This window comes from Polaribacter sp. SA4-10, assembly GCF_002163835.1.
GTDB lineage: Bacteria > Bacteroidota > Bacteroidia > Flavobacteriales > Flavobacteriaceae > Polaribacter.
Genome location: NZ_CP019331.1, coordinates 1,525,001 through 1,582,671, shown reverse-complemented (window position 1 = coordinate 1,582,671; position 57,671 = coordinate 1,525,001). Strand labels below are relative to the sequence as shown.

The window sequence follows — 57,671 nt, the reverse complement described above, 5'->3', positions numbered from 1 at the left end:
TTTCCATTTTAAATCTATTTTCCGGATAGTTATTGATACCTTTTCTGATGGTAGCTGCATAAAATGTTGCTAAATCAATTTACCTGTTCTATGGGAAATCTGTTACTAAATCAATTTCACCAAATCTTTATTAATAAATTTTTAAAAGCATAAGCTGCCTTCATTCGGTCTTTTTTAATTTGATCTTCTGTCCAAGATATGTCTGAAACAGCATGAATTGGCTGAATAGATGGTGAAATAGTGTCAAAATTATAAAGTTGTTTTTTTTATAATTTGTGAGTATATTAATTTCATATGAAAAGCTAAGACTTCACAACTAAGAATAGAACTTTTTCTATATATTCCATAACCTAATTGATAAGGAATTAATAAAATACCATCTCCACCTTTTTTAAATAACGGAATACCTTCTGTCTAACTTATAATTCCTTGATTAAAACCAAATCTACTCCATTAGAAGCACTTTCGTCAAAGACAGTTCCATTAAAAAAATATCCTTTATAGGCAACAGTTACATTATTCGTATTTGTTGGTCTGGTTCTTGTGCCTTCCTTATTAATAATATAGTACAATCTAGAATCAGTTTTAGTAGCATTTAAATTATTGTCTTCAATATATTTTAAAATATCAATTTCATTTTGAACTGCATAATCACCTTCTGTTCGTTTTATTGAGATATTTGAACTAACTTTTAAAATACGGTAAAGAAAAATTTTGTCAAAAAGCAGTAGTTTGTAGAACAGATATATTAATAATTCCTGATTTACCGATGGTAGAGTTTGAAATCCACTACCAAGAATTATTTAAGAAATACGGATTAAAAAATGTGTTTTTAATTACACCTCATACATCCGCAGATAGAATTAAAAAATAGACTCTTTTTCAAAGGTATTTATTTATGTAGTGGCTTCTGCATCTATTACCGCTGCAAAAGGGGAGATTTCAAATAATCAAATTGAATACTTTGAAAGAATAAAAGCCATGAATTTACAAAGTAAATTGATTATAGGTTTTGGTATTTCAGATAAAAACACCTTTAATACTGCTTGTAATTATGCAAATGGAGCTATTATTGGCTCTGCTTTTATAAAAGATTTAGGTAAGAATGGTGCCGAACAAATTAACGATTTTATAAAACCGATAACTAGTTAAGGATTTATTGAAATTATCTTAAAGGGGCTTTGAATTAACATTAAATAGTTTAAGAAAGTTTAACTTAGTTGTTTAAAACCAAACACAATGACTAAAAAAGCTTTACTACTTTTCGCAGTTTTGTTCAGTGCTACTTTTTTAATTGCGCAAAACACCTTAATAAGAATGCCATCTATAAGTCCCGATGCTTCTAAAATGGCTTTCAGTTATCATGGTGATATTTGGGTTCTTAATTTGGCAACAAATCAAACAAATAGGTTAACAATTCATCAAGGGTATGAAAGCAATCCTATTTGGAATTCTAAAAGTAATCAGTTAGTATTTACGTCTAATAGAAGAGGTAGTGCCAATATTTTTAAGACTGATTTAAATGGAGGTGTTCCAATGCAATTAACATATCACCCATCTATAGATACACCAAGTGATTGGGATTCTAATGGAAAGATCATTTTTTCTAGCAATAGAATTTTTAAGGGAACAGAGCGCGAACCTTCAATCTACGGGATTGATGAAAATGGCGAAACTCCTAATCGGTTTATGACGGCTTTAGGAAGTCAAGCTGCAGTTTCGCCAAACGGAAATTTTGTAGCTTTTGTGAAAGGAACTTGTAGAATTTCTAGAGAAGATTATAACGGTCCTGCACAAAGAGATATTTGGATTTACAACTTAAAATCAAAAGAATATCATCAAATAACAACGAGTAAAAAGAACGATCATACACCTCTTTGGGACGCAGATAATACCTTATATTATGTAAGTTCAGAAAGTGGTCGATATAATATTTATAAGACTTCATTAAATGCTGATGGAACAAAAAGCGGTGCTGAAAACCAATTGACAAATTTAAATGTTAGTGGTGTCTCTTCGTTTACGGTTAGTAATAATGGAACAATTATTTACAATAGCGGGGTTGATGTTTTTAAACTTCAAAATAGTGTTTCTAAAAAGCTAAATTTAAATTTATCAACGGACAATAGATTTGAGTTAGAAGAAACAAAAACAGTAGCTGATGCTATTAGTAATTTAAGTGTTTCTCCAGACGGAAAACTGATAGCACTAAGTATCAATGGTGAAATTTTTGTCAAAGAAAATAATAAGGATAAAACGAAAACAAATAATGTTAGTAATCATCCTTTTAGAGATGACAATCCGTTTTGGATTGATGATAATACGCTAGGTTTTTTATCAGATAGAAATGGACAAAATGAATTTTTTAAAGTAGAATCTACTGATGAAAAGGTACAATTAAACAGAAGTTTAAAAACGAAAGTTACGCAATTAACAAAAAGTAAAACAGATGTTTTTGAGCCTTTATTATCTCCGGATAGAATGAAAATATCTTACAGAGTTGGTAGAGGAGAATTAGTTATTGCGGACTTAAAAGACAGTAAAATAGTAAAACCGAAAAGCTATTCAGATTCTTGGGCAGCTGCAAATGATGTTTCTTGGAGTCCAGATAGTAAATACATTGCTTATTCTCAACAAGATTTAGATTTCGACAGCGAAATTTATATTCAATCGATAGAAAACCCTTCTAATAAAATGAATGTTTCTATGCACCCAAGGTCAGATTCTTCTCCGGTTTGGAGTCCTGATGGAAAAAAACTTTCATTTGTTTCCAATAGAGCAGGAGATAGAGGTGGTGTTAATTTTGATACTTGGATGGTTTGGTTGCAGAAATCAGATTGGGAAAAGACCAAAGCAGACTTTAAAGAGGGCGATTATTATCAACCCAAAAAAGAAGAAAAATCTAAGGATAAAAAAGCAGAAGAAAAAGCAGAAGAAAAAGTAGTTGTAAGTATAGATGAAGATAAAATTTATGACCGATTAGTGCAATTAACCAGTTGGGCAGGTAACGAAGGTGGAACATTATTTAGTGCAGATAGTAAAAGTGTTTATGTCTCAGCTACAAACCCAGCAACGAATAAAAATGGGTATTATAAAGTTGAAATAACTGGTGGAACTCCAAAAGAAGTGAAAGATGTTTCTGATGTTGGTAGTTACAGTTTAAATAAAGGAACTTTATATTATGCATCAAAAGGAAAATTAAAATCACTAATTTTAAAAAGCGATAAAGTTACATCATTTTCACATTCAGCAACCTACACAACAGATTTTCAAAAACTAAACGAGCAAATCTTTGAAGAAGGGGTGAGAGCAATAACTGCGGGTTTTTATGATCCTAAATATCATGGTTATAACTGGGACAAGATTGTAAAAAGATATCGACCTTGGGTTTTAGCAGCGTCCACAAAACAAGATTATTCTTTTATGTTTAATAATATGTTGGGGCAATTAAATGCAAGTCATATGGGGTTTCGAGGAAGCACTCTAGAAGATACGTATAGTGATAAAGTTGGTTTATTAGGATTGGATGTTTCTAATGTGAATAATGGCGTTAGAATTAATTTTATCTTACCAAATTCAGCATCCACAAAAACAAATGTTTCTTTAAATATTGGCGATGTGATTACCGCTGTAAATGGAAAAAAGATTGAGAAAACTACCAATTTTTATAGCCTTTTAAAGAATACTTCTGGAAACGAAATTTTGTTGACTTTAGCGAGTAAAAAAGAAGTTGTTGTTAGAACAGATTCCACAGAAACCATTAGAAGTTTACTGTATGAAGAATGGGTGAATTCTCGTAAAAAGTTAGTCGAAGAATATTCAAATGGACAATTAGGATATATTCATATTCAAGGAATGAATTTACCAAGTTTTGAGCGTTTTGAACGCGAGTTAAAAGCGAGTGGTTACGGTAAAAAAGGAATTGTTATTGATGTTAGAAATAATGGTGGTGGTTGGACTACTGATCGCTTAATGGCGGTGTTAACGTATCAACAGCATGCCTATACGGTTCCAAGAGGAGCAACAGATAATCTTCAGAAAAATAATGAAAAATATAAAGGAAATTACCCATTTAACGAGAGAGCAATTTTATCTGTAAACACAAAACCTTTAGTGGCTATAGCCAATGAGAGTAGCTATTCAAATGCAGAAATTTTTGCACACGCTTTTAAGAGTTTAAAATTAGGAAAGTTAGTTGGACAGCCCACTTTTGGAGCTGTAATTTCTACAGGAGGACATCGTTTACAAGATGGTTATATAAGAATGCCATTTAGAGCTTGGTATGTAAAAGAATCTGGAATGAATATGGAACATGGTCCTGCAGTGCCAGATTATTTAGTAACCAATAAACCAGGTTGGAAAGCGAGAGGAGAAGATGATCAGCTTAAAAAAGCTGTGCACGTTTTACTACAAGATATTAAATAGAGTAATCTAGAATTAAAAAAAGGCGAAACTTACTAAGTTTCGCCTTTTTTATGATTTGTAAGTGTCTTTAATTTACACTTATTAATTTCACATCAAAAGCTAAGACTTCACAACCAGGAATAGAACTACTTCCATATACTCCATAACCTAATTGATAAGGAATTAATAAAACTCCATCTCCACCTTCTTTAAATAACTGAATACCTTCTGTCCAACCTTTAATTACCTGATTCAAACCAAATGCAACTCCATTAGAACTACTTTCGTCAAAGACAGTTCCATCTAAAAAATATCCTTTATAGGCAACAGTTACATTATTCATATTTGTTGGTCTAGTTCCCGTACCTTCATTATTAATAATATAGTACAATCCAGAATCAGTTTTAGTAGCACTTAAATTATTGTCTTCAATATATTTTAAAATATCAATTTCATTTTGAGCGGCATAATCACCTTCTGTTAGTTTTATATTTAAGACTAACACAGCTCCTCCTGGAATAGAATTATATCCATTTGCTCCATAAGCTAAATCAGATGGAATTAATAAAATACCATCTCCACCTTCTTTAAAGAGTTGAAGACCTTCTTTTAAGCCATTTATTACTTCAGTCAATTCAAGTATTGCACCAGATTCACTTTGTTCAAAAATAGTTCCATCTAAAAAATATCCTTCATAGGTAATATTTACAACAGAGTTCTCAGTTGGTCTCGTTCCCGTACCTTCATTATTAATAACATAATATAATCCGGAATCGGTTTTTGTTGCAGTTAAATTGTTGTCTTCAATATATTGTAAGATATCGGCTTCTGTTTGCGGTGTAAAACTTGGTTCATTTTCAATAGAACACGAAACAAAAAGTAATAGTGTAAAAATTAATGTTATGTAAGATTTCATTTTATGTTTTTTAAAATTATTGGCGAATATACTTTTATAATTTTAATAAACCTTTTCTCCATTTACATAAGTAGAAATTACTTTTGTTTTTGGAATCTCATTTCCATTAACTTGCATAATATCTTGATTTAGAATTATAAAATCTGCAAATTTACCAACTTCAATACTCCCTTTTTCTTCTTCTTCAAAATTAGAAAATGCAGCCCAGATTGTCATTCCTTTTAAGGTTTCTTCTCTACTTAAAGCATTTTCCATTTGAAATCCGTTTTCTGGATAATTATTGATGTCTTTTCTGATGGTAGCAGCATAAAATGTTAAAAATGGATTTACTTGTTCTACAGGAAAATCTGTTCCTAAAGCAATTTTTCCATATTTATTTAATAACTCTTTAAAAGCATAAGCTCCTTTCATTCTGTCTTTTCCAATTCGATCTTCTGCCCAATACATATCTGAAGTTGCATGAGTTGGTTGAACAGAAGGTAAAATATTATCAAAATTTTGAAAATCTTTAGAGGATATAATTTGAGCATGTTCAATACGCCAACGTCTATTTGTTTTGTCTTTTAAAACATTTTGATAGGTTTTTAACATCCAAGTATTAGCAGAATCTCCAATAGCATGAGTGTTCATTTGAAATTCTGATGCAGCAATCTGTTTGGCAATTTCTTCATATCTTTCTGGAGCATAAATTAAAGCTCCAAAATGATTCTCTCTATCTGAGTAAGGTTCACGCATTGCAGCTCCTCTTGATCCTAAAGCCCCATCACCATACACTTTAAAAGAACGCACATTTAATCGGTCCGTTTTTGTAATTCCTTTGTTTATATAGTAATTAATTTGCGCTTGATCATCAGCAGAAACCATTGCGTAAATACGCATTTTTAAATCGTTTGATTTCTGTAAATCATCAATTAATTCTATTGTGTTTCTATCTAAACCAGCATCATCAACTGTTGTTAAGCCATAAGAAAACGAAATTTTCTGTGCAGCTAATAAACCTTTAATTGCGTCTTGATTTGAAGTTTCAGGAAATTTAATAAAATCCATGGCTGAATCAATTAAAATACCTGTCATTTTTCCGTTTTTGATGATTATTTCTCCTCCAGAAACTTTGGTGTCTTTTGTAATTCCTGATACATCAATGGCTGCTTGATTTACCAATAGAGCATGACCATCAACTCTGCCAACAGCAACAGGAATTGTAGGGAATAATTTGTCTAATTTCTCTTTTGTTGGGAACTCTTTTACTTCCCAATCGTTTTGATCCCAGCCACGTCCTGAAATAAAAGTAAGGTTTTTTTCTTTTTGAAAAGCGATAATTTTATCTAGCACTTCATCATAACTTTTTGTGCCTTCTAACGATACTTTTTGTTGCTGTAATCCCATTCTATAAAAATGACAATGTGCATCAATTAAACCAGGAACAATTGTTTGTTCTTTTGCATCAATTGTGTTTTTTGATTTATAATTAGCTTGTATTTCTTTAGAAGTGCCAACTGCAATAAATTTTCCGTCTTTGATTGCAAACGCTTCTGTATTCTCAAAGTTATCATTAACAGTATAGGTGTTGGAATTGATAACAATTAAGTCTGCTTTTTCTTTTTTACAAGAAATAAAGAAAGTTGAAAATAAAACAACTAATAGTACGTTTTTCATATGCTTATATAGATTAAATATGATAAATACATCAATAAAAATTGAAGTGGAATTCTGATAATAGCTAGTTTTTTAGAACCAATTACTGGTTGCTTTTTTGTGACATCTAAAATGTGAATTGGTAAAAATAGAGTCATTAAAATAAAAATGCCTACTGCTGCATTTTTTGCTGTTTGATTAAAAAAGATACTAATTCCTAAGACGAACTCAATAAAACCGAAGACATAGTTTGTAGCTAATTTTGGTAAGAAATGTGGAATAAATCCATTGAAAAATTTTGGTTTTTTAAAATGCATAAATCCTGCATAAGTAAAAAATACGCCAAAAATAATTCTAAGAATTAGGATTAAAATATCCACTAGATTAAGGTTTTATAGGAGAATTACTATATAAATATTTATCCATCAAATAAATAATACTTGTCATAGATGCACTTCCTAACTCTAGTTCACGTTTATTTACTTTATCAAACGTATCTGTACTTGTGTGATGATAATCAAAATAACGTTGAGAATCTGGTCTGTAACCAACAAGGGTTACGTTTTCTCCTTTTAACGGGCTAATATCTGCGCCACTTCCACCTTTATCAATATCATGTAAGCCATAAGGAGATAATAGTTTTTTCCAGCTTTGTAAAAGAGTTGTATTTACTGCGTTTGCATCAATAGAAAAACCTCTTGGAGTATGGCCTCCAGCATCAGATTCTAAACCTCCAATATGGTTTTCTTTATTTAATTTTGCTAATTCTGCATATTTTTTTGCACCTCTTGTTCCGTTTTCCTCATTCATAAAAAAGATAACTCGCAATGTGTTTTTTGGTTTGATGTTATTCTTTTTAAATAAATAAGCAACTTCTAAAGATTGTACAATTCCAGTTCCATCATCATGAGCACCTTCAGCCAAATCCCAAGAATCTAAATGTCCGCCAACAACCATAATATTTTCTGGAGTTTCAGTACCTTTTATTTCTCCAACAACATTAAATGAAGGAGCGTCTGGTAAGGTTTTACAACTTTGCTTGAAGTAAAATTTTAGCGTTGGGTTTTTCTTTAAGTCGGCACTTAAAATATTTGCAGCTCTAGAACTAATTGCAGCAGTTGGAATGTGTTTTTCTTTTGGTAAATCTCCATAAAACATGGTTCCTGTATGAGGATAGTCATCAACTCTATTTGTCATTGAACGCACAATAACTCCTTTTGCGCCAAATTCTCCACAAACTGCAGCTCCTTGTACTCTTTGGTCTACACAACCACCGTAAGCTTTAAAGGTATTTATTAATGTATTGTCAAATGAGCGATTAAAAAATACAATTTTTCCTTTCATTTTGTTTCCTAGAGACTTTGCTTCTTCTAAACTTTTTACTTCTAAAACTTCAGCTAAGAGGCCTTCTTTTGGAGTTGCAACAGAAAAGCCTAATGCACAAATTGGTACATTTTTTTCTATTCCATTTGTGGTATATCTAGCTGTTTCTTTTTCTCCACGAACCCAATGTGGCACCATAACTGGTTGTAACCAAACAGAATCTAAACCCACTTCTTTCATTAATTTTTCTCCCCAAATAACAGCTTTTGCTGCTTCTGGAGAACCAGATAAACGTCCGCCAATATTTGAAGTTAAATCCCTTAACCATTCGTAAGATTTTCCTTCAGTTAAAACACTATTAAAGAATTGTTTAATATTTGTTGAGTCAATTTTTTCTTCTGATGAGAATTGAGTAGCATCAATTAGATTTATTTGTTTTTTATTACAAGAAATAATTGATATGAAAATTGAAAGTAAGAGTATTATTTTTTTCATTTTGTAGTTGAATTAGATTTTATAAATCTACAAAAATGAAATTAGAAATTTGTTAAGTAATTATAATTGGTTTTTTGTTTTTTCTGCTTCTAAAATTACGAGCTTATATTTTTTCTTATTAGCAGAAGTCATCGTTTTTGTTTCTAAAATAATTTCTTGCAAAATTTCTTTTGCCTCCATCTTTTTATTTCTTCTAATTAGAAATTTTGACAAAGCCAACCTTTCATTATAATTAGAGTATCTTTTATCTGTTTTTCTTAACTGAATTTCTGCTTCTTCAAAATCACCTTTTTCTTCTAGTGCTAAACCATAATAATTAAGGGTTTCTTCAAAATCTTTAGCGATATTTATTTTTCTTGAATTTTCAATAACTTTTTCGAAATTTTCAACTTCAAAATAGCACTTTATTAATTTATTTAAGGTGTAAGGATCTTCTTTAAAATTACTTTCTAATGCGCTCTCGTAGTTTAAAATGGCCTTGTTATACTCTTTGTTTTCTAAATATGCATCAGCAAGATTAATTTTATTTTGGAAAGTATTTGAGAACTCTAATGCATGTTCTAAATTCTTTATTTTTTTAGTAGGATTTATTATTGTGGTAATTTCCTCGGTTATTGTAGCAACATCATTTTTATTAATTACTTGTGTAAAAACATAAATTAACCCACCAATTAAAGGGATAAAAAAGATGATAAAATACCAATAGTAATCGTTTTTGTTTTTATAAACATGATAAAAACAAAAAACCTGAAGTGCAATAATTAAGTAATAATACATGTAGTAAATATAATAAAAGTGAATTTTCAATTATGTAAAAAATATCAAAAATCAAACTTATAAGTAATTCCTCCTAAAACTTGAAAACCTTGAACTGTAAAATTAGCAAAACGTTGGTAATCATTATTTAAAATGTTATTCAATTTTAAGAAAGCAGCTAATTTGTCGTTAAAATTATAGCCTCCATTTAGGTTTACATCAATATAAGAGTTAATCGTTTCTATACCTTTGAAACTTGAAGGAAATTGGGCATTATATACGCCATCTTTTCTTTCACTAACATAAAAAATATTGGTTGTTGCATACCATTTCTCCTTTTTATATTTTCCGAAAAAAGAAGCTTCTAATGCTGGTAAATTCCATTTTTCTAAAGCATTTGTTGTGGTGTAATCATTATAATTAAAATTAGTTCCAAAAGTGATGCTTTTTGTGAATTCATATTCTAATTCTGCAAATAAGGAATTGGTTTTTACATCATCATAATAAACACTAAATGAATTTCCATATTCATACCCTTTTAAAGGAATACTATTTGCATTGGATGTTGTTCCGTCAGATTTTGAATTATTTCGCAGAAATAACGGTTTGTCTTCTTCGCTTTTAGCACTTACTTTTAAATTATAACTAATGTCGTTTGTTATTTTACCATTAAAACCGATGAAGAAATTCGATTTTTCATCTGTTTGAGTAATAAATAAGGTTGGTGAAACATAGGGGTTTTCTTCAGTAAAACTCTTATAAGTATTTGTGTGTAAATCTCCAGAAAATCCGCCATAAATATTTAAGTATTTTTTCACAATAGGCTGCTGTGCAATTATATTTGGGAATACAAAAAAGTTTGTTGCATCATTTTCTGAGTCTAGCGAAACAAAGATTTTAGCCCCTGCTTTTAGCGTGAAATCTTTATAAGCTAATTTATATTCTGGATGTACTTTGGCTGTAATAATTGAATATTTTACAGGGTTTTCATCCTTATAACTATTCTTAAATTCTCCTTTTAAAAATTCTACCCCCGTTTTAATGGCAATATTATTTAAATTGTTTTTTATAAAACTTAAAGGGAAGTCTAGTCTTGTATCAAAATTGGCAAGTATTTCTGTGCTTTTATAAGCATCAGTATAATATGAAATAGATAATTTACTAGAATCGATATAGGAATCTATAAAATTGAACTCGCCATTTAATTCAAAATAATTATAAGTTTGCTCTTCATTGATAGCGTTTATGGTTGTTTTATTAAAAGCAGTTTCTGGTAACCCATACCAGTTGTATTTATTTCTTTCTGAATTTAAACTTACCTTCCAATCAAAATAACGGTCTTCTTGTTTGTAAAAAACACTTGCATTAAAGTTTGAATAGTTACTATTTAAAGTAGTATTTTTTATATTATCTAAAGAAGAAAAGTATTTCGCAGAAAATCCAAATTCATTTTCAAAACGTGTACTATGTTGTAAGTAGGTTTCAAAGAAAGGTGTTGTATAATTCCCAAAGCCAGCAGCAATATAATTGTTATATATACGCTCTTTTATACCAACGTCAATTCCTTTTACTGAACCACTTTTTGGTATAAAAGTAGAAGCCACGGGAGCGGCGTAAATTGTATATTCTAGTTTTTTCTTTTCACTTTTTTTAAGAAGTTTTATTGTAGGATTTTTTTTAATTTTTTTTGCATCTGCAATTTCAGGATTGTATTTTGTAACAACAATTACAACCTCGGTTTTTACAGTGTCTTTAGCTTTTTCTACATTCTTTTTTTGAGCATTTGTAGATAAATATGCTAATAGAATTAAAAATATGGTGAAGCCTTTTTTCATTAATTTTTAGTTTCTTTTTGGATTACTTCTGCTTTTTTAGGTATTACAGAATTATTTGTTTTGGCTTCGTTTTCTTTGATTTCATCAAGTTCTGTTTGTGCATCTTTAATTATATCTTCAAATTGATTAAAATTTTTGATAACGTTTTCCAATACAAAAGTAGCTTGATAAACATCTTTTAAACCGTAATAATTTTTACCCATTATTACATAACTTTTCACTGCCCAATATTTGTAAGCAGAGTAATTAGCTATTAATTTCTGAACTATTTTATTAGATTTTAAATATTCTTTTTGCTGATTTTTAAAGAATGCGTTAAAGTATAAAGACTCTGCCTTTAATTCTCCAGTTGCATTTCTTTCTATTTCAATATAAAATTCTTCAGCAGTAATTAAATCATCAGTTTTAAAAGAAGCACGTGCAATAGTAGTTTTTGCATCATATTCTAAACTACTTTCTAATTTGTCTTTTTGCACTATTTTTTTAGCATATGCGATAGCAAAATCATAAGCTTCAGTTTCATAATATCCTTTCATTAAATTACTTTGAGCAAAGAGCACATTTTCTTTAGAATAAGCTTCTTGCTCTAGTCTGTCTAATAAAGGAAGTGCATTATCAAACTCGTTTTTTTGTAAATAAATTTGAGATAATTTACTAAGAGATTCTTCGCTAAAATCATTTTGTTCTTTTTCTAAAACAACTTTATAATGATCAATTGCTCTCTTGAATTCTTTTACTTTAAATAAGGTTTCAGCTAAATAAAAATTGGCTTTCAGTTTATGAATTCCATCAGGAAAACTTCTTGTATAATTAAATAAGCGACTAACAATAACATCAGTATCTTTAGATTCAAAATATTTTTTTTCTGCAACAGCAAAAGTGGTGTTGTCTAAGTCGGAATTGGTAACATTAATAAATTTTAATGTGCTCATCCAACTAACATACTCATCTAAATCACCTTTGTCAATATAAATTTTTCTTGCATTTGCAACTGCTTCAAAAGCATCTGTAGAATTTGGAAATTGACTTGTAGTTTGTTTGTATTTTTCTAACGCTTTTTCATTTTGATTATCATTATAATACAATAAACCTTGGCGTACTAAAGCTTTAGGTAGAAAGATGCTTTTTGGGTGTTTTTCTAATAACCTATCATAAGCAAGGTGTGCATTTTTATGATCTTTAATAGCTGTGTATGTATTTGCTAATTGATACAATGCATCATCTTTTAATAAAGAAATTGGATAATCGTTTACAACAGATTTTAATGCTTCAATTTTTAAATCATTGTTCTCTAAAAATCCATAGCTAATTCCTATTTGATATTGTGCATAATCAGATTCAGCTCCAAGTTCATTAACTACTTTTTTGTAAGGCTCTATGGCTTTTCTATAATTTCTTGTTGCAAAATAGCTATCACCTAAACGAATTAGAGCATCATTTTTAATAGCATTTTCGATATCGCTTTTATTTAGAAAATCATTAAAAGCTAAAGTAGCTTTATTGTATTCTTTAAGTTTAAAATGAGTGTACCCAATAGTATAATCAATTAAAGAGAATACCTTTTCAGAATCGTTTTCTTGAAACTTTTTTAAGGTGATAAACTTCGTTAATGCCTCTTTATAGTTTTGTAATCTGTAAGTCGTTTCAGCTTCCCAATAGTGTGCTTTTTTATTTATTTCTGAATTTTCAGACCTCTTACTGTCTGTAAAAAAAGAAAGCGCTTCTGTTAATTTTCTCTCATTAAATAATTGAATTCCTCTATATAAAGAAACTTCTAAAGCCAAAGCGATGTTTTCTTTAGACTTTCTTTTCCTCAAAAAAGTTAACGCACCTTCATAATCTTGTTGGTGAATAAAGGAGGAAACAACCAATTCATTAATTTCTTCATAAGCTTTAGACTTAGGGTAGGTTTTTAAATAATCTTGTAAAACATCAGCAACACTTTTAAAAGGGTTTCCTTCTTCATAACTTAATTTAGCGTAATTTAAAGCAGCATCTTCTTTAATTTCTTTATTAAAATTCATTTCGCTAGCAGACTTAAAAGCATTTAATGCTTCCGCTTTTTGTTCTAAATTAAGGTAACATTCACCGAGATGATAGTACGCAGTTTGAGCAACATTATTATTTTCATCAATAATTTTATTGAAATTTCTTACTGCATTTTCAAAATCATTTTGCATATAATATGCATACCCTAATTGATAATAATCTGTATTATTCCACTTTCCTTTTTCACCTTTATAGGCATTTAAGTACGGCGTTGCTTCTGCGTATTTTTTTAAGTTAAAATAACTCTCACCAATAATTTTAGAAATTTCAGAGACCTCTTTTTTTCTACTTGTTTTAAGTAATTCTATACCAACTTTTAAACAACGATTAAATTTACCAGATTTAAAACTAATGTCTAATAAATAATATGAAATTTCTGCTTTATAAGATTCATTATCTGCAATTTCCTTTAAAGTAGATTCTGCAATTCCATAATCCTCTAATCTATAAGCAATGTAACCATAGTAATACCTAGCATCATTACCATATTTTGCATCGTTTATTAAAGGTAAAAACTTAGTTTTTGCTAAAGTCAAGTTTTTAGTTACTAAAAAACCATATCCCATTTTAAAATTGAGTTCTTTTTTACTTTCTTCAGAAAGAAGATCTATAGCTACTTTTTGAAACCATTTTAATGCATAAGCCGCTTTTTTGTTTGCAAAATAATAGTTAGCAACATTAAAATATGCTTTGTTTTTTTTATTACTGTTTGGGTTTTCTTCAACAAAAGCTACTACTTTTTTGTCTGCGCCTGTTTGTTTTAATTTAATAGCACACATTGCATCATAATATGCTGCGTCAGATCTTAAATGAGAACCATCTAAAGATTTATCTTTAACTGCTATAAATGTTTTTTGTGCTGCGAAGTACGCTTTATTATTGTATAGCTTTAAAGCATTATTATACCCTGTTAAAGTGCCAGCATCTATAATAGTTTGTTGACAAAAACTAGATGCTGTTGTTAAGGAAATAAAAATTGATAAAAAATGTTTTAAAAAAAAACCAAACTTCATGCTTTTATTTTTTGATACTCAAAATTAATAACGAATAATATTAAATTTTGTTTGATGGGGGAGGTAAAAAATGTTAATATATTTATATCAAAAGTAAGAATTGTTTTCAATTCATAGTGAAAAATGAATAGAAACTTCTAAGTTTGTAGAAACTACTATTTTATGAGTGAATCAGTCTTAAAATTAGAGAATGCAGATATTTACCAAAGAGATAACTTGGTCTTGTCTAAAGTGAATTTAGATATACAGAAAGGAGATTTTTATTATTTAATTGGTAAAACGGGTAGCGGAAAAAGTAGCTTAATGAAAACTTTGTATGGAGATTTAAGTTTACAAAGAGGAACAGGAGCTATTGTAGGTTTTGATTTAAAGAAATTAAAAGAGAAGGAAATTCCGTTTTTAAGAAGAAAAATAGGAATTGTATTTCAAGATTTTAAATTATTAAGTGATAATACTGTTTTTGGAAATTTAGAGTTTGTTTTAAAAGCTACAGGTTGGAAAGATAAAGAGAAGATAAAGGAAAAAATTAATGAGGTTTTAGATAAAGTTGGAATGAAATCTCAATATTACAAAAAAACATTTGAACTTTCTGGTGGAGAACAACAAAGAGTTGCCATTGCTAGAGCTTTATTAAATGATCCAGAATTAATCTTAGCAGATGAGCCAACTGGTAATTTAGACCCAAAAACTTCCTTAGAAGTTATTGAGTTATTAAATGATATTCATAAAAGCGGAAAGACTATTTTAATGGCAACTCATGATTATCAGTTAATTGTTAAGTTTAAACAAAGAACCATTAAATGTGAAGGTGGTAAGTTATTTGAAGTAGAACAAAAAGCTACTGTATAATGTTAACGGTGTTAATTCCTACATATAATTATAATTCCTTAAATTTAGTAAAAGAACTGCATGAGCAATTGATTAAATCAAATATTTCTTTTGAAATTATTTGTATTGATGACGGCTCAAAATCAAAACTTAATAAATATAATCAAGAAATAAATTTTTTAACTTGTTCCAGTTTTATTGAATTAAAAGAAAACATTGGAAGAAGTGCAATTAGAAATTTACTTTCAAAAAAAGCAAAATATAAGTGGTTGTTGTTTTTAGATAGTGATGTTTTTCCAACGTCAACAAACTTTATTAGTAACTATGTTAAAGAAATGGAGATTGGTAATGATCCTATTTATTTAGGTGGTATTGCTTATGAAAATGATATTACTTGTAGTTTACTTAGATGCAAAATGGGTAAAAAGAATGAAGAAAAACCAGTTTTTATAAGAAAAAAAAAACCCTATAAATATTTTTTTACTGCTAACTTTTTAATTAAAAAAATAATTTTTGACACTATTAATTTTAATGAAAGTTTACTTAAATATGGATATGAAGATCTGCTCTTTTCTAAAGAATTAAAAAAGAATAGAATTGATATAAAACATTTAGATAATGCTGTTTATCATTTGGGAATTGATGAAAATAAAGATTTTTTAAACAAAACAAAAGCGGCATTAGAAAATCTGACTTATTTAATTATGTGTAATCACATTTTAAAAAAAGATACTCAGATTTCTAAAATGTTTTATAAGCTTGAAACTTACAAGATTGTTAGTTTTTTAGCAATTTTTCACAGTATATTTGAGAGAATAGCAGATAAAAAATCTTCATTATTTTTTTACAACCTTTTTAGACTTACTTATTTACATAAAATCCTTAAAAATAGTAAGTAGTTTTTCTTCTTGATTCTCCCAAATCAATTCTTTTTTTGCTTTTTTTAATTCATTAGAAAAATCTTTTTCTAACAACTTTTCAATTTGTTGAGCAAGTTCTGTTGGTTTCCTGTTTTTAATAATTTCACCAACTTTATAATTTATTGAAATTCGTTTCATTTCTGGTAAATTAGAAACCAAAATAGGTACTTCTGCCTGAATGTAATCAAATATTTTGTTAGGTAGTGCAAATCTATAGTTTAGACCTAAATCTTCTTCAATACTTAATCCTAAATTAGCTAAGGGAGTTAGTTTGTTTAATTCTTTTGGAGAAATTTTTCCTAAAAAATGAATTTTATTATTTAAGTTTTTGTTACCTACCTTTTTAACTAAAGTTTCATAAATATCACCATTACCAATAACTACTAAAATACAGTTATCAAGAAGCTTCATGGTGTCAATGATTAACTCTAAACCCCTACCTATATTAACTGCACCTTGATATATAATAATCTTTTTTCCTGCTGTTTTAAATGGAAAAACACCGAATTCTAATTCCTTTTTATTGGGTAAATTAAGAATAGTTTTAAATTTAGAATTATATTTTTTATCATAAAACTCTGCAATACTATTACAAACAGTATACGTGTTTTTAAGTTTTGGAAGTATCCAAGCTTCTAAAGTAGACCAACATTTTTTTATAAAAGGCTTATGAACTAACTCTGGAATTTCTGGAAACAACTCATGACTATCATATACTATGTTTTTTCTTTGAAGAATACTAACGAGGTAGTTTGGAAGCAAAGTATCTAAATCATTAGAAAGTAGTGTATCCTTTTTAGAAAAAAGTAAAACAAAAAATAAGCGAAAATTAAATTCAGCATAAAATAAAAAACCTTTATTAAATATTAATTTAATTCTTTTTGTGCTATAACTTCTATTTAAGGGAGTACTATTTTTAAGTTTTCTACCAATAAGAACAATTTTATAACCTTCTTTTTGTAATGTAGAACAAACTTTATCTACACGTTGGTCTGTAGATAAATCATTAGTTACAGAAACTATAATTTTCATTAATTAATCTTGTTTTTCTGCAATATAATCACAAAACTCCATTCTTAAATTATTAAAATTAAAAAACCTCCAAACTTGGAGGTTTTTTAATTTGTGGAGACGCCGAGAATCGAACTCGGGTCCAAACAAGCAGCCAAAAAGCTTTCTACATACTTAGTTCTTTCTTAATTTTCGACTAAAAGTTGGTGAAGAACAACCTGATTTTAGCTTATCTTCTTTAGTTTCAAAAACTTGCCAAAGCTTCAAGTTTTCTATATTTACTTTTACGATGCTTACAAGTTCATTGTCCTTGTTGTCAAAACCTGTCGTTCCCAAAATGTCAAAGAGATCTATAAAAAAAATAATAATTACGAATCTTTACTATAGGATTTTATCTTAATTTATTGAAATTATAAATATAAGCTACTGTTAAAGTGTTGATTAGGGATTTTATTGATTTTGATTCACCTCGGTATAATTTCCTATTGATTCGTAATAACGGGGGGTGCTTATTCTGCAAGTATCCTGCAAATGAAAAAACCAGTACTTTCCAAATCATTGGAAAGTACTGGTTTTGTTGGTGACCATGGCTGGATTCAAACCAGCAACCTCTTGAGCCGTAATCAAGTGCGCTATTCAGTTGCGCCACATGGCCGTTAAGCGGGTGCAAATATAATAGCATTTTTTTAAACTAAGAAATCTAAATCATTTTTTTATGAATTAATTTCTTCTTTAAAAGAATCTATAATAGGTTGTGCTTTTTCTATATCGTTATTCAAGACAAATAATTCAACTGAATTAGGAGGAACCCCAAAACCACCTAGTCTTGCAGACTCTACCCTGTCTGATAATCTAGAAGAAACACCTGCTTCATTTAATAACGAATGCAGTCTTTTTACAATAATTGTGGTTTCTGTAAATACTTTGGTATAATTATCTATCATAATTTTATTTTTTAATTAAATGAGTTTTTAGTTACAAAAGCTCTCCATCCGATAATTGCTAATTGAAATTTTGAAGCTTTAGAAATATCTAATCTTTTTTTTGTAAAAGAAGGAAAAATAAACTTAATTGATTTTGTAAGAATTTTAAAAACTTGTTTTTTCATTATTGTTTGATTGTATACCAAATTTAATAAAAATAATCAATTCATTCATTTTTGAAGGAATTTTAATTAGAAGACTAAAGTAAAAAGAATTTCTGAAATATTTTTAATCGTTTTTAGGGCAACAATAATCATAGTAATAGTTATTTAATGGTTCGTAAAATAGGTCAATTTCGAAATTGTTTTTATTAATGTATGAGTATTGAGATCTGTCTACCAAATGTTTTAAGACCTATTTATCTATTTGGTTTTACATTATGAGCTAAAAAAGTTGATTTAGTTGTAATGTGAAACATACTTTACGCGTAGTGTGTTTTAATGTGTAGTTGTAATTTATTAAATATGTTTTAAACTGTTATAGGGTAAAGGGGTGTATTTGGTTTAAATAGAAAAACAAAGGAAAGTCTACCTTTTTAAGCCTTTTAATTCATGTTTCAATTTTTGTTTTTTTCTTAAAGTGATAAAAATGTATCTTCGTCAAAAATTAAAATAGATGAATTTTTTTTTAATAATTGCTGGATTGGTGTTATTGATTTTGGGAGGAAATTGGTTGTTAAAATCAGCAGTTGCTTTATCGTTAAAATTAGAAATACCAAAAATAGTAATTGGTATGACAGTAGTTTCGTTTGCAACTTCAGCACCAGAGTTAATTATAAGTATTAATGCAGCTTTAAGCGGAGCATCAGATTTGGCTTTAGGTAATGTTATAGGTTCTAATATTGCTAATTTGGGTTTAGTATTAGGGATCACATTATTATTAGGTTCTATGGAAGTACAAACAAGTTTTTATAAAACGAATTGGCCTGTAATGATGATTGCTTCCGCCATGTTATATCTATTTTTAACAGGAGATAAGGTTATAGTGCAATATGAAGGTATAATTTTATTTTCATTTCTAATTATTTTTCTAATATACCTTTTGCGTTTTCAAAAAACTGCAGTTTTAGATGAGTTTCCAGAAGATGATGAACCGTTACCACTTTATAAAATTGTCCTTTTCTTCACTATTGGAGGAGTCGCTCTTTGGGGGGGGGCGGAATTATTAATTAATGGAGCAACATCACTAGCCATAGAGTTTGGTGTAACAGAGCGTGTAATTGCAGTAACTGTTATTTCGATAGGAACTAGTATACCTGAGTTAGCTGCGTCTGTTATTGCAGTTTTAAAGAAGGAAAAAGCAATTTCTTTAGGAAACCTCATCGGATCAAATGTATTTAATATTTTGGCTGTTTTAGGAATCACTTCTATGATAACACCTGTGTCTGTTACAGATATGGGATTGATCAATAATGATGTTTTCTGGATGTTAGGAGTTTCTTTGCTAATTCTACCTTTAGTTTTTTTACCAAAAGGAATGCGTTTAAACTGGAAAGATGGTATTGTTTTATTATCAGTTTATGCTATTTTTATTTACGTTACTATTTAGGGAATCACAAAAGCTTGGAAAAATAAAAACGCTAACAAATTAATGTTAGCGTTTTTATTGTATTAAATAGTAATATTATTTAACTGGTTTAACAGTTTTAATAATTCTTGCAGCAATTTTATATGGGTCTCCATTTGAAGATGGACGACGGTCTTCTAACCATCCTTTGTATCCTTTTTCTACAACGATAATTGGAATGCGAATAGATGCTCCTCTATCAGAAATCCCCCAAGAGAAATCATGGATAGATGCAGTTTCGTGATCTCCGGTTAAACGTTGCTCGTTGTGTTCTCCATAAACTTTGATGTGTTCTTTTACTAACGGACGGAAAGCTTCACAGATTTCAATATACTTTTCTTTAGAACCACAGGTTCTTAAAATTGTATTAGAAAAGTTTGCGTGCATACCAGATCCATTCCAATCAGTATCTCCTAATGGTTTTGGGTGGTACTCAATGTACATTCCTTTGCCTTCAGTTAAACGATCTAATAAATATCTAGATATCCAAATTTCATCTCCTGCTTTCTTAGCTCCTTTTGCGAATAACTGGTACTCCCATTGTCCGGAAGCAACCTCTTGGTTAATTCCTTCAAAGTTTAAACCAGCATCAATACATAAGTCGGCATGCTCTTCAACGAAATCACGACCATGAGTATGTCTACCTCCAACTGAACAGTAATACATTCCTTGTGGAGCTGGGTAGCCACCTCTTGGAAATCCTAAAGGTAAATCAGTCTCAGTATCCATAATGAAGTATTCTTGTTCAAATCCGAACCAGAAATCGTTATCATCATCTTCAATAGTAGCACGTGCATTGGATTTATGTGGAGTTCCATCAGCATTCATTACCTCATTCATTACTAAATAACCATTTCTTCTTTTAGGATCTGGATAGATAGCAACTGGTTTTAAAATACAATCAGATGCTCCACCTGAAGCTTGTTTTGTAGATGAACCATCAAAAGACCAATTACCTAACTCCTCTACAGTTCCTTGAAAGTTTTCATGCTCTTCAACTTTGGTTTTACTTCTCATGTTTTGGGTTGGATAATATCCATCTAACCAAATGTATTCTAATTTAATTTTAGCCATAATAAAAAATGTTTGTGTGATGTTCGTTATGCAAAAATCAAATATTTTACTTACATATCAAAAAAAAGAGGGGGTAAATGTATAAAAAGCATGAAAAATAATTTTATCCCTAATTTTGAAAGGGTATATTTGTTTAAAATTAAAAATAAGTACAAAATTTTAATAATATGTCAAGGATTAGATTCAACGCTTTGCAAGAAACACTACATAGAAGTCCTATAAAGGTGGTTCAAAATGAGAAAAGATCAACACTATTTGGTCAAAATGTCTTTAATAAACATGCTATGCAACAGTACCTTACACGTGCAGCTTATGAAAGTGTAATGAATGCAATTGGCCTTGGAACTAAAATAGATAGAAAAATTGCAGACCAAGTTGCTGTAAGTATGAAAGATTGGGCAATGTCTAAAGGTGCAACGCATTATACACATTGGTTTCAACCTTTAACAGGAGCAACTGCAGAAAAACACGACGCTTTTTTTGAATCCATAAATGGTAGTTTGGCTATGGAGAAGTTTGATGGCGAGCAATTGGTACAACAAGAACCAGATGCATCAAGTTTTCCAAATGGCGGAATTAGAAATACCTTTGAAGCAAGAGGTTATACAGCCTGGGATCCTACTTCTCCTGCTTTTGTTTATGAAACAACTTTGTGTATACCAACTATTTTTGTGTCTTATACAGGGGAAGCTTTAGATAATAAAACACCACTTTTAAGAGCATTACAGGCGGTAGATGTCGCTGCAACAGCCGTTTGTAAATATTTTGATAAAAATGTAACTAAGGTAAATGCTACTTTAGGCTGGGAGCAAGAATATTTTTTAATAGATGATGCTTTGGCGCTGTCTAGACCAGATATACTATTAACAGGTAGAACTTTAATTGGACATTCCTCAGCAAAAGGACAGCAATTAGATGACCATTATTTTGGAACAATCCCTGCAAGAGCAATGAGCTTTATGCAAGAATTAGAACAAGAATGTATGTTGTTAGGAATTCCTGTAAAAACAAGGCATAATGAAGTTGCTCCAAATCAATTTGAATTAGCACCAATTTTTGAGGAAGCAAATTTAGCTGTAGATCATAATTCTTTATTAATGGATGTAATGCAGAAAGTTTCTCGCAGACATAAATTTAAAGTATTATTCCATGAAAAACCATTTGCAGGCATAAATGGTTCTGGTAAACATAATAATTGGTCTTTAGCTACAGATACAGAGACTAATTTGTTAAGTCCGGGGAAAACACCAATGAAGAATTTACAATTTCTTACTTTTTTTATAAACACAATAAAAGCAGTTTGTGAAAATGAAGAATTGTTAAGATCTTCAATTGCATCTGCAAGTAATGATTATCGATTAGGTGCTAATGAAGCGCCACCAGCAATTATTTCTGTGTTTATTGGTAGTCAATTATCTAGAGTTTTAGACGAGCTAGAAAATGTAACAATAGGAAAATTATCACCTCAAGAAAAAACGGATTTAAAACTGAATATTATTGGTAAAATACCAGAAATTTTATTAGACAATACAGACAGAAACAGAACATCACCATTTGCATTTACAGGAAATAAGTTTGAGTTTAGAGCCGTAGGTTCTTTGTCTAATTGTGCAACACCAATGACTGTTTTAAATACAATTGTTGCTAAGCAATTAAAAGAATTTAAAATAGAAGTTGATAAATTAATAGAGACAAAAAAACTAAAGAAAGACGAAGCTGTTTTTAATGTTTTAAGAGAATATATAAAAGAGTCTAAAAAAATTAGATTTGAAGGAGATGGGTATGGAGATGCTTGGGAAAAAGAAGCAAAAAAACGTGGTTTAAGTAATAATAAAACCACACCAGAAGCCTTAAAAGTAAAAGTCTCTAAAAAAGTAATTGACCTGTTTGAAGAAATGGATGTAATGAGCAAGGTAGAAATTGAAGCTCGTTATGAAATTAAATTACAAGAATACACAAAACGTTTACAGATAGAAAGTAGAGTTTTAGGAGACATTGCTAGAAATCATATTGTGCCAACTGCTATTATTTATCAAAATACATTATTAGAGAATACTAAAAATTTAAAAGAAATTTTTGGACCTGAATTTAAAAACATCGCAAAAGAACAAATAGAACTTATTATGGTTATTTCTAATCATATCACAGAAATTAATGCGTTAGTTAATAAAATGGTTGATGAACGTAGAAAAGCGAATAAGTTAAATGGTTTTAAATGTGCAGCATATTATTGTGAAAAAGTAAAACCATTTTTTGATGAAATTAGATATCATTGTGATAAATTAGAAACGATGGTAGATGACAATTTGTGGCCATTAACAAAGTACAGAGAATTATTATTTACGAGGTAATATATCTTACATCTTACACTTTTAATCTTCAAATTTCCAATTATTTAAAATAATTTGGAATGTACTTATCTGTAAAAGTGTTTTATTTTTTTTTAAAAGGCGATTTTAGGCCTTTTTTTAAAAAATTTTAAAAAAGATCTTCAAACTGATGTAGGTCATTTACCAAATTCAAAAGCGGTTCTATATTTACAGTATAATTATAAGTAACGATTAATCGATTATCGATTAGCATAGATGGTTCCAACTCTCACTTTAAGAGTTGATGTGAAATGTAAGTTATAAATTTACATTTCCCCCTTTAATTTAAGAAGTACCTCCCGATAGCATTTCTTTTGAATTTTTTTGAATTCAAAATTGGATCTGCTAAATATTAATAAATATATTTTAAAAATTTAAATCATGAAAAAATTATTAATTATGGCTATGTGTATAGCTACAGGAGTGGCATTTTCGCAACATGAAGGAGGCGTTATTAACCCTAACGTTATTAATCCGAATGGACAAACAGGAATGATTGACAGAACAATGGGGACACCAGTTGAGGCAATAGATATTGTAAATAATGGAGCGCCTACAGCTGCGACTTGTGAAGTAGATCAAGTGTTAATGCCTGAAGATTTTATAAGAAATGGAAGGAACAGAGTTTTAATAAGACAAGTAGGTAATCTTAATGAAGCGAATGGAACTCAAGTTGGTCTAGGTAACGAGTCTTTAATCAGACAAAATAACACCAATTTTATTCCAGGTGAAGAAGGTAATTTAGCATCAACTGATCAAACAGGATATAGAAATGGTGCACAGATTAAACAATTTGGTGATGGTAATGATGGCCGTATTGAACAATTAGGAAACGACAATTATGCTGTACAAGACGTTGGAGCTGATGATGCTATGCATGCTGAAGGTAGTTTTGCTTATGCAAGCCAAACAGGTAATGATAATAGAATTTCTCAAAAACAACGTTATGATAACAATGAGGCTACAGCATTGTCTTGGGGTGATGGAAACACAATCGTTCAAGATCAATCTACTGGTGCAAATCAAGCTAGTGGAAGTGTAGCATTTGCGAGCCAAGTTGGAGATGAAAATGGAGCTCAACAAGTTCAAAGAGGTTCTAATAATTATGCATCTGCATACCAAACAGGAAATGGAAATACTTCTGTAGAAACTCAAACTATGGTTGGTGATTCTAGTGAGTTTATGAATCTTTCTACAGTGAACCAAGTAGGGGATGATAACATCTCTTGTGTTACTCAAAATGCTGATATGGCAAATAACAGTAGTTTGGTTAATCAAATTGGTAATGAAAACTCATCTTTAGTAAGTCAAACAGGTGATTTAGGAGCTAAAAGTGCTTCATGTATAAAACAGACTGGTAATCTAAATACTGCTCAAGTAACTCAAATTAGTACTCCTGGTAGCCATGGTGGTCACTAACTAGTACTCTTAAATGGAGTGAGAATATTCTTCTCACTCCATTTTTATAATTTTTAAAAAGATAAAGACAAGAAAATAACATATCATATTTTCTTGTTTTCTTTTTTTAATGAATGCTCAAGATGAAAAATTACAAAGTTATTTTTCAAATCAATTACACTACACTATAGAGCAATCACAAGCTTATGCTACAAATAATTCTCAACGTACATCACAAAAAAAATAGTAGCACAATTTCATTAAAACAAATAGGTACTGAAAATGTAGCTAATATATATAATAGGTATGCAAAAGGAGAGCATACAGTATCTCAAATTGGAGATAAAAATAAGTATCAATTTTCAAATTACTATAATAAACAGCCAATTAACTTAGGAGTATTACAAACAGGGAATCATAATTTATTAAATAGAATAGGTACAAACTCTATGTTCCAGGACCCAAGAATAGTTCAATTTGGGGGAGCAGAGATGAGTGTAGTTAGCTCTTAATTAAATTTATTTTTATAAAAAATTAGACCGTAATTTTCTTTATTTCAATATTATTTTTCACTCTTTTTTCTTTTGTTCAAGAGTTTGATAATTATAAAATAAAAGGAGGAATTTATTTAATTAGAGTAGATGATTTCTTAACATTAAGAGCTCAAGTACTAAACCATGTGTTGTTTTTTGTAGATGATTTTAATTACAATTTTTTGTATTGATCCAAAAAAAGTTTAAAAATATCTTCAAACTGATGTAGGTCATTTACCAAATTGAAAAGCGGTTCTATATTTACAGTATAATTATAAATGACGATTAATCGATTAGTATAGATGGTTCCAACTCTCATTTTAAGAGTTGATGTGAAATGTAAGTTATAAATTACATTTCCCCCTTTAACTTAAGAAGTACCTCCCGATAGCATTTCTTTTGAATTTTTTTGAATTCAAAATAGGATCTGCTAAATATTAATAAACATATTTTAAAAATTTAAATCATGAAAAAATTATTAATTATGGCTATGTGTATAGCTACAGGAGTTGCATTTTCTCAACATGGAAACGTTATTAATCCAAACGTTATTGATTCTAATGGACAAACAGGAATGATTCATAGAACTGCTGGAACGCCAGTTGAAGCAATAGATATTGTAAATAATGGAGCGCCTGCAGCTGCGACTTGTGAAGTAGATCAAGTGTTAATGCCTGAAGATTTTATAAGAAATGGAAGGAACAGAGTTTTAGTAAGACAAGTAGGGAACCTTAATGAAGCGAATGGAACTCAAGTTGGTCTAGGTAACGAGTCTTTTATCATACAAAATAATACCAATTTTATTCCAGGTGAAGAAGGTAATTTAGCATCAACTGATCAAACAGGATATAGAAATGGTGCACAGATTAAACAATTTGGTGATGGTAATGATGGCCGTATTGAACAATTAGGAAACGACAACTATGCTATACAGGATGTTGGAAATGAAACATCTATGCATACTGAAGGTAGTTTTGCTTATGCAAGCCAAACAGGAAATGACAATAGAATTTCTCAAAAACAACGTTATGATAATAATGAGGCTACAGCATTGTCTTGGGGTGATGGAAACACAATCGTTCAAAATCAATCTACTGGTGCAAATCAAGCTAGTGGAAGTGTAGCTTTTGCGAGCCAAGTTGGAGATGAAAATGGAGCTCAACAAGTTCAAAGAGGTTCTAATAACTATGCATCTGCATACCAAACAGGAAATGGAAATACTTCTGTAGAAACTCAAACTATGGTTGGTGATTCTAGTGAATTTATGAATCTTTCTACAGTGAACCAAGTAGGGGATGATAACATCTCTTGTGTTACTCAAAATGCTGATATGGCAAATAACAGCAGTTTGGTAAATCAAATTGGTAATGAAAACTCATCTTTAGTGAGTCAAACTGCTGATTTAGGAGCTAAAAGTGCTTCATGTATAAAACAGAATGGTAATCTAAATACTGCTCAAGTAACTCAAATTAGTACTCCTAGTAATGGAGGTATCTAACTAGTACTCTTAAATGGAGTGAGAATAGGCTTCTCACTCCATTTATATAATTTTTAAAAAGATAAAGATGAAAGCAATAAATAACATATCATATATTCTTATTTTCTTAATTTCTTTTTTAGTGAATGCTCAAGATGAAAAATTACAAAGTTATTTTTCAAATCAATTACACTACACTATAGAGCAATCACAAGCTTATGCTACAAATAATTCTCAACGTACATCACAACAAAATATTAGCACAATTTCATTAAAACAAATAGGTACTGAAAATGTAGCTAATATATATAATAGGTATGCACAAGGGGAGCATACAGTATCTCAAATTGGAGATAAAAATAAGTATCAATTTTCAAATTACTATAATAAACAGCCAATTAACTTAGGAGTATTACAAACAGGAAATGATAATTTATTAAAAATAATAGGTACAAACTCTATGTTCCAGGATCTTAAAATATTTCAGTTTGGAGGAGCAGAGATCAATGTAGTTAGCTATTAATTAAATTTATTTTTATGAAAAATAAGATCGTAATTTTCTTTATTTCAATATTTTTTTTCACTCTTTTTTCTTTTGTTCAAGAGTTTGATAATTATAAAATAAAAGGAAAAATCAATTTAATTAGAGTAGATGATTTTTTAACATTAAGAGCTCAAGTACTAAACCATGAGTTGTTTTTTATAGACGATCTTAATTACAATTTTGTAGTACTTCAAAAAAATAGTTTGGGAAAATTATCTAAAAAAAGTGAATCTAATGATTTTTCACTGAAACCAAAAGAAGAAAAACAATTAGCAACAATTAAGCTCAATTTGAAAGAAAACGAAGAATTAAAAGTATATCTATTTATAAAACATAAAAATAAATTAGTAGCTAGAGATACACTATTTCTATTACAAAGAGGAAAAGGAGAAGTTGAAAAAGAAGTAAATGAAAAACAGTTTTTAATTAGAGGTATGGTAATAGATGGGTCTTTAACTAAGATAGGTAGAGATTATCATGACTTTTTTTACAAAGAATATGTAGTTACAGGTAGAAATTACCCATTTATAGTAAAAATTATTGAAAAGCCAGCAATGGGAAGGAATAGTATTTTGTCAATTGAAGTTGATAGAAAAAAAATTCATGAATTTTTTGCTAGACCACAAGAAGACTATTTAAAATCAAATGTTGTCACTGCTATGAGGAAATTAAGAGTGTATAGTCAAGAAAGGAAAACTACTTTTCAAAATAAAATTTAGAAATCAAAAAAATCTATTAGTTATGAAACAAAATATAATATTCATTTTCATTTTATTTTCAAGTTTTGTGTATTCTCAAGATTTGATATACAAGCCAATAAGCCCTTTTTTTGGAGGTGATACATTTAATTACCAACAGATTTTAGCTTCTGCGGTTGCGCAGAATGATTATAAAGAGGAAACTTCTCAAGTTGAAGGACCAACCGCTTTAGAAAATTTTACAAGGACTTTAAATACTAGGTTACTTAGTTCGTTATCTCAAAGCTTATTTCAAGAACAGTTAGGAGATACAGATTTAACAATTGGAACCTATACTTTTGGAGATTTAGTAGTAGAAATAACCCCAGGAACAAATGGTTTAAACGTTAATATTCTAAATATCACAACAGGTGAACAAACTTTGATATCCGTTCCTAACCCCAATTAAAAATATCATGAAAATAACTACAAGTATTATTTATTTGTTAATAATTAGTATGTTAACAAGTTGCGGCGCTTATTTTAATCAACCCTTTAATCAAACAAAAGCAAGAATAGGAGAAAATACTTCACCAGAATTTTTAGCAAAAAAATTTCTTCCTTCAGAAAAAATTATTGTTGGCGTTTATAAGTTTCGAGATCAAACAGGGCAATACAAGCCGGCAGAAAATGGCTCAACATTTAGCACTGCTGTTACCCAAGGAGGAACTACCATTTTATTAATGTCACTTGAAGAATCTGGTTGGTTTAGACCTATAGAAAGAGAAAATATAGGAGACCTTTTAAACGAAAGACAAATAATTAGAAATACGCGTCAAGAATATGCAAATGGAAATAAGGTAACAATGCCACCTTTACTTTTTGCAGGTACAATTATAGAAGGAGGTGTGGTTTCTTATGATTCAAATATTATAACAGGAGGATCTGGATTACGTTATTTTGGAGCAGGAGTTTCTAATCAATATCGGCAAGACAGAATTACTGTTTATCTAAGAATAGTATCAACATCAACAGGAGAAATTTTGAAGAGTGTTTATGTTTCAAAAACTATTTTATCTCAAGGAATTTCAGCAAATTTATATCGTTTTGTATCCTTAAGAAGATTGTTAGAAGCAGAAACAGGAGTCACCAAAAATGAACCATCACAATTAGCTGTAAAAGAAGCAATAGACAAAGCTGTAGATTTATTAATTGTTGAGGGTATTGTTGATGGTGTATGGAGTCCTGAGGGTGGAGAAGAAGCCGTAGATTATGTTAAAAACGCATATGAAAAAGAAAAAATTGATGCTGATAAAACAGTACTTTATGATAGAAAAAAAGAAAATAGAAGAGCTCAGTTTTCTGCAGGAGCTGGTGTAGGAATCTCTCAAATTAAAGGAGATTACGCGAGCCCTACTAATCAGTTTGGATTTGATCTTAAGTTAAAATACACCTTTAATGACCCAAAGTTTAACTTATGGGGAACTGTTGGAAGGCTTGAGCTAGATAATAAAGATATTTTTCATGAACCCTTTTTAACTTCGGGGCTTAATTTTGAATACACCATTTTACCATTTGAAAAATTCACCCCTTACGTTTATGTTGGGGCAGGATTAATAACGAAGACAAACCTAGAGCAAATGTTTTTTAAACTCCAAGGAGGTTTGGGGCTTGAATATTTAATTACAAATAAAATTGGGCTTTTTATAAATGGTGAATATAACATGATGTTGAGTGACGATTTAGATGGGCAAATTTTAGGAGAAAAAAATGATTTTATTTCGCGTTTAGGAGTTGGTATTAATGTTTATTTTTAAATTAAAATCTTATGAAAAAAGTAATTAAAATAGTAAGTATACTATTCATAATACTCTTTTTTTCTAGTTGTGGAGAAGAAGAAACTATTGGTTTAGTAGAATTTGGGGACTTAACAGGTATTGTTGTTGAAAAAGAGGGGTTTATTCCTTTAGAAAATGTGAAAATAATACTTTCACCTACAAACAATACTGTTTTTACAGATGCTGAAGGAAATTTTATATTTGAAGGAGTTGAAGCACAAGAATATTCAGTGCAAGCGGTAAAAGAGGGATATTTAGATAAATATGAAGGAGCAACTGTAAGTGCAGAGGTAGACGTAAATATTGTTTTTGAAATGGATATTTCTACAGCGCTTAATAAGCCACCAACAAAACCAGAACTAATAACTCCAGAGGACGGATCCTTAGATTTGCTCAGTGAAGTTGAACTGTCTTGGGAATCAACAGATGTAGATGAAGATGAGTTAACATTTACACTTGAAGTTAGAAATGATTTTAATAATGAGGTAACAAGAATTACCGATTTAAAGGATAAAAGCTATACATTATCTGACTTAAAATATGGAGCAAAATATTTTTGGAGTATCGCCGTAACTGATGATATTAATGCAGAGGTTATAAGTGGTATTAGATCTTTTAAGGTTAAAGATGACCCATCAAATAGGTATTTTTATGTTAAAAAAGTAGGAGGGAATAATGTGATTTATTCAGCAAGTTTTAACGATGAAACCAATGAAGTTTTGGATATAGTTCAACTAACTGACTCAAGCTTAAATTCATGGAGGCCAAGAAAAAATAATATAATTAATTTAGTAGCTTTTTTACGTATCGATGACAATAAAGCTCATATATATACCATGAGTGCCAACGGAGATAACGTTAAGAAAATTACATCAGCAATTCCTTTATCAGGATTTAGTTTAAATGAAATGGACTTTTCATGGTCGCCAGATGGAAGTAAATTATTATACTCCTCTTTTAATAAGTTATATGCAATAAATAGAGACGGTAGTGGGTTAGAACAAGTATATGAAACACTAGATGGAAGTTTAATAACGGAATGTGATTGGAGTGGAGATGGATCTAAAATTGCAATAAAAACAAACAATGAAAATGGTTATAATGGTTCAATTTTAATTATTGATTTTAATAGAAACACTTTAAATACGGTCGTTTCTGGAGTTGAAGGAGCATTAGGAGGTTTAAATTTTTCAGCATCAGGTAGCAAATTATTGTTTACAAGAGATATTTCTAATTTTCAGGCAACTAATTATAGACAATTAAATACGAGGATGTTTATTTATGATTTAGTAGATATGACTTTTTTAGATGTTTCTGATGATGAAAAAGAAGATGGGACGAATGATTTAGATCCTCGTTTTTCTCCAAATGAAGCTAATATTATTTTTGTAAACACATCTAATGATGGTATTTCTCAAAAGAATATTACAATAACAAATTTGTCAGGGAATATTCAAAGAAAAATTTTATTTATAGATGCTTCAATGCCAGATTGGGAATAATCTGTAACAAAATAGATAAAAAGCGAACGATAAAAAACGTTCGCTTTTTTTATTGATATAAAATTTAGAACAACTAAATTTGCAGAACAACACAACACAACAACATGAGTCAAGAAGTTTCTAAAAGATACGCACAACGTGGCGTTTCTGCATCTAAAGAAGATGTACACAATGCAATTAAGAATATAGACAAAGGTTTGTTTCCGAAAGCATTTTGTAAAATTGTGCCAGATTATTTAACAAATGATGAAAATTATTGTTTAATAATGCACGCAGATGGAGCAGGAACAAAGTCTTCTCTAGCTTATATGTATTGGAAAGAAACTGGTGACATTTCTGTGTGGAAAGGAATTGCTCAAGATGCATTAATAATGAATATTGACGATTTGTTATGCGTTGGTGCAACAGATAATATTATGTTATCTTCTACAATTGGACGTAATAAAAGTAAGATTCCTGGTGAAGTTTTATCAGCAATTATAAACGGAACAGAAGAATTAATTGAAGACTTAAAAGGTTTTGGAGTTACAATTCATTCTACTGGAGGAGAAACGGCAGATGTTGGAGATTTAGTAAGAACAATTATTGTAGACTCTACTGTAACTGCTAGAATGAAACGTACAGATGTTGTAGATAATGCAAATATAAAACCGGGTGATGTTATTGTTGGTTTAGAATCTTTTGGACAAGCAACTTATGAGACTGAATATAATGGTGGAATGGGATCTAACGGATTAACGTCTGCAAGACATGATGTTTTTCATAAATATTTAGCAGAAAAATATCCAGAAAGTTTTGATGCTGCTGTACCTGAAGACTTAGTGTATTCTGGAAATATAAAATTGACAGACAAAATAGAAAATTCTCCAATTGATGCTGGTAAATTAGTGTTGTCTCCAACAAGAACATACGCACCAATTATAAAAGAAATTTTATCAAAATTTAATTCAGAAACTGTGCACGGAATGATTCATTGTTCTGGTGGCGCACAAACAAAAATTTTACATTTTGTAGATAATTTACATATTGTAAAAGATAATATGTTTCCAATTCCACCTTTATTTAAATTGATACAAGAACAATCTAAAACAGATTGGAAAGAAATGTATCAAGTATTTAACTGTGGGCATAGAATGGAAATTTATGTTTCTCCAGAAATTGCAAATGATATTATTTCGATTTCTAAATCTTTTAATGTGGATGCTAAAATTGTAGGTAGCGTAAAAGCTTTTCATCCTGATGCAGATCAGGACCAATCTAAAAAACTGACTATTACAAGTGAGTTTGGTGTATTTGAGTATTAGAATTTTATTAATTTTTAATTAAGTATTACTTTCAAAACAAATAATATTGGTCGCTTTTAGATATTCACCAAAGTTTGTACTGAGTTTAAGTAATAAAGCAAATAAATAATTAGGACAAAAAAAAGCGACTCAATTGAGTCGCTTTTTTTATTATTATATGTTCTTGTAATTAGTTCTTGATAATCTGTCTAACAGATTTATATGAGTCATTCTCTATAACCATAAAATAGGCACCTGAAGCTAAGTTATTAATATTCACTTCTACTGTGCTTCCTTTAAAGGTAGTAGCATTCTTGGTAATAGTACGTCCAGTAATATCTAAAATAGATACTGAAGCACCTTCGGTTTCTATACCTGAGATATACACAATACCGCTTGTAGGGTTAGGATAAACAGAAAGCCCTTTGAATTCATTTTCAGTAGTACTCAAAATATCACTTTCTTCTACAACAAAATTATCAATGATAACCCCTTCTTCGTTTGTTGCATCATCCGATTGGAAGAAGAATCTAAAGATAATATTATTTTCTGCTGAACCCTCTTTATCAAAAGCACTTAAACTATGTGAGTATTCCCTTATTTCAGAGTTTAAACCACCATCATCATGAAATTCTTCACCCATACCTGTCCATTGTGCACCTTTACAATTATAGCAATTTTCTGCTACTTGGTCATTAGCAAACCTTGAGTTGTTAAACCAGTTTTCATCTTCTTTAGTACCTAATATTTTCCATGTATCACCAGCATTGATAGAATATTGGAACGTTATGTAGTCCCAATCTGTTTCTAGGTCAAAAGCCATATCAAACTTAACAACAGTATTTGTAACGTTTGAAAGATCATAACATTGAGAAACTAATACTGCTATCGTTTTATCTGGATGATTTCCATCTAAGTTCGTTGCATATACAGCAGATGGTGTCGCTGCAGGTCCTAAAAACACTCCAAGTGGTAATCCTCTTTCCCAAAGGTTTCCTTCCCCAGCAAGGTTATAAGCCACTAAATCGGTATCATCACTTGTAAATGTATTTACAGTATTAACCTCACCACTATCGTTAAAAGCAACTAAGATAGATTGGTCATTATTGTTAGCAAGTGCATCATTATCCGTTGTCACAGAAAAGTCTATCGTATGTGCTCCTTTTGAAAGCTCTCCAATTGCTACTGCAATTGTTTTAGAGCCACAAACAGCAAGGTTAATAGTTTCTGTTGATACAACATCTGCACCACCATCTATACTATACGTAATTTCAATATCACCTAATACTTTAGTACCACCATTAACAATTGTTAATTCAGGAACAAAAGAACTAGGAGCTGCATCACAACCTACAACAGTCATACTAGTAACTGAAATTAAAGAGACGTCAAATTCTTGTTCAGAATACTCATTACCAACATTTACAGCAAACCATGCATTTGTAACAGCAATAGTTTCTGGGCTGTTAGCACAGTATAAAGAGCTTGCTACAGCTATAGAAGCAACTCTCGCATCAGCAAAAGTTGAATTAGCTGTTAAGAAATCACGCTCAACTAAAAATCCAATTTCTGCAGCTTTACGCATCCCTATTCCTGTAACATCGTACGTATCTCTTTCTAAAAGGTTAGTCGCATTATTTGTTCCTGCAGCTCCTTCAGTTAATATATAAAACCAGTGATTTAGAACACCACTATTAGTGTGTACACCACAGTAGTCATTTATTCCGCGATCTGGTACACAAACCCCTTCGTCTGCTGTAATCGTCCAGTCTTCACCTAGATAAGTATCTGGGTGACCTTTACTATTAGGATCAATCATAGAACGTAATGGACTACCTCCACTACCTATATCTTCACCAATTAGCCAAACACCTGGGTCAATTGCTCCATCAAGCGAACCTGTTCTTCCAAAGTGCTCTACACAGGCACCCCAAATATCAGAATACCCTTCATTCATTGCTCCAGATTGATTTTGGTACGCTAAGTCTGCTGTATTAGAACATACTGCATGTCCTATTTCATGTCCACATATATCTAATGATGTTAAGATATCAAAGTCATTACCATCACCGTAAGTCATAGCACGTCCATTCCAAAATGCATTGTCAAAATTACTATCATAATGCACATAACTTATAATTTTTGCACCTTCATTATCATAACTTTTTCTACCAAAGTTTACAGCCCAAAAGTCGTAAGTTACCTCAGCTCCCCAATGTGCATCTAAAGCACCATTGTCTTTGAATTCATTATCATGTTCTGCTGAAGACCAAACATTATCATTATCTGTAAAATCAACATTTTGATAAGCCTCTATTGTTTCACAGTTATAGGTTACAATACCATTACCTCTTGTTTCATCTAGTAATACATAATCTGAACCTTTTAAAGTACCTTCAATAGCACGTTGACCACTATAGCGTGTGTCTGCTGTTCCTGCAACCATTGTTGTTACAGTATTTTCTAATACTGTAGCATTGTTCTTAACCTCTCTTTTAGATACTAATTTATTAGCATGCTTAATTATAGGGTTTACATAAAGTAATTCTCCTGTATTAGCGTCAATAAAAAGTTCATTTCTAGAAATTGGTGCCGTAGCATATATATCATATTTGTATGCTAAGTGAACTGTTCCTGTTTTTACATTAGGAAATATAAGAAGTTCACCTTCTGGTTTTGAATACTCCATTATACCGGCTTGAATCTCATCTTCCCATAAAAATGACGTTGCATTTGTTAAGTCCAAAGCGGTATTAAAACCATCAAGTTTAGATAAAGTAGGAGTGATGTCTAGATTGTTAACATTATAAAGCTCACCATTAGTACTCTGCACTACTCCATTAGCAGTGTGCGTAATAGCAACTCCAAACTGTATTTTTAGCCCCTTATAATATTGCTGATGTCTTTCATGAATTACACCAATTCTATCTGTACTAGAGCGAAAGGCGCTAAATGTGTTGTTCTTGTCTAACTTATAAGTCTTCGAAAACGTAGATAAAGCTTGTTTTTTAGTAAGTTGACCTTGATGAGAAATCGTTTTTTGGTGCGGTACACCTTCTTCAATTTTATTCTTTTCTTGCGCAAAAGCGATAGAAAAACTTAAAATTAATGAAATACTTAAGTAAATTTTTTTCATTGTGGGGGTTATTTTTAATTTGAACGCAAATTACCTTTTAAATAGCTAACTACAAAACCTTATTAAGAAATCTATAGTTTACAGATTAACTACCTGAAACGATAAGAATAGCATGATTTATTATCAAGAACTAAACTTTGAAAGCACTTAAAAAGTCTCCAAAACTATTTCTTGTATTAAAGTGGTATTAATTATTTAAAAAGCTTTCTTTTTATTCCTACTGTGATTTTTGATTTCTTTTCAATCAATTCTTCAATTAATTCTTGAATCGGTTTTTAGGGATTTCAAGAACTTTATAATCTTCTTCAAAAATTTCTTTAAATAAATTTTTCTTTTTTTATTAATTTAAGTCGCTCTTAATTTCTATAGCTATAGATTAAAATCAATTTTAAAATACTAATAATTAGTAGCTTTATTTTATACACTGATAATTCAATAAAAATTAATTTATTTGTCAACTTTTTAATGCTGATAAATAGTTAGTTTACTGATTATTAATTATTTATTATTTTTTATTTCAAACCCCATGACAAAAGTCATCTTTTAAGTTGTTGTTTTTTAAGTTCTTTATTTCTTCTAAAACCACAACTAAAACTACAATTTTTAATGAAACCCAATACTATAATAGCTCCCAGAAAAATAGTGACAACGAGTCAAGCTTTAAAGGCTTCTTTAGCTTATTTTAAAAATGATGAATTAGCTGCAACTGTGTGGATAAATAAATATGCTTTAAAAGATTCTGAAGGCAATATTTATGAAACAACACCAAATGATATGCATCATAGAATTGCTTCAGAAATTGCAAGGGTAGAGCAGAAATATGCTAATCCATTATCAGAAAAGGAAATTTTTGAAGTAATTAAAGACTTTAAATATATTGTTCCCCAAGGAAGTCCAATGGCAGGTATTGGCAATCCTTTTCAAGTAGCATCACTTTCTAATTGCTTTGTTATAGGCAATAGTGGCGAATCTGATTCTTATGGAGGTGTAATGAAAATAGACCAAGAACAAGTACAGTTAATGAAACGTAGAGGTGGTGTTGGGCATGATTTATCTCATATTCGCCCTAAAGGTTCGCCTGTAAAAAATTCTGCATTAACAGCTACAGGTATTGTCCCTTTTATGGAGCGTTATTCTAATTCTACAAGAGAAGTTGCGCAAGATGGTAGAAGAGGCGCGTTAATGTTATCGGTTTCTATTAATCACCCAGACTCAGAAGAATTTATAGATGCAAAACTAGAACAAGGTAAAGTAACTGCTGCAAATATTTCTGTAAGAATAGATGATGCTTTTATGAAAGCCGTAAAGACAGGAGCTAATTACACTTTAAAATACCCTGTTTTTAGTAAAAACCCAATGTATTCAAAGGAGATTGAAGCTATAAAGCTTTGGAAGAAAATAGTACACAATGCTTGGAAATCTGCAGAACCAGGAATTCTTTTTTGGGACACCATTATTAATGAATCTGTGCCAGACTGTTATGCTGATTTAGGATACAAAACAGTGTCTACAAATCCGTGTGGAGAAATCCCTCTTTGTGCCTATGATTCTTGTCGTTTATTAGCAATTAACTTATTTTCTTATGTAGAGAATCCGTTTACTAAAAAAGCGATATTTAATTTTGAGTTGTTTAAAAAGCATGTAGTAATTGCTCAAAGGATGATGGATGACATTATTGATTTAGAATTAGAAAAAATTGATAAAATTTTAGCTAAAATTGATCAAGATCCAGAAACAGAAGATGTGAAATTAATAGAAAGAAACCTTTGGTTACGTATAAAAAATAAAGCAGAAGAGGGAAGAAGAACAGGTATTGGTATTACCGCAGAAGGAGATATGTTAGCCGCTTTAGGTATTAGATATGGTAGTGATGAAGGAACAATATTTTCTACAGAAGTTCATAAAACATTATGCATAGAAACCTACAGAGCTTCTGTGCATTTAGCAAAAGAGCGTGGTGCTTTTGCTATTTTTAATGCAGATAGAGAAAAAGAAAATCCGTTTATTTTACGTTTAAAAGAAGCAGATTCTAAACTGTATTATGATATGGTAACATATGGAAGAAGAAACATTGCTTTGCTAACCATTGCACCAACAGGTACTACAAGTTTAATGACACAAACTTCATCTGGAATAGAACCTGTTTTTATGCCTGTATATAAACGTAGAAAAAAGGTAAACCCAAATGATAAAAATGCACGTATAGATTTTGTAGATGAATTAGGAGATGCTTGGGAAGAGTATGTTGTTTTTCATCATAAATTTAAACAATGGATGGAAGTAAATGGTATCGATTCTTCTAAAAGCTTCTCTCAAGAAGAGTTAGATGAACTGGTAAAACAATCTCCATACTACAAAGCAACTTCAAACGATATTAATTGGTTAAGTAAAGTGAAAATGCAAGGAGCTATTCAAAAATGGGTAGATCACTCTATCAGTGTTACTGTTAATTTACCAAATGATGCTACAGAAGATTTGGTAGGCGATTTGTATTTAAAAGCTTGGGAAGTTGGTTGTAAAGGTGTAACCGTTTATAGAGATGGTTCTAGATCTGGTGTTTTAATTTCTACGGATACAAAAAAAGAAGAAGCGCCAAAGAACTTAACAGCTTTTCCTAATAAACGTCCTCAAGTTTTAGAATCAAATGTGGTTCGTTTTCAAAATAATAAAGAAAAATGGATTGCTTTTATTGGATTACTTGATGGTAAACCCTATGAAATTTTTACAGGTTTAGCAGATGATGAAGACGGAATTTTAATTCCACGTTGGGTAGAAAATGGCGTAATTATTAAAAATAGAAATGAAGACGGAACTTCGCGTTATGATTTTCAATATAAAAATAAACGAGGTTACAAAACTACAATTGAAGGATTGTCTCACAAGTTTAATCCAGAATTTTGGAATTATGCAAAACTAATTTCGGGTACCATAAGACATGGAATGCCTGTTGATAAAATTATAGAACTTATTAATAGTTTACAATTAGATAGTGCTTTTATCAATTCTTGGAAAAATGGAGTTGTACGTGCATTAAAACGTTATGTAGAAGATGGTACTGTTGCCAAAGGACAAACTTGTGAAAATTGCGATTCTCAGAATTTAATTTACCAAGAAGGTTGTTTAACATGTAAAGATTGTGGCTCTTCTAAATGTGGATAAGTCTTTAATTTAATAATTAGTGTATATTTTTTTTAAAAATAAATTATAAAATCAGAGCTAGAGATTTCAGCTTTTAAAAATAAAGTATCTTTTTTGGTAATAACGCTCATAATTTCTTTAAAACTAGTATTCTTTTCTTTTAAAGTAAGGGATAAACCTATAAGGTGTTTGTTTCAAGTTTCATACATTCTACTTCCTTCTTTATTGTTTAAACGAATCCAATATCCAATAAGAAAAGTTGGTTTTGTTTTTTTTTGCAAGAAACCATGAATAAGAAAGAACATAAGATACCGATAGCGCTCATAAAATTTAATTTGAATTATTAAATATACCTATAAAATGTGTAAATTCGCAATCCAAGTAAAGACAGAAGATGTTAGAAAAAATAAGAATTGTTAAGCAACGTTATGATGAGGTGTCTGATTTAATTATCCAGCCAGAAATTATCATGGATCAAAAACGCTATGCACAGTTAAGCAAAGAGTATAAAGATCTAGGAGATGTTGTAAAAAGGGGTGATGAATATCAAGCTTTAACAAACAATATAGAAGAGGCAAAAGAAATTCTTGCAGATGGTTCTGATCCAGAAATGGTGGAAATGGCCAAAATGGAAATTGACGAGGCAAATGCTAGAATTCCTGAACTTGAAGAGGAAATAAAACTTTTATTAATACCAAAAGATCCAGAAGATTCTAAAAATGCTGTTGTAGAATTAAGAGCAGGAACTGGTGGAGATGAAGCAAGTATCTTTGCTGGAGATTTATTTAGAATGTATTCTAAATATTGCGAAAGTAAAGGCTGGAAAGTTTCTACCGTAGATTATTCTGAAGGTACAAACGGTGGTTTTAAAGAAATACAGTTTGAAGTTTCTGGTAATGATGTTTACGGAACCTTAAAGTTTGAAGCCGGTGTGCATCGTGTACAACGTGTGCCGCAGACAGAAACACAAGGTAGAGTTCATACTTCTGCAGCAACCTGTATGGTTTTTCCAGAAGCAGAAGAATTTGATGTTGAGATTAATCCAAAAGAAGTGCGAATCGATTTTTTCTGTTCTTCAGGTCCTGGAGGTCAGTCTGTAAATACAACGTATTCTGCAGTTCGTTTAACACACCTTCCTACTGGTTTGGTTGCGCAATGTCAAGATCAGAAATCACAACATAAAAATAAAGAGAAAGCCTTTAAAGTATTGCGTTCTCGTTTATATGATATGGAATTAGCAAAGAAAAATGCTGAAGATGCTTTGAAGCGTGGTTCTATGGTTTCTTCTGGTGATAGAAGTGCAAAGATTAGAACCTATAATTATGCGCAAGGTAGAGTTACAGATCATAGAATTGGTTTGTCATTATATGATTTACCTAATATCTTAAACGGCGATATTCAGAAAATTATTGATGAACTAATGCTCGCTGAAAATACAGAAAAGTTAAAAGGATTAGGAGACGGAATATAAGTTGTCTTTAAATAAATAGTAAAACCTTAAAAATTTATTTTTGAGGTTTTTTTATGCTAATATTATTTCTAAAATATAAAAAAAGCGATTGATGTTTTAGGGAACATTCAATCGCTTTCATAGTTTAACAAAAATAAATAACCCCAATAATAATTATACAATTTAAAAAATAAAACTAATTAACACTACAAAGTTACTGTAGTTTTATACACCTCACAATACCCATTTATGGGGTTTTTTTCTCTTCACTGAAAACCGTGAATTATCTCACGGTTTTCAGTGAGATTTCATATTTACTCTTTGAATAAAACAACTATTTTAGTATTAAAGTTTTAAGCATAAAAAAAGCGATTAAAGTTTTATAAGAACTTTCAATCGCTTTTGTATTTACTACCTATTTGTTAATTTTTTTTCTTCACATTGTTCAGCTAGTAAACTTCCTACAAACTAATCGTTTATATATTTAATTCCCAATTAAGTGAATTTCTGTAAATTCTTTGTTAGTGAGTATAGATTGTGTTTTACCTACATTAATAGTGTCTAAAGAAATTTCTACATTATCTATTTGAATAGAAGTAATTGTAAAAGGTAAATTGTGTAAAACAATATTGAATTTAGAATATCCAGCGTCAAAATCTCCTCTTTTATGTTGCTGTAAAATAAATTCTTTCTTTTTACCTGTTACTTTAAAAGTACGTAAACTAAATCTACCCTTTTTATAATCATAGCCATCATGAGCATCATCATATAACTTTGAAGCTTCTTTACCTTCTTTATAATAAACATCTAATGTAATTTCATCAAAATCCTTTTCTCCAACATATTGCTGTACAGGATATTTAGGGATTACAGCACCTTCTTTAATAAATATAGGAAGACTATCTATATCTGCGTCTACCCAAATTTCTTTTCCACCTTCCACAAGTTCATCAGTCCAGAAATTATACCATTTACCTCTTGGAATGTACATTCTTCTTCCTTTTGCATTAGGTTCAGTTATTGGACAAACCAATATTTGCTCTCCATATACAAATTCATCACTTCTGTAATGTGTTGCAGTATCTTGTTGATCATATAAAACCAACGATTTTAAGATGGGTGTTCCGTCAGTTATATAATTCCAAAAAGCAGTATATAAGTAGGGTAATAATTGATATCTAAGTTCAACAAATTTTCTTACAATATCTGTAATCTCTTCGCCAAAAACCCAAGGTTCTTGAGCTCCATGATCTCCAGAAGAGTGTACTCTACAAAATGCATGGAAAACTCCTAATTGAATCCAACGAGCAAATAATTCTCCTTGTGGTTGCTCCGCAAAACCACCAATATCAGATCCTGCAAAAGAAAAACCAGACATAGACATTCTTTGAGCTTGGTTGTTTGCAATTGCTAAATGTTCCCAAGTTGCAACGTTATCTCCCATCCAAGTAGAGGTATAACGCTGTGCACCAGAATAGGCAGATCTTGTAATTACAAAAGGTCTTTTTGGATAGGCATATTTCTTTAAACCATGATACGTTGCACGTGCCATTTGAGTACCATAAATATTGTGTGCTTTTCTGTGTGAACAAGGGTTTCCATCATAATCATGACGAACATCATCTGGGAAAGATTTGTTAGGAACGTCCATTACTGCTGGCTCATTCATATCATTCCAAACACCTTTTACACCAATATCTTCAATTAATTCTTTAAACAAACCAGACCACCATTCTCTAACTTCTGGTTTTGTATAATCTGGAAAATAACATTCCCCAGGCCAAACTTTTCCTTTCATATAAGGGCCATCTGCACGTTTACAGAAGTAATCTTTATCTAATCCTTCTTTAAAAACATCGTATTCCAAATCAATTTTAATTCCTGGGTCTATAATTACAACGGTTTTAAAACCGTCATCTTCTAGTTCTTTTACCATTCTTTTTGGGTCTGGAAAATGTTTTTTATCCCAAGTAAAACAACGAAAACCATCCATGTAATCAATATCTAAATAGATAGCATCACAAGGTATTTTTAAGTCTCTAAATGTCTTGGTTACTTCTTTTACATTTGCTTCTGGGTAATAAGACCATTTACATTGATGAAATCCTAAAGCCCATAATGGAGGCAATGCATGAGGTTTACCTGTTAAATCTGTATAATTTTTAACAACATCTTCCATTTGTGGACCGTAAATGAAATAATAATTCATTTCTCCTCCTTGTGCCCAAAAACTAGTTACATTCCTTCTTTCATGTGCAAAATCGAAATGAGTTTTAAAGGTATTGTCAAAGAAAACACCATATGATTTATTATCTTGTATGGCTGTGTAAAAAGGAATTGCCTTATAAATAGGATCTGTGTTTTTTCCAAAAGCATAAGAATCTGTTGCCCAGTTTTCAAAACGTTTTCCTTTTAAATTTACGTCTACAGGTTTATCTCCCAAACCATAAAAACTTTCAGATTTCTGACAAGCTTTGCTCATTTTTACAACGTCCCCACCATACTCATAACTCTCTTCCCAGTGAAATCCAATTTCGTCTTGGTTTATCAGTTTTAAATCTAGAGCATCATATAAACTTACTTGTAAACTAAGTTTTTCTATGTTACAAATTAATTTAGAAGTCTTTACTATGTAATGTCTATCATCTTCTGAAACTTCTAAAAACTCATATCCTCTACTAGCATGAATTGTAACACCGTAAGAAAAATCATTCTCAAATTTACCTGTTGTACTGTATCTAAATCTAATAACACTATCTCTTACAACTGTAAGTTGTAAAACAACATGGTTTTTTGTAGTAAAATATAAAGTATCTACATCTTTTTTGTAGTTTACTATTTCTGATGGAAATAAATTTCCTTTTTGTTCTAACTCGGTATTAACAATCATTGTTTTGGTTGTTTATTTAACTTGCAAAATTCGTATATTATAATAAAACTCTTCAGTTTTAGTTTTGTTTTCTACTATAACGTTTTAGTGCGTTTTAATGCAGAAATATTCCTTATTTCTTTAAAAGTTAGACACATAAAAAATCTTTCAATAATGATTAAAAGATTTTTTATATGTCTAAAAATAAAATGTTTTTTTATGAATATTTATAAAAAAAGGACATTTTTTTATTGATAATGTAATAGCAAAGAAGTGCCTTTTTTAAATTATTTATATTTAATGGCAACCATACCCAATGGTGGCAAATTTAGTTCGATAGAATTTTTTCTACCATTCCATTCTTTTAGGTTAGCTATTAGGTTTTTATTTTTATAATTATCGGTTCCGTTATATTTTTTAGCGTCACTGTTAAAAACTTCTTTTAAAGTTCCTGCTTTAGGTATTCCTATTCTATATTTTTCTCTTGGAATTGGTGTAAGATTTAAAATGATAATAACATTATCTTTTTCATTGTTACCTTTTCTAATATAAGACATTACTGAGTTCTCATGATCTCCATGATCTATCCATTCAAAGCCTTCTGGAGAAAATTGTTTTTGATGTAAGGCAGGTTCTTTCTTATATAATTTATTTAAATCTTTTACTAAGCTTTGTGCTCCTTTATGTACATCATACTCTAATAAATGCCAATCTAAACTACCATCAAAATCCCACTCACTTGTCTGGCCAAATTCACCACCTTGAAACAATAATTTTGCTCCTGGATGTGTATACATAAAGCTATATAGTAAACGTAAATTTCCGAATTTTTGCCATTCATCACCAGGCATTTTATTTACAATAGACTTTTTACCATACACAACTTCATCATGAGAAAGTGGTAGCATAAAGTTTTCTGTAAATGCATAATTTAAACTAAAGGTTAAATCATTTTGATGATGTTTTCTGTAAACAGTTTCTTTAGAGAAATAATCTAAAGTATCATGCATCCAACCCATCATCCATTTCATTCCAAAACCTAACCCACCATCGTAAATAGGTCTAGATACTTGAGGGAAAGAAGTAGACTCTTCTGCAATTGTTTGCACATCTGGAAATGCTTCATAAACAGCGGCATTCATTTCCTTTATAAAATTAATAGCATCTAAATTTTCTCTTCCTCCAAATTCATTGGGTTCCCATTCACCTTCTTCTCTAGAATAATCTAAGAAAAGCATTGAAGCAACTGCATCAACTCTAAGACCATCTGCATGATATTGGTCTAACCAAAAAATGGCATTACTAATAAGAAAAGCTTTTATTTCATTTCTTCCGTAGTTAAAGATTAAACTTTTCCAATCTTGATGGTATCCTTTTCTTCTGTCTGGATGTTCATATAAATGAGATCCATCAAAGTAGCCTAAACCATGATCGTCTGAAGGAAAATGTGAAGGAACCCAGTCTAGTAATACTCCAATTCCATTTTCGTGAAATTTATCTACTAAAAATTTAAACTCATCTGGATACCCAAATCTTGAAGTAGGAGCAAAGTACCCTGTTAATTGATATCCCCAACTTGGATCGTAAGGAAACTCCATAATTGGCATAAATTCTACATGTGTAAAATTCATTTCTTTTACATAATTTACAAGTTCTTCTGCAAGTTCCGTATAACTCAAAAACCTATTTTCCTCTACTTTCTTTTTCCAAGAACCTAAGTGAACTTCATAAACAGAATAAGGCGCATCTAAAGCGTTATTTTTCTTTCTGTTTTTCATCCATTTTTTATCTTTCCAAGCATATTCATCTTCCCAAACTACAGAGGCAGTTTTTGGAGGATGTTCACATCTTCGGGCAAAAGGATCTGCCTTTTCAGTTGTAATGTTACTGTGAGAACTTTGGACTTTATATTTATAAACACTTCCTTTTCCAATATTTGGAATAAAACCTTCCCAAATTCCACTTCCATCCCAACGTACGTTTAAATGATGCTCTGTATCTAACCAGAAATTAAAATCTCCAATTACAGCAACAGATTTTGCACTTGGTGCCCAAACTGCAAAATAGGTTCCTTTTACACCATCTACAGTTGTAATATGTGAGCCAAATTTTTCGTATAAACGATAATGTTTTCCTGCTTTAAAAAGATTGATATCAAATTCTGTAAAAAGACTGTGTACTTTTGTCTGTGCCATAGTTTTATGAGTTCAAAATGTTAGCAATACCTTTTAATGGAATTATAGTCCATTTTGGTCTTGAATTGAGTTCGTAACCTAACTCGTAAATTGCTTTTTCTAACAAGCAATATTTTAATAAAAATATTCTTTCGTTTCTGTAACCAATATGTAGGTTGGCTTCTTTTGTTGTTGCTACATAGGTTTCCATAAAAATAGAAATCATGTATTTGTATAATAATTCACCATATTCAAAAAGTGCTGTTTGCTCTTTTTTATATTCATCTTGATGATTAAATAGGGTTGAATAAATTGCGTAATGAAAAGATCTAAACAAACCAGCAACATCTTTTAATGGTGGTTGTTTTACTTTTCGATCTCTGATTGTACTTTCTGGTTCTCCTTCAAAATCTAGAATGCAAAAATCATCATCTTGTACTAAAATTTGTCCTAAATGATAATCTCCATGAATTCTAATTCTTTCACCTTTTAACTTCGTCCAATCAAAATTTACTAACCGTTTTCTAATTTCGTTTTTCTTTTCTAAAAATTCTTTAGCAAGTTTTAAAGAATACCCTTCTAATTTATGTAAATTATTTTCTGTAAGATTTAATCTGTTTTGAAATTGATACGTTAATCTGTTCTTTAACCAAACAGTATAATCTCCATTAAAACGAGTAGGAGTAAAGGCTGTTTCTTCAAACTCAGAACCTAAAGCAATGTGCATTTCGGCTGTTCTTTGCGCTAATAATTTTACTTTGTTCAGTAAATTAAGTCCTATCCAATCTATAATTTGTGGAGCAACTTCAGTTATTTTAACTCTCTCAAACATTTCTACATCAGGTAAATCTTTTAAAGAAATATTTTTGGTATCTATATTTTTATAGATTTCATTAATTTCTTTCAAAAAGTATTCCCAAGCATCACCATTATTAGGTACTAATTTTTGCATTAAACCAATAGTGATATTTATATTTTCAGAATCAATTATATTCATACTTCCTAAATAAGGAGGCGTATTTTGAAAATCTTTTTTATGTGATAAAAAACGACTCATCTCATAATCCGGATTTTTATCAGCATAAATTCTTCTGAAAAATTTTAAGATAAATGCACCATTATATATAATTGATGTATTGCTTTGTTCAACACCCATTAATTTTGAAGATTCATAGGGAGGGAAATTAAAACCTTCTGATTTGTGATATTGAACAGGAGTTTTATCTATGGGTAAAGCAGAGCTAATTCTTTCATAAACTACTTTTCTGAAAGCGTCTAAATGCATTGCATCTATGATATACCCCGCTTTGTCCTTTAGTTTTAATGGTAGAATTCTGCCATCTTTAGTGTGTTCTTCATCAGAAACAAATGCAATGGGTAGAAAGTAATGATGGTAAAATGCTTCAACAAAATTGACTTCTAAAATTAGACCAAAATAAACTTCTCCTCCTTGCTGAATTTTAAAATATTCGCTTAATTCAATATACTTTATTGTACTCGATTTACCGGCATACCATCGTTGTCTCTGAATGTATTCTTGTAAAACATCAGCTAAGAAAACGTTTATAAAATCTTTGTCTTCAATCAATTCTTCCCATTTATTTTTTGAGGAAAATAGAGAAGTACTAGAATTTATATTCGCTTTTTCTTTCATTACTTAGCGATTTTGAAAATATGAAATGGAAGTGTTGCATGTAATTCTACATAATTCCATTCATTATACCAATTGTAGCAATTTCTTGTTACCAAATCTTCTACCTCTATTTTTTGACCCTGATTTACTTTTAAATCATGAAGCGGTAATTGAACAGAACCAGATTGTGTATTATAAGCATCTAAACTTATAATGGTTATTGTTTCGTTAGAGCGATCATCATTCCATTTATAGAATGCAATTAATTGATCATTACCCGTTTCTAAAAATTGAATATTATTTGTTTGTTGATAAGATTCGTTTTCTTTTCTAATATTATTAATCCTACTAATTAATGTGATTAATTTATTTTCTTTAAACCAATCATAATGACAAAGTTGAAATTTTTCAGACATATGGTACTCTTCCTTTCCAGGAATAGGGTCACTAATCATTTGCTCAAAAACAGGTCCATAAATACCAACATTAGAAGATAGAGTTGCTGCCAAAGCGTAACGCTGTAAGTACTTGCTTTCTGGTGCTCCTTGTAAGTGAAACGGATTAATATCTGGGGTATTTGGCCAGAAATTAGGTTTCATATATTCTTTTTGTTCTGTTTTAGTTAATTCGTTCATGTACTCAATCAACTCTTGCTTAGAATCTCTCCAAGTAAAATAAGTATATGATTGCGTAAAACCTTGTTTTGCTAATTGTTGCATAACTTTAGGTCTTGTAAATGCTTCTGCTAAAAATAGCACATCTGGGTGTTGTTTTTTTACTTCAGCAATAATCCATCCCCAAAAATAGTAAGGTTTTGTATGTGGGTTATCAACTCTAAAAATAGTAACGCCACAATCTATCCAATACAATAAAGTATCTAAACACTCTTTCCAAAGGTTTTTAAAATCTTTACTTTCCCAATAAATTGGAAGAATATCTTGGTATTTTTTTGGTGGATTTTCTGCATATTGCACGGTTCCGTCTGGTCTCCATTTAAACCAATCTGGATGTGCTTTAACCCAAGGGTGATCTGGTGCAGCCTGCAAAGCATAATCCATTGCAACTTCAATACCTACTTCTTTTGCTTTTGCAACTAAGTTTTTAAAATCTTCAATAGAACCTAATTCAGGGTGTACATCTTTATGACCACCTTCTTTAGAACCAATTCCCCAAGTAGAACCCACATCGCCATCTTGTGCAACAGTAGTGTTGTTTTTTCCTTTTCTATTTACTTCACCAATAGGGTGAACAGGAGGGAAGTATAAAGTATCAAATCCCATTTGTGCAACTCTAGGCAATAATCTATGGCAGTCATTAAAGGTACCATGTTTGCCTTCTTGTTCAGATGCAGAACGTGGGAAAAATTCATACCAAGTGCTAAATCTTGCTTTTATTCTATCTACATATACTTTAAATTCCGGAGAAGTTTCAGTTAGAAATTTCTGAGGGTATTTTATAAAAATAGCAGTTAACTTTTCAGATACAGCTTCTTTAATAGCTTCTGAATAATCGTCTGCATTTTTAAAAATAGCGATTAAGTGTACTAAATATTCTTTTTCTTCTGAAGCTACTTTTTCAGTAATCGAAGAAATCAATTCTGCTCCTTCTAAAAGTTCTGAGTTTACATGTTGATAATCATCAATCTTACGTTCTAAACCATGTTGCCAGTTTAAAACATAATCTACCCATCCTTCAATTTTATAAGAATAAAATCCCTGCTTTTCGGTATGAAAACTGGCAATATATTCATCATTAGAAGTCGGTTGCATTCTAATTTCTGACCATGTTTTATCTGCTTCATGTTTAAATAATAAACTAGCCTGAAGCACATCATGTCCGTCAACTAAAACAGCTGCAGTTACATTTACAATTTCATCAACAACACGTTTTATAAATACGGTTCCTTGATTAATTTGTGGAGCAATATTTTCTACTACAATTCTACTTTGATTTTGCATTAATTTAGTTAATTTTAAATAATAAAAAAGTAAAAATTATTTTATCCTATATTAGTTCCTCTAGCAATTGTTGCATCTTTCTTAATAACTACAATTCCGTCTTTTACCATATAGGTGTCTGTTTCTGTATCTTCTATATGTGTACCTCCGTTAATTCTTACATCATCTCCAATTCTACAGTTTTTATCTATGATACAATTATGGATGTAACATCTGTCACCAATTCCCATCATAATGTCTATGTTATTACTAGCAACATCTTCTAAAGATTCGTAATAATCATTACCCATCATATAGGTATTAGAAATTAATGAGTTTTTACCAATTCTAGAACGAATTCCAATAACCGCTCTGTCTATTTTTTCTGCCTGAATTATACAACCATCACCAATAACTGTTTTGTTTAAAATGGTTCCAGAAATTTTAGATGTTGGTAATATTCTTGGTCTTGTATAGACTCCTTTCTCATCATATAAATTAAATTGAGGAACATCATCTGTTAAACCTAAATTTGCTTCAAAGAAAGAATCTATATTACCAATATCTTCCCAATAACCTTCATATTGATAACTTAATGTTTTATGTTTATTAATAGCTTGTGGAATAATTTCTCCCCCAAAATCATTGGTATCTGGGTTTTCCATTAACTTAATTAATAAATCTCTATTAAAGATGTAAATTCCCATAGAAGCCAAGTAATTTCTGTCTTGAGATTTCATTTCATCACCAACATCAGAAGTCCAATCTGGTAATAATTCTGTTGCTGGTTTTTCTATAAAAGAAGTAATTACATTTTCGGTATTTGTTTTTAATAAACCAAAAGAGGTAGCATCTTTTGCGTTAACAGGATAGGTAGCTACTGATATCTCTGCGCCACTTTCTTCGTGTTTCTGAATCATATCATTAAAATCCATTTGATATAATTGATCACCAGAAAGAATTAAAGCATATTCAAAATCATTGGCTAAAAAGTGATGCATACTTTGCCTAACAGCGTCTGCAGTTCCTTGAAACCATTTGTCACTATATATTGTTTGTTCTGCAGCTAATACATCTACAAAAGCAGAACTAAAAAAACTAAAATGATACGTATTTTTAATATGTGCATTTAAAGAAGCAGAATTAAACTGAGTTAATACATACATTCTTTTAATATCAGAATTAATACAATTAGAAATTGGAATATCTACTAACCTATATTTACCTGCAATAGGTACAGCGGGTTTAGATCTATCTTTTGTTAATGGATATAACCTTGAACCCTGGCCTCCTCCTAAAATAATTCCTAATACTTTATCATTTATCATCGCTTAGTTTTTTAATGTTTTGTACAATTCTTCTACTTGTTTCGCAATTGAAATCCAATCAAAATATTCTTCAACTCTTTTTCTGCCTTTTTGAGCCATCGATTTTCTTAATGCTGGATTATTTATTACTTTATTTATTCCATCTGCTAAATCTTTCGAAAACGTATCTGGATCTATAGGTTCAAAAGGAGCAGAATCTTGTTGTTCTACAGGAATTAAAAGCCCTGTTTCTCCATGAACCACAACTTCTTTAATTCCTCCAACGGCACTTGCAACAACAGCTGTGTCACAAGCCATTGCTTCAATATTTATAATACCAAAAGGTTCATATATTGATGGGCAACAAAAAACATCAGCATGTGAGTATAACTGAATGACTTCTTCTTTTGTTACCATTTTGTCAATCCAGATTACGTTTTTACGAGTCTTTTTAACTTCGTTAACAGCAGCTTCCATTTCTGCACCTATTTCTGGAGTATCAGGTGCACCAGCACAAAGAACTATTTGAGTATCTGGGGCTATATATTTTATTGCATTTACCAAATGAATAATTCCTTTTTGTCTTGTTATTCTTCCTACAAAAAGTACATAAGGTTTGCTTTTATCTATTCCATATTCATCTAAGGTAGAAGTTTCTGGTGTGGTGATATATTGTTGTAAGTTAATACCATTATAAATAACCTTAATTTTATTCTCATCAACATCAAAATGTTTTAAAACATCTTCTTTAGTCTCTTCAGAAACAGCAATCAAAGCATCAGCCATTTCGATAGCCGTTTTTTCTATCCAAGAAGAAGCGTCATAACCGCGCCCTAATTGTTCTCTTTTCCAAGGTCTTAAAGGTTCTAAAGAATGGGTAGTGATAACGAGCGGAATTCCATAGCAAAGCTTTGCCATAATGCCTGCAAAATGGGAATACCAGGTATGACAGTGAACAACGTCTGCATCAATAGGATCAGCATTCATGTGAAGTCCGGTACTTAAAGTCTTAAAGATTGCTTTAAGTTTGTCATCTGAATTGTCAAAAATTGGATTTTCATATGGAAAACCTTTTACTGATGGGTTACTGTTAGAATCGTTTTGATCTCCAAAACATCTAACATCAACTTTCATAAGTTTGGCTAATTCTGCTGCAAGGTATTCTACATGAACACCAGCACCACCATATACATAAGGAGGAAATTCTCTAGTATAAAAAAGGGCTTTCATAAAATTTTAGTAATTTTTTTTTAGTTGTTTAATGAATCATTAAGGTATGAAAATACTATTTAATGAACTAAAAAAATAAAACCATTTACTGGTGAACTAAAATTATTATGAAACTGATAATAATAATAATATATCTCTTGTTTTTTCTATAAAATTATCATTAGATTTTAAAATATACGCCTAATATCTTAATCTTTTTTCGAGTTTAAATTAATTACTTCTTTGTTTATTAATCAGATCTTGTAGTTGCCTTCTCAGTTTTTGCTCTCTTTCTATAGCTTTTTTTCTATGTTGATCAAATTCTTGTTCAGTATCTAGTAAGTTATTTTGAGCAGTTCTTGTTATTATACTGCTTTTTGAAAATTTATATATAAAATAGAGTAAACCTGAAATTAGTGCTGCTATTAAAAGCCATAAAATAATATTGTATGTGCCCTTTTTTATTTGCATTCCAAATAAGGAAATAGTGTTCTCTTTTTTTGTAGAAGCATCTAAATTTTGCTGTGTTATTTCAAGCTTTGTTTTTATGATTTCATTTTTTTCTCTTTCAGATTTTAATAACCTTTCTCTTTCTAAAATAAGTTTTTTAGAAGCATTCAAAGAATCGATAACATTCAATTTCAATCTTTGAAAGAGATCTTTACTAATTACCTTATATTTTTGGTAACTTGTAGAAATTCTGTATATTTTATCAAACTGACTTTCTAATGAATTGGTTTCATTAGAAACTTCTTGTGAAAAAGAATTAATTGATGATAAAAGAATAGCTAAAGTTAAGATGCGTAATTTCATTTTTTTTTGATGTTTATAGACATTATGTAAATGTATAAAAAAAACCCAAACGAAAAGTTTGGGTTTTTTATTATAAGCAAGAATTATTGGTTTATTTTATTTTTTCTACAACTGCCTTAAAAGCGTCTGGGCTGTTTACAGCTAAATCAGCTAAAACCTTACGGTTTAATTCGATATTATTAGCTTTCACTTTTCCCATAAACTGAGAGTAAGACATTCCGTGTAAACGAGCTGCAGCGTTAATACGTACAATCCATAATGAACGAAAGTTTCTCTTATTGTTTTTACGGTCACGGTATGCATAAAGCATTCCTTTTTCAACCGCATTTTTAGCTACTGTGTAAACGTTTTTTCTACGTCCAAAGTAACCTTTTGCTGCCTTCAAGATTTTTTTTCTTCTTTTTCTTGAGGCTACTGAATTTACTGATCTTGGCATAATTTCAATGTTTTTTGTAGTAGGCGATTAATTTAATAATTCTTTTATGTTGCCTAACTCCATGGTTAATGATTAAATTCCCTAATTAACTAATTATATAGCTAATTGTTGTTTGATGTTTGAAACATCTGACTTATGTACTAAAGTAGCATGAGTCAATTTTAGCTTACGTTTTTTAGATTTCTTTGTTAAAATGTGACTTTTAAACGCGTGCTTTCTTTTAATTTTTCCAGTACCAGTAACTTTAAATCGTTTTTTGGCGCTAGATTTGGTTTTCATTTTAGGCATCTCTCCTTCGTTTTTATCTTGCTTATAAGATTGTTAATACTGAATTTACTTCAGTGCTATTTTACTTTTTTGGGAGCGATAAACATAATCATACGTTTACCTTCTAATCTTGGTAATTGCTCCACTTTACCGTATTCTTCTAGTTCTTGAGCTAATTTCAATAATAAGATTTGTCCTTGCTCTTTAAAGATAATAGAACGCCCTTTAAAGAAAACAAATGCTTTTAATTTAGCACCATCTTGTAAAAATTTTACAGCATGTTTTTTCTTAAACTCATAGTCATGTTCATCTGTTTGTGGTCCAAAACGAATCTCTTTAATCGTCACTTTTGTAGCTTTAGATTTTAAAGATTTTTCGCGTTTCTTCTGCTCATACAAGAATTTCTTGTAATCAATTATTTTACAAACAGGTGGTTTTGCTTTTGGTGATATTTCAACCAAATCCAACTCCTGCTCAGCCGCTAATTCTTTAGCTTTCTCTAAAGGATAAACACCTACTTCTATATTTTCGCCCACAAGACGAACTTCGTCAACATATTTTATTTTCTCATTAATTCTATGTTGATCTTCTTTGATTACTCTTAACGGCCTTCTTGACCTGCTTCTTCTAATTGCTATGGCGTATAAATTTTAAATTTAACAATAGTTGTGTTACCAACCCTTATTTTATAATTATTGATGAAATGTAAAGCTAATTAAAATTTCATCAAAGTTCTATCTTCTTCTGTTTTAATTAAAGAAATAAATTCTTCAATAGTAAATGTTCCTAGATCTCCCTCTCCATGTTTTCTTACAGAAACTGTGCCATCTTGCTCTTCTTTCTCTCCAATAATCACCATATATGGGATTTTGCTCACTTCTGCATCTCTAATCTTTCTCCCCGTTTTCTCATTTCGGTCATCTACGAGAGCGCGAATTTCGGAATTTTCTAACGATTCTAAAACTTTTTCTGAATATTTTTGAAATTTCTCGCTGATTGGCAATAAGATAACTTGATCTGGAGTTAACCAAAGTGGGAAGTTTCCTCCTGTATGTTCCAGTAATACCGCAATAAAACGCTCCATAGAACCAAATGGCGCTCTGTGAATCATCACAGGTCTGTGCAATTGATTATCGGCTCCTTTATAGGTTAAATCGAAACGTTTTGGTAGATTATAGTCAACTTGTATCGTTCCAAGTTGCCAACTTCTGCCTATTGCGTCTTTAACCATGAAGTCTAACTTAGGTCCGTAAAATGCTGCTTCACCTTCTTCAATTACAAAATCTAAACCTTTGTCAGTTGCTGCACTTATAATTGCATTTTCTGCAATTTCCCAAGTTTCAACATCTCCTATGTATTTATCTGGGGTGCTTTTATCTCTAATAGAAACTTGAGCAGTAAAATCTTCAAAACCTAAAGAACCAAATACATAAAGCACTAAGTCTATTACGTCTTTAAATTCTTGATCTAATTGTTCTGGTGTGCAAAAAATATGTGCATCATCTTGTGTAAAACCTCTTACACGCGTTAAACCATGTAGTTCTCCACTTTGTTCATATCTATATACGGTACCAAATTCGGCAAAACGTTTTGGTAAATCTTTATATGAATAAGGTTTAAAATTGTATACTTCACAGTGATGTGGGCAATTCATTGGCTTTAATAAAAACTCTTCATCCATTTTAGGAGTTTTTATTGACTGAAAACTGTCTGCGCCGTATTTTTCATAATGCCCAGAAGTAACATACAATTCTTTCTGACCAATATGTGGTGTCATCACCATTTCGTAACCAGCTTTCTTTTGTGCTTTCTTTAAAAAATCTTCTAAACGACCTCTTAAAGCAGCTCCCTTAGGTAACCATAAAGGTAAACCAGCACCTACTTTTTGTGAAAAAGTAAACAATTCTAATTCTTTACCAAGTTTTCTGTGATCCCTTTTCTTAGCTTCTTCTAATAATGCTAAATATTCAGTTAGCAACTTTTGCTTCGGAAAACTAATTCCGTAAACACGCGTTAACTGATTGTTCTTTTCATCACCGCGCCAATAAGCACCAGCAACACTCATTATTTTAATCGCTTTTATGATTCCTGTGTTAGGTACATGTCCTCCTCTACATAAATCAGTAAAGTTACTATGATCACAAAAAGTAATTTCACCATCAGTTAAGTTTTCAATCAACTCAACTTTATAAGGGTTATTTTCTTCTTTATATTTTAACAATGCATCTGCTTTAGAAACTGAGCGCAAAGAGAATTCATGTTTTCCACGAGCAATCTCTAAAAATTTAGTTTCTATTTGTTTAAAATCTTTATCAGAAATAACTTCATTACCTAAATCTATATCGTAATAAAAACCATTATCAATAGCAGGTCCAATAGTTAATTTAGCATTCGGGTGAAAACTTAAAATTGCTTCCGCTAAAACGTGAGCAGAAGAATGCCAGAAAGCTTTTTTACCACCATCATCATTAAACGTGTATAAAATTAATGAACCATCGGTGGTTAAGGGAGTAGTAGTTTCAACTGTTATGTCGTTAAAGTTTGCAGATAGTACGTTTCTAGCAAATCCTTCACTAATGCTTTTTGCAACATCCATCGGAGTACTGTTTACAGCAAACTCCTTAATAGTTCCGTCGGGTAAAGTAATTTTAATCATTTAATGTATCCTGTTTAAGAATGCAAAGATATTAGAAAACAATTTTTCACACAATATATATATGTACTTATTATAGTAGAGTTTTTTTTGTTTGAGTGTTCCGTTTTTTATTAAGGTTTAGTTTGTCAATAAAATAGTTATAAAAAAGGTCAGGTTTCCACTGTATCTTTTATTTATACTTCATAAAAGGATGTCGTTTCAATCCTTAACACGGATTTGAATATTAGAGGAGTTACTATTTTGTCATTTTCTATAGCTGCTTTTAAAGAGCATTAGTCTCTTATTTCGGTTATGTTCAAAATATAAACAAAAAAGTCATTTTTATTTAGTGTTATAACGGACGTATTTACAGCGTCTTAAAAGAGGTGTTAAAAGTATTTCAGAAATAAGTTTAGAAAAGCGTTGTGGGATTAAAAAGGTGTAGTATATTTGCACCCGCTAACAGGATATGTAGTTAGTAAAGTTCATTGATTTGTTGGTTTTTTTAGTGTTATCAATTCGTAAAGAGAGGCTTATTATTTAGAGAAAGTTATTTAATTTTTCTTCAAAAATAACTTCATTTTTATTAGGTTGATGAGTTAAACAAGTGGTATCTTTGCAGTCCGAAAATTCGGCAAGAAAAGTTCATTGTTTAGTAGGTTTAGAAATAAGTAAAAAAATAATTTATTTTTTTATTGTGAGATTAGAAATAGTTTATATATTTGCAGCCGCTAAGAAATACAGCAAAAAAGTTCAGAGAGATTTTGGAATGATTACAACAAATTAAAGCGATTTAATTTTAAGGAGTCAGATAGTTCAATTCTATCATTTCTACAAGTTAAGGTTTACAACAAGTGTTTAATTACATTAGTTTAATATCTTAAAAGTTCATTGAAAATATTGAAATTGACAGCGTAAACAAAGAGTAGAATAACCATAACTTTTAATTAAGTTAAATTCTTTTGAAACTTATTCATTCATATTATAAAAATATACAATGAAGAGTTTGATCCTGGCTCAGGATGAACGCTAGCGGCAGGCTTAACACATGCAAGTCGAGGGGTAACAGGGAGCTTGCTCCGCTGACGACCGGCGCACGGGTGCGTAACGCGTATAGAACCTACCTTTTACAGAGGGATAGCCTTTAGAAATGAAGATTAATACCTTATAGTATTGAGACTTGGCATCAAGTTTTAATTAAAGATTTATCGGTAAAAGATGGCTATGCGTCCTATTAGCTGGATGGTAAGGTAACGGCTTACCATGGCAACGATAGGTAGGGGTCCTGAGAGGGAGATCCCCCACACTGGTACTGAGACACGGACCAGACTCCTACGGGAGGCAGCAGTGAGGAATATTGGGCAATGGAGGCAACTCTGACCCAGCCATGCCGCGTGCAGGAAGACGGCCCTATGGGTTGTAAACTGCTTTTATACAGGAAGAAACACTGGTATGTATACCAGCTTGACGGTACTGTAAGAATAAGGACCGGCTAACTCCGTGCCAGCAGCCGCGGTAATACGGAGGGTCCGAGCGTTATCCGGAATCATTGGGTTTAAAGGGTCCGCAGGCGGTCAATTAAGTCAGAGGTGAAATCCCATAGCTCAACTATGGAACTGCCTTTGATACTGGTTGACTTGAGTCATATGGAAGTAGATAGAATGTGTAGTGTAGCGGTGAAATGCATAGATATTACACAGAATACCGATTGCGAAGGCAGTCTACTACGTATGTACTGACGCTCATGGACGAAAGCGTGGGGAGCGAACAGGATTAGATACCCTGGTAGTCCACGCCGTAAACGATGGATACTAGTTGTTGGGCATTAGCTCAGTGACTAAGCGAAAGTGATAAGTATCCCACCTGGGGAGTACGGTCGCAAGACTGAAACTCAAAGGAATTGACGGGGGCCCGCACAAGCGGTGGAGCATGTGGTTTAATTCGATGATACGCGAGGAACCTTACCAGGGCTTAAATGTAGTCTGACAGCTTTAGAGATAGAGTTTTCTTCGGACAGATTACAAGGTGCTGCATGGTTGTCGTCAGCTCGTGCCGTGAGGTGTCAGGTTAAGTCCTATAACGAGCGCAACCCCTGTCGTTAGTTGCCAGCATGTAAAGATGGGGACTCTAACGAGACTGCCTACGCAAGTAGAGAGGAAGGTGGGGATGACGTCAAATCATCACGGCCCTTACGTCCTGGGCCACACACGTGCTACAATGGTATGGACAATGAGCAGC

General features: G+C 30.8%; 43 protein-coding genes, 1 tRNA gene, 1 rRNA gene and 1 other RNA gene (2 of these 46 running past the window's edge). 19 read left to right on the top strand and 27 right to left on the bottom strand.

Annotated elements, in window-relative coordinates; translation table 11 throughout:
* Positions 1 to 7, bottom strand: partial view of a hypothetical protein gene (locus BTO04_RS15635; protein WP_302849208.1) — the start only. Its footprint begins 116 nt before the window's first position; the window shows 7 of its 123 coding nt (coding positions 1–7); its start codon is at positions 5 to 7; its stop codon lies off the left edge, out of view.
* Between the two features lie 412 nt (positions 8 to 419).
* Positions 420 to 572: an FKBP-type peptidyl-prolyl cis-trans isomerase gene (locus tag BTO04_RS15495; RefSeq protein ID WP_232455966.1), complete on the bottom strand. Its 153-nt coding sequence runs from the start codon at positions 570 to 572 to the stop codon at positions 420 to 422.
* Positions 573 to 745: 173 nt separating this feature from the next.
* Between BTO04_RS15495 and BTO04_RS15600 the strand changes: the two genes are divergently transcribed.
* From BTO04_RS15600 to BTO04_RS06900, 3 genes are all read left to right on the top strand, one after another.
* Positions 746 to 874 (top strand): hypothetical protein, encoded by a 129-nt coding sequence (locus tag BTO04_RS15600; RefSeq protein ID WP_368356377.1) that lies wholly within the window; start codon positions 746 to 748, stop codon positions 872 to 874.
* A 29-nt stretch (positions 875 to 903) separates the two neighbouring features.
* On the top strand, positions 904 to 1,152 hold the full coding sequence (locus BTO04_RS15595) for a tryptophan synthase subunit alpha (RefSeq protein ID WP_254712428.1): 249 nt from the start codon (positions 904 to 906) through the stop codon (positions 1,150 to 1,152).
* Between the two features lie 87 nt (positions 1,153 to 1,239).
* Complete coding sequence (locus BTO04_RS06900) at positions 1,240 to 4,425, top strand: S41 family peptidase (RefSeq protein ID WP_087563802.1); 3,186 nt, start codon at positions 1,240 to 1,242, stop codon at positions 4,423 to 4,425.
* Between the two features lie 67 nt (positions 4,426 to 4,492).
* On the opposite strand, the gene BTO04_RS06895 is transcribed toward BTO04_RS06900, so the two are convergent.
* The 7 genes from BTO04_RS06895 to BTO04_RS06865 are packed head-to-tail and all read right to left on the bottom strand — an operon-like array spanning position 4,493 to position 14,426.
* Entirely contained in the window at positions 4,493 to 5,320 is an 828-nt protein-coding gene (locus tag BTO04_RS06895) for an FKBP-type peptidyl-prolyl cis-trans isomerase (protein WP_087563801.1), read from the bottom strand.
* A gap of 42 nt (positions 5,321 to 5,362) precedes the next feature.
* Positions 5,363 to 6,976: an amidohydrolase gene (locus BTO04_RS06890; RefSeq protein WP_087563800.1), complete on the bottom strand. Its 1,614-nt coding sequence runs from the start codon at positions 6,974 to 6,976 to the stop codon at positions 5,363 to 5,365.
* Positions 6,973 to 7,335 carry a MauE/DoxX family redox-associated membrane protein gene (locus BTO04_RS06885; RefSeq protein ID WP_087563799.1) on the bottom strand — a complete coding sequence of 121 codons (363 nt, stop codon included), beginning with the start codon at positions 7,333 to 7,335 and terminating at the stop codon, positions 6,973 to 6,975. Before BTO04_RS06885 ends, BTO04_RS06890 begins: the two co-directional genes overlap by 4 nt.
* Positions 7,336 to 7,339: 4 nt before the next feature.
* Positions 7,340 to 8,773, bottom strand: a complete 1,434-nt coding sequence (locus tag BTO04_RS06880; RefSeq protein ID WP_087563798.1) for a M20/M25/M40 family metallo-hydrolase — start codon at positions 8,771 to 8,773, stop codon at positions 7,340 to 7,342.
* A 60-nt stretch (positions 8,774 to 8,833) separates the two neighbouring features.
* Entirely contained in the window at positions 8,834 to 9,550 is a 717-nt protein-coding gene (locus BTO04_RS06875) for a hypothetical protein (protein ID WP_087563797.1), read from the bottom strand.
* Positions 9,551 to 9,594: 44 nt separating this feature from the next.
* Positions 9,595 to 11,364: a TonB-dependent receptor gene (locus BTO04_RS06870; protein WP_087563796.1), complete on the bottom strand. Its 1,770-nt coding sequence runs from the start codon at positions 11,362 to 11,364 to the stop codon at positions 9,595 to 9,597.
* Positions 11,364 to 14,426, bottom strand: a complete 3,063-nt coding sequence (locus BTO04_RS06865) for a tetratricopeptide repeat protein (protein ID WP_087563795.1) — start codon at positions 14,424 to 14,426, stop codon at positions 11,364 to 11,366. Before BTO04_RS06865 ends, BTO04_RS06870 begins: the two co-directional genes overlap by 1 nt.
* A 162-nt stretch (positions 14,427 to 14,588) precedes the next feature.
* Between BTO04_RS06865 and BTO04_RS06860 the strand changes: the two genes are divergently transcribed.
* A complete protein-coding gene (locus tag BTO04_RS06860) occupies positions 14,589 to 15,275 on the top strand; it encodes a cell division ATP-binding protein FtsE (protein ID WP_087563794.1) in 687 nt (228 codons plus the stop codon).
* A complete protein-coding gene (locus BTO04_RS06855) occupies positions 15,275 to 16,153 on the top strand; it encodes a glycosyltransferase family 2 protein (protein ID WP_087563793.1) in 879 nt (292 codons plus the stop codon). The genes BTO04_RS06860 and BTO04_RS06855 overlap by 1 nt, the downstream gene beginning before the upstream one ends.
* Here the strand turns inward: BTO04_RS06855 and BTO04_RS06850 are convergent.
* From BTO04_RS06850 to BTO04_RS06830, 5 genes are all read right to left on the bottom strand, one after another.
* Complete coding sequence (locus tag BTO04_RS06850) at positions 16,124 to 17,206, bottom strand: glycosyltransferase (protein ID WP_087563792.1); 1,083 nt, start codon at positions 17,204 to 17,206, stop codon at positions 16,124 to 16,126. The genes BTO04_RS06855 and BTO04_RS06850 overlap by 30 nt on opposite strands.
* Positions 17,207 to 17,297: 91 nt before the next feature.
* Positions 17,298 to 17,519, bottom strand: a transfer-messenger RNA (tmRNA) gene (gene ssrA / locus BTO04_RS06845).
* 244 nt (positions 17,520 to 17,763) lie between these two features.
* A tRNA-Arg gene (locus tag BTO04_RS06840) sits at positions 17,764 to 17,840 on the bottom strand.
* Positions 17,841 to 17,898: 58 nt separating this feature from the next.
* Positions 17,899 to 18,129, bottom strand: coding sequence for a DUF2007 domain-containing protein (locus BTO04_RS06835; protein WP_087563791.1), 231 nt, complete (start codon positions 18,127 to 18,129; stop codon positions 17,899 to 17,901).
* Between the two features lie 11 nt (positions 18,130 to 18,140).
* Positions 18,141 to 18,293 (bottom strand): SsrA-binding protein, encoded by a 153-nt coding sequence (locus BTO04_RS06830; protein ID WP_087563790.1) that lies wholly within the window; start codon positions 18,291 to 18,293, stop codon positions 18,141 to 18,143.
* Positions 18,294 to 18,783: 490 nt separating this feature from the next.
* Here BTO04_RS06830 and BTO04_RS06825 point away from each other — a divergent pair, with 490 nt between their 5' ends.
* Positions 18,784 to 19,716: a calcium/sodium antiporter gene (locus tag BTO04_RS06825; protein WP_087563789.1), complete on the top strand. Its 933-nt coding sequence runs from the start codon at positions 18,784 to 18,786 to the stop codon at positions 19,714 to 19,716.
* 75 nt (positions 19,717 to 19,791) lie between these two features.
* Here BTO04_RS06825 and BTO04_RS06820 read toward each other — a convergent pair whose 3' ends face one another.
* Complete coding sequence (locus BTO04_RS06820; protein WP_087563788.1) at positions 19,792 to 20,808, bottom strand: glutamine synthetase beta-grasp domain-containing protein; 1,017 nt, start codon at positions 20,806 to 20,808, stop codon at positions 19,792 to 19,794.
* Positions 20,809 to 20,975: 167 nt separating this feature from the next.
* Between BTO04_RS06820 and BTO04_RS06815 the strand changes: the two genes are divergently transcribed.
* The 10 genes from BTO04_RS06815 (at position 20,976) to BTO04_RS06770 (ending at position 32,450) form a co-directional block, all read left to right on the top strand.
* Positions 20,976 to 23,159 (top strand): glutamine synthetase III, encoded by a 2,184-nt coding sequence (locus BTO04_RS06815; protein WP_087563787.1) that lies wholly within the window; start codon positions 20,976 to 20,978, stop codon positions 23,157 to 23,159.
* Between the two features lie 399 nt (positions 23,160 to 23,558).
* Positions 23,559 to 24,596 (top strand): hypothetical protein, encoded by a 1,038-nt coding sequence (locus tag BTO04_RS06810; RefSeq protein ID WP_087563786.1) that lies wholly within the window; start codon positions 23,559 to 23,561, stop codon positions 24,594 to 24,596.
* A 185-nt stretch (positions 24,597 to 24,781) separates the two neighbouring features.
* On the top strand, positions 24,782 to 25,087 hold the full coding sequence (locus tag BTO04_RS06805) for a hypothetical protein (RefSeq protein WP_087563785.1): 306 nt from the start codon (positions 24,782 to 24,784) through the stop codon (positions 25,085 to 25,087).
* Positions 25,088 to 25,574: 487 nt separating this feature from the next.
* Positions 25,575 to 26,606 carry a hypothetical protein gene (locus BTO04_RS06800; protein ID WP_087563784.1) on the top strand — a complete coding sequence of 344 codons (1,032 nt, stop codon included), beginning with the start codon at positions 25,575 to 25,577 and terminating at the stop codon, positions 26,604 to 26,606.
* Positions 26,607 to 26,673: 67 nt separating this feature from the next.
* Positions 26,674 to 27,108 carry a hypothetical protein gene (locus BTO04_RS06795; RefSeq protein WP_087563783.1) on the top strand — a complete coding sequence of 145 codons (435 nt, stop codon included), beginning with the start codon at positions 26,674 to 26,676 and terminating at the stop codon, positions 27,106 to 27,108.
* Positions 27,109 to 27,122: 14 nt separating this feature from the next.
* Entirely contained in the window at positions 27,123 to 27,848 is a 726-nt protein-coding gene (locus tag BTO04_RS06790; RefSeq protein WP_087563782.1) for a CsgE family curli-type amyloid fiber assembly protein, read from the top strand.
* A 22-nt stretch (positions 27,849 to 27,870) separates the two neighbouring features.
* A complete protein-coding gene (locus BTO04_RS06785) occupies positions 27,871 to 28,275 on the top strand; it encodes a curli assembly protein CsgF (RefSeq protein WP_087563781.1) in 405 nt (134 codons plus the stop codon).
* A gap of 7 nt (positions 28,276 to 28,282) precedes the next feature.
* Positions 28,283 to 29,623 carry a CsgG/HfaB family protein gene (locus tag BTO04_RS06780; RefSeq protein ID WP_087563780.1) on the top strand — a complete coding sequence of 447 codons (1,341 nt, stop codon included), beginning with the start codon at positions 28,283 to 28,285 and terminating at the stop codon, positions 29,621 to 29,623.
* An 11-nt stretch (positions 29,624 to 29,634) separates the two neighbouring features.
* Complete coding sequence (locus BTO04_RS06775) at positions 29,635 to 31,146, top strand: carboxypeptidase regulatory-like domain-containing protein (protein WP_087563779.1); 1,512 nt, start codon at positions 29,635 to 29,637, stop codon at positions 31,144 to 31,146.
* A gap of 104 nt (positions 31,147 to 31,250) precedes the next feature.
* Positions 31,251 to 32,450 carry an AIR synthase related protein gene (locus tag BTO04_RS06770; protein WP_087563778.1) on the top strand — a complete coding sequence of 400 codons (1,200 nt, stop codon included), beginning with the start codon at positions 31,251 to 31,253 and terminating at the stop codon, positions 32,448 to 32,450.
* 169 nt (positions 32,451 to 32,619) lie between these two features.
* Here BTO04_RS06770 and BTO04_RS06765 read toward each other — a convergent pair whose 3' ends face one another.
* The gene (locus BTO04_RS06765) at positions 32,620 to 35,565 is read right to left on the bottom strand and encodes a M4 family metallopeptidase (protein WP_087563777.1); all 2,946 of its coding nucleotides are present in this window, start codon (positions 35,563 to 35,565) and stop codon (positions 32,620 to 32,622) included.
* A gap of 606 nt (positions 35,566 to 36,171) precedes the next feature.
* Here BTO04_RS06765 and BTO04_RS06760 point away from each other — a divergent pair.
* Positions 36,172 to 38,724, top strand: a complete 2,553-nt coding sequence (locus tag BTO04_RS06760) for an adenosylcobalamin-dependent ribonucleoside-diphosphate reductase (protein ID WP_087563776.1) — start codon at positions 36,172 to 36,174, stop codon at positions 38,722 to 38,724.
* 373 nt (positions 38,725 to 39,097) lie between these two features.
* Complete coding sequence (gene prfA / locus BTO04_RS06755) at positions 39,098 to 40,174, top strand: peptide chain release factor 1 (protein ID WP_087563775.1); 1,077 nt, start codon at positions 39,098 to 39,100, stop codon at positions 40,172 to 40,174.
* 463 nt (positions 40,175 to 40,637) lie between these two features.
* Here the strand turns inward: prfA and BTO04_RS06750 are convergent, their stop codons facing one another.
* The 11 genes from BTO04_RS06750 to thrS form a co-directional block, all read right to left on the bottom strand.
* Complete coding sequence (locus BTO04_RS06750) at positions 40,638 to 43,043, bottom strand: glycoside hydrolase family 31 protein (RefSeq protein WP_087563774.1); 2,406 nt, start codon at positions 43,041 to 43,043, stop codon at positions 40,638 to 40,640.
* Between the two features lie 266 nt (positions 43,044 to 43,309).
* Positions 43,310 to 45,217 (bottom strand): 1,4-alpha-glucan branching protein GlgB, encoded by a 1,908-nt coding sequence (gene glgB, locus BTO04_RS06745; RefSeq protein WP_087563773.1) that lies wholly within the window; start codon positions 45,215 to 45,217, stop codon positions 43,310 to 43,312.
* Between the two features lie 4 nt (positions 45,218 to 45,221).
* Positions 45,222 to 46,850: a trehalose synthase gene (locus BTO04_RS06740; protein WP_087563772.1), complete on the bottom strand. Its 1,629-nt coding sequence runs from the start codon at positions 46,848 to 46,850 to the stop codon at positions 45,222 to 45,224.
* Positions 46,850 to 48,787: an alpha-1,4-glucan--maltose-1-phosphate maltosyltransferase gene (locus tag BTO04_RS06735; RefSeq protein WP_087563771.1), complete on the bottom strand. Its 1,938-nt coding sequence runs from the start codon at positions 48,785 to 48,787 to the stop codon at positions 46,850 to 46,852. Before BTO04_RS06735 ends, BTO04_RS06740 begins: the two co-directional genes overlap by 1 nt.
* Before the next feature lie 41 nt (positions 48,788 to 48,828).
* Positions 48,829 to 50,094, bottom strand: a complete 1,266-nt coding sequence (locus BTO04_RS06730; protein ID WP_087563770.1) for a glucose-1-phosphate adenylyltransferase — start codon at positions 50,092 to 50,094, stop codon at positions 48,829 to 48,831.
* Between the two features lie 3 nt (positions 50,095 to 50,097).
* The gene (glgA, locus tag BTO04_RS06725; RefSeq protein ID WP_087563769.1) at positions 50,098 to 51,303 is read right to left on the bottom strand and encodes a glycogen synthase; all 1,206 of its coding nucleotides are present in this window, start codon (positions 51,301 to 51,303) and stop codon (positions 50,098 to 50,100) included.
* A 210-nt stretch (positions 51,304 to 51,513) separates the two neighbouring features.
* Positions 51,514 to 52,095 carry a hypothetical protein gene (locus tag BTO04_RS06720; protein ID WP_087563768.1) on the bottom strand — a complete coding sequence of 194 codons (582 nt, stop codon included), beginning with the start codon at positions 52,093 to 52,095 and terminating at the stop codon, positions 51,514 to 51,516.
* 91 nt (positions 52,096 to 52,186) lie between these two features.
* Positions 52,187 to 52,531 (bottom strand): 50S ribosomal protein L20, encoded by a 345-nt coding sequence (gene rplT / locus BTO04_RS06715; RefSeq protein WP_087520785.1) that lies wholly within the window; start codon positions 52,529 to 52,531, stop codon positions 52,187 to 52,189.
* A 93-nt stretch (positions 52,532 to 52,624) separates the two neighbouring features.
* Positions 52,625 to 52,819 carry a 50S ribosomal protein L35 gene (gene rpmI, locus BTO04_RS06710; RefSeq protein WP_087563767.1) on the bottom strand — a complete coding sequence of 65 codons (195 nt, stop codon included), beginning with the start codon at positions 52,817 to 52,819 and terminating at the stop codon, positions 52,625 to 52,627.
* 56 nt (positions 52,820 to 52,875) lie between these two features.
* Positions 52,876 to 53,394, bottom strand: a complete 519-nt coding sequence (infC, locus tag BTO04_RS06705; RefSeq protein WP_087563766.1) for a translation initiation factor IF-3 — start codon at positions 53,392 to 53,394, stop codon at positions 52,876 to 52,878.
* 119 nt (positions 53,395 to 53,513) lie between these two features.
* Complete coding sequence (gene thrS, locus BTO04_RS06700; protein ID WP_087563765.1) at positions 53,514 to 55,454, bottom strand: threonine--tRNA ligase; 1,941 nt, start codon at positions 55,452 to 55,454, stop codon at positions 53,514 to 53,516.
* A gap of 973 nt (positions 55,455 to 56,427) precedes the next feature.
* Here thrS and BTO04_RS06690 point away from each other — a divergent pair.
* Positions 56,428 to 57,671 (top strand): 16S ribosomal RNA (locus BTO04_RS06690); it runs 274 nt beyond the window's last position.

Coding starts and splice junctions, on each gene's coding strand:
- BTO04_RS06895 (WP_087563801.1), bottom strand. CDS start 5,320: ATGAAATCTTACATAACATTAATTTTTACACTATTACTTTTTGTTTCG.
- BTO04_RS06805 (WP_087563785.1), top strand. CDS start 24,782: ATGCTACAAATAATTCTCAACGTACATCACAAAAAAAATAGTAGCACA.
- BTO04_RS06900 (WP_087563802.1), top strand. CDS start 1,240: ATGACTAAAAAAGCTTTACTACTTTTCGCAGTTTTGTTCAGTGCTACT.
- BTO04_RS06795 (WP_087563783.1), top strand. CDS start 26,674: ATGAAAGCAATAAATAACATATCATATATTCTTATTTTCTTAATTTCT.
- BTO04_RS06735 (WP_087563771.1), bottom strand. CDS start 48,787: ATGCAAAATCAAAGTAGAATTGTAGTAGAAAATATTGCTCCACAAATT.
- BTO04_RS06815 (WP_087563787.1), top strand. CDS start 20,976: ATGTCAAGGATTAGATTCAACGCTTTGCAAGAAACACTACATAGAAGT.
- BTO04_RS06855 (WP_087563793.1), top strand. CDS start 15,275: ATGTTAACGGTGTTAATTCCTACATATAATTATAATTCCTTAAATTTA.
- prfA (WP_087563775.1), top strand. CDS start 39,098: ATGTTAGAAAAAATAAGAATTGTTAAGCAACGTTATGATGAGGTGTCT.
- BTO04_RS06865 (WP_087563795.1), bottom strand. CDS start 14,426: ATGAAGTTTGGTTTTTTTTTAAAACATTTTTTATCAATTTTTATTTCC.
- BTO04_RS06880 (WP_087563798.1), bottom strand. CDS start 8,773: ATGAAAAAAATAATACTCTTACTTTCAATTTTCATATCAATTATTTCT.
- BTO04_RS06775 (WP_087563779.1), top strand. CDS start 29,635: ATGAAAAAAGTAATTAAAATAGTAAGTATACTATTCATAATACTCTTT.
- BTO04_RS06860 (WP_087563794.1), top strand. CDS start 14,589: ATGAGTGAATCAGTCTTAAAATTAGAGAATGCAGATATTTACCAAAGA.
- BTO04_RS06790 (WP_087563782.1), top strand. CDS start 27,123: ATGAAAAATAAGATCGTAATTTTCTTTATTTCAATATTTTTTTTCACT.
- BTO04_RS06720 (WP_087563768.1), bottom strand. CDS start 52,095: ATGAAATTACGCATCTTAACTTTAGCTATTCTTTTATCATCAATTAAT.
- thrS (WP_087563765.1), bottom strand. CDS start 55,454: ATGATTAAAATTACTTTACCCGACGGAACTATTAAGGAGTTTGCTGTA.
- glgB (WP_087563773.1), bottom strand. CDS start 45,217: ATGGCACAGACAAAAGTACACAGTCTTTTTACAGAATTTGATATCAAT.
- BTO04_RS06830 (WP_087563790.1), bottom strand. CDS start 18,293: ATGAAAAAACAAGTTTTTAAAATTCTTACAAAATCAATTAAGTTTATT.
- BTO04_RS06740 (WP_087563772.1), bottom strand. CDS start 46,850: ATGAAAGAAAAAGCGAATATAAATTCTAGTACTTCTCTATTTTCCTCA.
- BTO04_RS06835 (WP_087563791.1), bottom strand. CDS start 18,129: ATGATAGATAATTATACCAAAGTATTTACAGAAACCACAATTATTGTA.
- BTO04_RS06765 (WP_087563777.1), bottom strand. CDS start 35,565: ATGAAAAAAATTTACTTAAGTATTTCATTAATTTTAAGTTTTTCTATC.
- BTO04_RS06870 (WP_087563796.1), bottom strand. CDS start 11,364: ATGAAAAAAGGCTTCACCATATTTTTAATTCTATTAGCATATTTATCT.
- BTO04_RS06780 (WP_087563780.1), top strand. CDS start 28,283: ATGAAAATAACTACAAGTATTATTTATTTGTTAATAATTAGTATGTTA.
- rpmI (WP_087563767.1), bottom strand. CDS start 52,819: ATGCCTAAAATGAAAACCAAATCTAGCGCCAAAAAACGATTTAAAGTT.
- BTO04_RS06875 (WP_087563797.1), bottom strand. CDS start 9,550: ATGTATTATTACTTAATTATTGCACTTCAGGTTTTTTGTTTTTATCAT.
- BTO04_RS06890 (WP_087563800.1), bottom strand. CDS start 6,976: ATGAAAAACGTACTATTAGTTGTTTTATTTTCAACTTTCTTTATTTCT.
- BTO04_RS06750 (WP_087563774.1), bottom strand. CDS start 43,043: ATGATTGTTAATACCGAGTTAGAACAAAAAGGAAATTTATTTCCATCA.
- BTO04_RS06850 (WP_087563792.1), bottom strand. CDS start 17,206: ATGAAAATTATAGTTTCTGTAACTAATGATTTATCTACAGACCAACGT.
- BTO04_RS06800 (WP_087563784.1), top strand. CDS start 25,575: ATGAAAAAATTATTAATTATGGCTATGTGTATAGCTACAGGAGTTGCA.
- BTO04_RS06730 (WP_087563770.1), bottom strand. CDS start 50,094: ATGATAAATGATAAAGTATTAGGAATTATTTTAGGAGGAGGCCAGGGT.
- glgA (WP_087563769.1), bottom strand. CDS start 51,303: ATGAAAGCCCTTTTTTATACTAGAGAATTTCCTCCTTATGTATATGGT.
- BTO04_RS06825 (WP_087563789.1), top strand. CDS start 18,784: ATGAATTTTTTTTTAATAATTGCTGGATTGGTGTTATTGATTTTGGGA.
- BTO04_RS06820 (WP_087563788.1), bottom strand. CDS start 20,808: ATGGCTAAAATTAAATTAGAATACATTTGGTTAGATGGATATTATCCA.
- BTO04_RS06810 (WP_087563786.1), top strand. CDS start 23,559: ATGAAAAAATTATTAATTATGGCTATGTGTATAGCTACAGGAGTGGCA.
- BTO04_RS06760 (WP_087563776.1), top strand. CDS start 36,172: ATGAAACCCAATACTATAATAGCTCCCAGAAAAATAGTGACAACGAGT.
- BTO04_RS06770 (WP_087563778.1), top strand. CDS start 31,251: ATGAGTCAAGAAGTTTCTAAAAGATACGCACAACGTGGCGTTTCTGCA.
- BTO04_RS06785 (WP_087563781.1), top strand. CDS start 27,871: ATGAAACAAAATATAATATTCATTTTCATTTTATTTTCAAGTTTTGTG.
- rplT (WP_087520785.1), bottom strand. CDS start 52,531: ATGCCAAGATCAGTAAATTCAGTAGCCTCAAGAAAAAGAAGAAAAAAA.